Genomic DNA, 57,671 nt, shown 5'->3' on the forward strand with positions numbered 1-57,671 from the left:
TTGCAACTGCTCGGCAGCCAAGCGGAACAACTGTTTTTTGCGTTCGGTCACAAAGGTTTCAGGATAACCGAAGTGGTTGGACGAGCGAGCTTTCACCTCGATCAGCACGAGCAAGTGTGGCCCCCACCGTGCCACCAAGTCGACCTCGGCCCGGCCGTGGCGGTAGCCACGATACAGTATCTCGTAGCCCAACGCGGCAAGAAAAGAGGCAGCTGCTTGTTCACCGTCTTGTCCTAGTTGGTGCGCTTGATTGGCCATCTACGAGATAATAGTAGAGAAAACGCCGAAAAGGCAAGGTCGTGTTAGTGCCTGTCTGATATGGGTTGGGTTTGGCGCTTAATCTAGTAACTTTGCGCATTTTCCGCTTAGGTCCAAGGGAATAAGGTGGGGGTGGCACCAACGCAATTATCTAGCTGTTGCGCATAGTGCTGTCGGACGGTTACAAGTTTTTTGCCATGCATACGTATAGTCATTGCGCAGAATCGGCGCCTGTTGCTGCCTCCCCGGATGCTACGTCCGCGGCCACTGCTGGCCAGAACCGTCACATTAGAGTGGAGCGGCTTGGCTTGATGCCGTATGCTGATGCGTGGGCGTACCAAGAACAGTTGCTAAGCGATACGCTGGCTCACAAAACCCGTAACCGACAGGCCCTCGAATCGGGTGGGACACCAACTGACACGCCTAATTATTTGCTGCTGGTGGAACACCCGCACGTATATACACTAGGTAAGAGCGGCAAACCAGAACACCTGCTGCTAAGTGAAGAGCAGCTGAATGCGCACGGTGCCACTTTTCATCATATCAACCGTGGCGGCGATATCACTTACCACGGCCCAGGCCAACTGGTAGGATATCCGATTTTCGACCTCGACAATTTCTTCACCGACATTCACCGCTACTTGCGCCTCTTGGAGGAAGCCGTTATTCTGACTCTAGCGGAATATGGCCTGCGGGCCGGTCGTATTGCCGGGCTGACTGGAGTCTGGCTCGGCTTCGAGGAAGGAGACCTGAATCCGCGCAAAATATGTGCATTAGGCGTGAAATGCAGCCGATGGGTGACCATGCATGGCTTCGCGCTCAACGTAAATACCGACCTCACATACTTCGGCCACATTGTACCTTGCGGCATCACCGACAAAGCAGTCACCTCCCTTCAGCAGGAACTAGGTGAAGCAGTGCCATTGGTTGATGTGCAGAACCGTTTAGTGCTCCAGTTGGGGCGCCTGTTTAAAGCAGAGCTTACAGAGTAAGCGCTACACTGGCCATCAACCAGGCAGCGTGTACACTTCGGAATCAATACCAGTAGCAGTTAGGATTTCATGAAAGAACATATCAATTTTCAACCAGTAGAAGGAGTTTCTGTGGCTGTAGTTCCCGATGAGGCCGCCGCTACAGAAGAGGGCAAGGAAGGGTGGCAGGTGTATCTACTCAACGATAATGGCTTTCCTATCCGCAACGTTATCGTTAACTCCAACGGCTACGGCACGCGCCCTGATGGGGAGGCGGTGCGTACCTCCACCCTGCGGCATGTTTTCACCGAAGTAGAACCTCATACTGCTGTGCCCATTGAGCCCATCGACCCCGACCTTTTTCACCTCAACAACCAGTATTGGGTGAGCTACTACCGCGACACGCAGGTTTTCGACAAGAAATTTATTTTCGTGCCTGATTCTATCGTACCTGCCAATCTTACTTCTATCCCCTTGCTCGGCCGCGAAGGCGTGTTGCACGGCTAGTATTTCCCGCAGTAGTGGTGCAGCCTTCCGTTGCGCAACTAGTGCTTTATTTTAAGTCGTTGCGTGATGAATCCTCTCGGAATACAGTTGAGCTTATCGTTTCTGTGGGCTTTTTTAGTGGCCCTGTTCGCGGTGCCTTCTATTATCTACATTGCTCACCTGAAAAATATGCTCGACACGCCCAATGTGCGTACCGTGCATGAATCCTTGACGCCCCGTTTGGGCGGTGTGGCCATATTCGCAGGGTTTATGTCGGCCCTCACTATTTTCGCCGACCTCGGCAACGGCATTCAGCAACTATTGGCCGGGTGTATTGTGCTCTTCTTCGTAGGGTTGAAAGACGATTTGGTCACGATATCCGTGACCAAGAAGTTTGTTGGGCAACTGCTGGCCACGGGTATAGTCATGATTATGGCCGATGTCCGCCTTACCAGCTTTCAGGGTATTCTGGGCGTGCATGAGTTGCCAGTTGGCATTAGCTACGCTTTCACTTTCGTCGTCATTGTAGGCATCACGAATGCTATCAACCTCATTGATGGACTTGATGGGCTAGCTGGCAGCATCGTCATTATCATCGTTAGCACGTTTGGATATTATTTCATGCGCTACGGCGGGCCTGGCTACAGCAATTACGTGTTCGTGTCAGTTTGCTTGATTGGTGGGATTATCGGTTTCCTGCGCTACAACTTTCATAGAGCCAGCATTTTCATGGGTGATACTGGCTCATTGGTCTGTGGCTTTATTGTCTCGGTGCTTACCATTCAGTTTGTTGAGATGGGCCTCAAGGTGGGGCAGCCTTTCGCTTCTTCAGCGCCATCGGTGGCCGCTGGCATTTTGTTCGTTCCTCTGTTCGACACGCTACGCGTATTTATTTTGCGCATGATGGCGGGCCGTTCGCCATTCTCTCCCGACAAAAACCATTTCCATCACCGTATTCTAGCCATGGGCTTTCAGCAAATTGGTACGGTGCTCTTGTTGGGGTCGCTCAACCTGGTGGTCATTTTGTTTGTTATCAACTTTCATACGCTCGGCAACACCTTGCTTATTGCTGCTCTTGTCGCCTTCTCGTTGCTGTTGAGCATATTTCTGGGGGTGTACCGTAGTCGTGCCGCTGAAAAGCAGCGGGTGGCTTCCTAGCACCTGAACGCTTGAACTACAGATGAGTCAGAAACACCACAGCCGCACAGTTCTTCGGCCGTATTTGCTGGTGCTGCTCTTTGGTGTGTGGCCGTTGCTTTCCGCATGGGGGGCCGAGTATCGGCAGCTTCCTCCGGCGCCCCGTAGCGGCCTCTCATCCGACTGGCTTATCTACGACGCGCCGCGTAATCGTTTGGTTCTGTACCTGCCCGATTACCATGCGCCTTCGCGGGCTTATTATCAGTGGCTGACACTACGTCCCAACCAGCCACTGCTCATTAGCTTCACTGCCCGCGCCGGCCAAAGCCTGTTTCTCGACAACCGACTCGTTTTTACGGCGCCTACCACTGCGTCTTACAGTGAAGACTTATCTAAGTTGCTTCCAGCAGGCAGCGTGCCAGGACCTCATCTTTTATGCGTGTGGCACCCTCAAGTAGCACCTAATTTAAGCTCTTTCTCCAACGTTCAGTTCACAGCCTTAACCACCACGAACCCCACCAAGCCAACCACGCAAACCCTAGCCCAGCCGTTGGTCCGTAGCCATCCGGGCGAGAATGTGTTCCTGTGTTTTCTTTTACTGATTGGGCTATTGTATGGAAGTATTCGGGCAGCTTATCAGCCTGGCTTCGCTCGTATCTACCAGTTCGAAGGGCTGTGGAGCCGTTCCACAGCCGAGCAAGACTTTTTGATCAAACCCACCGTTACGTGGTTGAATATTCTGCTGGTTCTAGTCTTTTCATTGTCTTTTGCGCTTCTGCTGGTGGCCATTCATACGAATGTGCAGAACATCATCATACTACGTCGCTTGTTCGACGTGCCCGAATCTGCATTAGTAGTTAGAGTGCTGCTCTATACTGTTCTTATTGCAGGGTTTGTATTGGGTAAGTATCTATTCTTGGAATTGATGGGCTACATCTTCGATGTTGGAGAAGTAGTGCTTGTACAGTACCGAGAATTTATCCGCACCATCCTCTTCTTGGGCCTGTTTCTACCCTTGGTTATGCTTCTCTACTTAGGGCTCAACCAAACGCTCCCTTCTACGGTGCTTTGGGTGTCCAACGGGGTGGTTTCCTTGTTGTTGGTAGGAACAGTTATACGGGTAGCACGGACCCTGCACCGTAAGACTTCCCTCTTGAATCTGCATTTGTTTTCTTACCTTTGCGCCACTGAAGTAATTCCATTAGTCATTCTGCTTAAACTAATCGTTTTCACGTACTGACCTTCCGTATTTCACTTGTACGGAACAGACTGACGCCGACACTTTCCTATTGCATTAGACCTACCCTTTCTTTTACCCTATGGCCGAGAGCAAAGACAAACCGGGGACGGGCCGTCATGCCAAGCGAATCTCCAGCATCCTTGTCACCCAGCCTAAGCCGACCACCGATGTCTCCCCCTATTTTGCCATTGCTGAGAAATATGGCATCAAAGTAGATTTTCGTGAGTTTATCGAGGTACAGCCAGTCTCTTACAAGGATTTCCGCAAAGAAAAGGTCAATATCCTTGAGCATACGGCAGTCATTTTCACTAGCCGCAATGCAGTAGACCATTTTTTCCGGATTTGCCAAGAGGCGAAGCAGGAGATGCCAGCTGAGATGAAGTACTTCTGTATTTCAGAGCAGACCGCTAACTATCTGCAGAAATACATTGTGTTGCGTAAGCGCAAACTCTTCGTAGGCCAGCGTACGGCAGCCGATTTGTTTGATGTTATCAAGAAGCACAAAAGCGAGAAGTTTCTTTATCCGTGCTCTGATATTCGGAAGGATGACATTCCCGAGTTCATGAGAGCCAACAACTTCAAGTTCACAGAAGCTGTCATCTACAGAACTGTCGCCAGCGACTTGTCAGACCTTACGGACGTTAAGTACGACTGTATTGCTTTCTTTAGTCCTTCAGGTATCAGCTCTCTGTTTGTCAATTTTCCAGACTTCGAGCAAAATGGTACTCGCATAGCAGCCTTTGGTCCCACAACAGCCAAGGCAGTGCTAGATGCCGGTTTAGAGCTAGATATTGAGGCGCCCCAACCCAATGCGCCTTCCATGACTGGCGCAATCGAGGCCTATATTCGCGACCATCACGGACCCGATATAGGGAAGGAGAAAAACAAGAACGGCAAACAAAACGTTTGAGTACGATAGACGGGGAAGCAGTGCATCTGCTTCCCCGTTTGATTTATACTTAGGATTTGTTGCACAGGGTTTTTTACGATACATTTGAAAACCCCTCCCTCCCAACAATCCTACTTGTAATGCACCTTAAATCAGATGTTTGTATGAAAGTAACTATACTTTCTGCGTTCCTGTTAACAGCAGTTACGGGTACTGCGTTAGCGCAACAGCAGCCACAGTTCACACACTATGGCTTCAATGGAATGTATCTGAACCCAGCATATGCTGGGATTAAGGGACAGGGTGAAATAACCGCAATCGGCCGTTACCAATATTTCAACTACAACGCTTCCTTTGACGAAGGGGGAGAGCCCAAAACATACATGATAACCGGTTCATTGCCGGTGCCCGTATTAGGTGGTGGTATAGGCTTTCATGTGTACCGGGACGAGGTTGCGCAGTTCAAAATGACAAATGCGCAGCTTTCTTACTCCAAACACATTCAGGTAGGTGAAGGCAAACTGGGCATTGGGGTACAAGGAGCATACACGAATTTGTCGAAAGGGGTATACCGTTTCATTGACGAAAACGACCCTAGTGTTCCGCGTGATGGATCAGACAACAAGTTCGATGTGGGAGCGGGGGTGTGGTACGAGTCTCCAACACTGTACGCCGGCTTAAGTGTAAACAACCTGTTGCGTGCTGAGTACAAATTCCAAAGTGCTCTAACCGATGCAAGTGGTAATGTCAGCTATCAAAGCACAGCTAGATATATTGGTGAAAATCATTCGTATTTCACGGCCGGTTACAATATCGAAGCGTCTCCTTCCGTTGTAGTTACTCCTTCAGTACTAGTGAAGATGGTACTGCCTGGGAAGTTTGGTGATGATGGAAAATTCACGTTCAAGAATAACTCGTACGAAGCAAACGTTCGAGCCACGTTTAATGATAAGTTTTGGGGTGGGCTAGGATACCGTTACGACGAGTCGTTTACGGGTATGGCAGGGCTGGCGATTGCGAAAGACAATGCGCTACGGATAGGGTATGCTTTCGATTTTATTGCATTCAACCAAGATGCGCGTGCGCTCGGCTCGCACGAGATAATGCTCTCTTATCGTCTGCCCAAACCCAACATGGCTACTCGCCCCGCAATTCGCACTCCACGTTACAGTTTCTAAACTTCTTTGTTGCAGCGGTTCATTCCGATGCCTTGATTACGTGAGGGAAGGATTTCTAGGAACTAGGCACTAACTCCTTGTGTTTCGTCGTTTAGCTAGCGTCCTCGTTAGTTCGCAGACAAATGCAAGGCATTGACCGTTTGGTTTGCGCACGAACGTAAGTTTCGTTAGATTTGCCAACTCGAAAAATTGTAATCTTCTGGTATCGCCGCCTCAACAGTCATTTTACTTCCTCACATGAATAAGTTTTTCGGATTGCCTCTCGTTGCCTTGTCGGCACTGATTCTGGGGGGCTGTGGTTTTAGTAAAGGACCACAAGGCGACCTGGTTGGGGCAGAGGACCGGCCTGAATTTAACCCCCAAGAAGTTCCTTTTGGGATGGTACCCTGCCCAGGTGGTACGTTTCATATGGGCCAAACAGACCAAGATATTTCGGCCTCCATGGTTAACATGAACAAGCAGGTAACTATTGCCGGCTTCTACATGGATGAAACCGAAATCACCAATAACGAATACCGTCAATTCATGAATGCCATTCGGCAGGATTCGATTGATGTACTTGGCGAGGAGTACGTGATGACGGAGTTGTATCCCGATACAACGGTGTGGGTTCGTGACTTCACTTACCACATGGGTGACCCCCTGATGGAATACTATTACACGCACCCCGCGTTTGACGACTATCCGGTTGTTGGTGTGGACTGGTTTGCTGCCAAGTATTTCTGCAACTGGCGCACCAAGAACAAGAACGTAGCGAATGAAGAAGCTGGCATTGCAGCTACACCTAACTTCCGCCTACCGTCAGAAGCAGAGTGGGAGTACGCCGCTCGCGGTGGTCGCGACCTAGCTACCTACCCATGGGGCGGTCCTTACTTGCGCAACTCTAAAGGGTGTATGCTGGCTAACTTCAAGCCCGGTCGCGGCGACTATGCTTCGGACGGTTACGCGTACACTTCCCCTGTTGGTGCGTTCTTCCCGAATGACTTCGGTCTCTACGATATGTCAGGTAACGTAGCGGAGTGGTGCGATGATGCATATATGGAAGCCTCCGTACCAGTGGTATGGGACATGAACCCAACTAACCCTGATGACAACGAGCCTCGCAAAGTAGTGCGCGGTGGTTCTTGGAAGGATATCGCCTACTTCTTGGAGACAGGTACTCGCAACTTTGAATACCAGGACTCTTCCCGTTCGTTCATCGGCTTCCGCACAGCCATGATCCAAATTGGTATGGGTACCAACAGCAGCTTGAACTAATCAGGCATCCGCTCATTACCGATTTTCTATTCTGTTTTCGCGTTTTACTCAATCACCAACCTCTCTTTCCAACAATCAATTCACATGGCAGCTAAAGGCGGTAGTTTTCTCTATGATGTGCTGATGCCCAAAATTTATGGCATCGGGGCCGCAGTCGTAATCATTGGAGCTTTGTTTAAAATCCAGCACTGGAAGGGTGCTGACATTATGCTAATCGTTGGTCTGGGAACGGAGGCCGTTATCTTCTTCTTAAGCGCATTCCAACCAGCCGAAAAGGCTCCAGACTGGTCTTTGGTATATCCAGAACTATCTGAGGGTTATGATCCTTCAACCAACAGCAACAAGTTCGTTGAAGAAAAGAGCAACAGCAAAGGCTTAACTCGCAAGCTGGATGATATGCTGAAAGATGCCAACGTAACACCAGAGGCTATTTCGTCTTTGGGCCAGGGGCTGAACCGCCTGAGCACTACCACCCAGCAGCTTTCCACTCTTGGCGAAGCCACTAACGCTACAGACGAGTATACTGCTAAAGTACGCTCTGCTGCTACCTCGCTTGAGCGCATCAATGAAGCATACGCCAACACTGCACAAGCAATGAGTGCTATGTCGGATGCTACAAAAGATGCTAAAGAGTACCATGTACAGGTGCAAACAGTGACCAAAAATCTGGGCGCCCTGAACGCAGTGTACGAGATGGAACTGCAGGATGCCAACACGCACCTCAAGTCCATGAACCAATTCTATGGAACGCTCAGCCAGGCCATGCAGAACATGACCGAAGCTGGCAAAGACACCGAGAAATTCAAAGATGAGGTATCTGCTTTGACTGGCAATCTTCACTCTTTGAACCGTGTGTACGGCAATATGCTAAATGCTATGCGCGCTACCAGCTAATTAGGTAGTAGCGAAGAAAATTTCGGGCCCACTATATAACTAGGCAGACGCAATGGCGGGAGGAAAAGAAACTCCACGGCAGAAGATGATAGGCATGATGTACCTAGTACTGACTGCACTTCTGGCCCTACAGGTAAACTCAGCAATATTGCTGAAATTCAAATTCCTTGACGATAGCCTCTTCGGAATTAACGAGAAGGTATCGAAGGACCACGATGGAACAGTGAAGGGCATTGCTGCCCAGGTTGAAAAGAACCGGAATACCCCTAAGGATGTCGCTATCCTAAAGCAAAGCGAACAAGTACGTGAGCGTACCAAGCAGATGATCGACTATCTGCGCGGTGTTCGTGACAAGCTCGTTGCTGCCACTGAGAACGTGAAAGGCAAGAACGAGTACAAGAACATGAGTGCGGAAGACAAGGTGGCCATTACCATGCTGGGTGGCAAGCGCGACGGGGCTGCTTATGAGATGAAGAGCAAGCTGAACGAGTACTCTGATTATATCAAGAAGATTATTCCGAATGCTACTCCATTAGCACTTGACGCTAAGGAAGACCCAATGGTTACGGATCCAGAGCAGCGTAGCAAAAACTTTGCTGAGCTGAACTTTGAAAACACCCCATTGGTAGCAGCTTTGGCTACTCTTTCGCAGAAAGAAACTGAAGTGTTGAAGTATGAGTCTGACGCATTGTCGAAACTGTCACAAGAGATAGGTGGTAGCATCATCGTGTTCGATAAAGTAGGAGCTTTCGCTAGCGCTGAGTCAAACACGGTGGCAGCAGGTACGAAGTATAAAGCAGACCTTTTCTTAACTGCTTCCGCTACAGGCTTGCGCCCAACCATGACGTTGAACGGTTCACCGTTGAGCGTTGACGCTTCCACTGGTAAAGGCAAGGTAGAATTTACAGCTCGCCCCGGTGCTTTTGATGCAGCAGGTAATGCCAAGGCACAGTGGACTGGAACCATCCGCTTCAAGCAGAATGGTCGTGATACCACTTTCAAAGTAACTGTTCCCTACACTGTGACTAAGCCAGTAATGCAGGTGCAGTCGGCTTCGGTACAAGCTCTTTACTTCAAGTGTGGTAACAAGCTTAGCGTACAGGTACCTGCATTGGGTGCTCAGTATGATCCTAGCTTCTCGGCTTCCGGTGCTTCTACCATCAAAGGCGCTTCGAAAGGTGAGGTTACCCTGATACCAAACTCCCGTGAGGTAACATTAAGCGTAAGCAGTGGTGGTAACCCTATCGGCTCGCAGACCTTCCAGGTACGTCCTATCCCAAAGCCTGAAATTCAGTGCGTAGTAGGTGGTCGTCCTGCAAACGAGAAACAAGGTACGCCTATCACTGCTGTACGTAACATGCAGCTGCGCGCAGTGCCAGATGCAGGTTTCGCTACGTTCTTGCCAGAAGATGCTCGCTATCGTGTATCCAGCTATGAAGTAACGCTGGTTCGTGGTAAGCGTCCAGCCATGCCAGCTCGCACTATCAATGGCCCAACTGCTGACCTAAGCGACATCGTTAACTCGGCTCGTGAAGGTGACCGTCTCTTCATCGAGGTGAAGCAGGTGCAGCGTATGAACTTCCAGGATCAAACCGAGCAAGTAAACGTAACAAAGCAGTTCAATATTCCGCTGCTGTAAACGTTACTCTTCTGAACTAACTGTAGCTCTTTTTTGATTACTTCGGTATGAACAAATTCCTTTCTTTAGCCGCTCTGACGGCCGGTCTGACGCTGTCGGTGGCAGCTTCAGCTCAGGAACAAGCCACCACAGCGAGCAGCAACGGCTCGTACCGCCCGATCCCAAACTCGGATATCATGTTCCGCAAAACTATCACGCGGGCTATTGACCTACGTGAGAAGCAGAACAAGCCGATGTTCTCGGAGGGTAAGGAAATCAGCCGGATCATTACTGATGCGGTGAAGCGTGGCGAATTGCAGGCTTACCGGAATGATTCCTTGACATCAACCTTCACTCCTGCTGAAGTATCAGCCAACATGTCGTATGCTGAGGCTAGCGCAGGTTTGAGTGACGAGGAAAAAGCAGCTGGTTTTTCAGAAGAAGCCGTAGACGATTGGGGTGCTCCAGTATCCAAGAAAAAAGGTGGTAAAGCAGTTGCTAAAGCTCCAGCGGCTCCACCTAGTTACGAGTACCGTCCGAAGGACTTGTATCAGATGGAATTGAAAGAAGATATGATCTTCGACAAGAAACGGTCGCGGATGTATCATGATATCAAAACTATCAAGCTGCTAGTACCATCTACTCTGAGTTCCAATACATCAGGAATTGAGAAAGAGATAGCCACTTTCAAGTACAGCGACTTGGTGAAGGTGTTCCGCAATAATCCAGATAAGGCTATCTGGTTTAACTCGCAGAACGACGCGCAACACAAGAACCTAGCTGATGCTTTCGAACTATGGTTATTCAACTCCTACATCGTGAAGGTGTCCAACCCGAATGATGCCCGTCTGGATGAGATTTATGGCGGTCAGCAGCAAGGCATTCTGGCTTCGCAGCAAGCTGCTTCCGATCTGATTGAGTACGAGTATAACCTCTGGAGCTTCTAGATCGATAAATTCTTCTTTACTGAAAAGTCCCACTCGAATATTTGAGTGGGACTTTTTTTGGCTATAGCAGCCGTAGGTTGGTTAGCACCTAATCGACAGTTTCTCCTTGCTCCTGCTGAGAAAAGTAGTTGATAAGCACCTTGGCTTTGGCTTTTCCTACTTCGGCTATCAGGTCACTTTCACTCAACTCCCGTATTTTCTTCACGGACTTGAACTTGCTCAATAACTTATCAGCAGTAATAGGGCCTAGCCCTTTTACGTCTGTTAGCTCCGTTTTGAGCGTCGCGGCGTCGCGGCGGCTGCGGTGGAAAGTAATGCCGAAGCGGTGTACTTCGTCGCGCATACGCTGGAATAGACGTAGAGATTCACTTTTCTTGTCGATGTACAGTGGCAGTGGGTCGTTGGGAACATAGATTTCCTCGAGTCGTTTGGCAATGCCAATCACTGCTATTTTCCCCCAGAGGTCCAAGTCTCTCAAAGCCTTGACTGCCATGCTCAATTGGCCTTTACCTCCGTCTACTATGACAAGTTGAGGCAACGATGCGCCTTCGTCCAGCAGGCGACGATAGCGGCGCGAAACAACTTCGTACATCGAGTCGAAGTCGTTGGGCCCAACTACTGTCTTGATATGATAGTGGCGGTAGTCTTTCTTGCTGGCCTTGGCATTGCGAAAACACACCATAGCCGCAACCGGATTATCACCTTGAAAGTTGGAGTTGTCGAAGCATTCAATGTGCTTGGGCAATTCCGTAAGGCGCAAGTCCTTTTTGATGGTTTCCATGATGCGCACCTCGTTCAGGTCCTTGCTGCGCTCGTTCATGCTTTCCTTTTCCTTGCGTAGATAAAGCACGTTTTTGATGCTTAGCTCTAGCAATTTGCGTTTGTCCCCAATTTGTGGCTGCGTGATGACGACACCTAAGAGGGGCAAAGTGGGTAGGGGCACGTTTGTCAGAATTTCCTTGGATTGACTCCCGAACTCCTCCCGCATCTGCATCAGCATAGAAGCTAGAATTTCTTCATCGGGCTCGTCTAGCTTCTTATGAACTTCAATGGACTGCGTCAGAATAATCGATCCATTCATCACCTTCAGGTAGTTGATGAACGCCAGCTTTTCATTGGAAGCAATACTGAACACGTCGATGTTGGAAAGCGAGGGATTGACGATAGTGCTCTTGGCCTGAAAGGCGTCTAGACGATCTAGTTTCTGCTTGAATTGATGCGCTAGCTCGTATTGCAACTCTTGAGCTGCCTGCGTCATTTTCTCGCGGAAGTATTGCTTAGGAATGGTCAGGTTGCCGTTCAGAATCTGACGGATCTGCTGGATGTACTGATTATTATAGGTTTCCTCGTCTTGCAATCCTTCACAAGGTCCTTTGCAATTACCAAGATGGTATTCCAGACACACTTTGAACTTACCGGCGGCAATGTTCTGGGGCGACAGGTTGTATGTGCAGGTCCGTAGGGGATATAGCGCCCGAATAAGCTCCAGCACGACGTTGAGAGAAGAGCCGTTGGCATACGGGCCAAAATAATGCCCGTCACCAGGCACCTTGTTGCGCGTGGGAATGAGACGCGGATAACGCTCGTCGGTAAGCAGCAAGTAAGGATAAGTCTTGCCGTCCTTTAGCAGGATATTGTATTTGGGCTGGTGCTGCTTGATCAGGTTGTTCTCCAGCAGAAACGCATCCGACTCGCTGTCCACAATCGTGAATTCGATTCGTTTGATATTCTTTACTAGCTGCTGCGTTTTCTTATTGTGATCCTGCTTGGTGAAATAGCTGCTCACTCGTTTACGCAGGTCAATAGCTTTGCCTACGTAGATGATACCTTCATCATCAAAGTACTTGTACACACCCGGACGATGTGGAAGTTGACGGATCTGGTCTTGCAGATGGGCATGGGCGGCCATAAATCGCAGGGTAATACAGATTGAAGAGGCACTAATTCGTTGGCTTCCTTTAGCAAGGCAAGGCAAAGGTGCTACAAGCAGTACGACGCAACAAAGCTTGGAGGTTCGATGGCAGAGGTACAAGCACTTTTCAGACAACAAAAAACGTGGCAGGTAAGTCCCCGCCACGTTCCCTATTTCCCAACGAAGCTTTAGCTATGCGTAAGCTATATCTCTTCGTCGTTCAAATCGTCTAGGCTAGTTTGATTCAACTTCTGGTCGTAGGGTATTGTGTCGCGCGCGGCGCCATTATAGTAGCGCGAGCAGTCGATTTCCACGCTTAGTGGCTTTTCGGGTTTAGGAAAAGCTCCTTTATCGATGTCGAGGCTCTTGTCGGCATACACTTTCTTCATGAAAATGCCGTAAAGTGGTAGGGCTAGGCGTGAACCTTGCCCGTATGCTCCGGTACGAAAGTGGATGCTTCGGTCTTCGCCACCAACCCACATACCGCACACTAGGTTGGGTGTGAGACCCATAAACCAGCCATCGGAATAGTTGGATGTAGTGCCGGTTTTGGCGCCCATTTCATAAGGAAACTTGAAGCCACCTTTCAAGATGATGCTAGTACCACCTTGCTCTTCCGTAGCGCCACGGAGCATGTGTGTCATTAGATAAGCCGTTTCCTCACTTAACGCTTCCTTGGTTTGCGGCACAAATTCGCGAAGAACGTTGCCGTTTTTATCGTCGATGCGCGTGACCATGATAGGGGAGGTCCAGACGCCTTTGTTGACGAAGGTGCTGTAGGCCCCAGTTAGCTCGTAGATGCTCACGTCGGAAGAGCCAAAGCCAATGGCTGGCACGGCATCAATCGGCGACGTGATACCCAAGTTCTTCGCGTAATTGGCCACAACGTCAGGACCCATTTTCTGCACCAACCAGGCAGTGATGGAGTTCATGGAGCGAGCCAATGCCTGCCGGAGCGTGAAGGTGCGGCCAGAATAGGAGCCCTCGAAGTTGCGGGGGGTGTAAGCTGGCCGGCCTCTTTCTGCTGGGAAGGTAGTGGCTACGTCGGGCCGCTGATAGCAGGGAGAGTAGCCCTGGTCGATAGCTGCCACGTAAACAAAGGGCTTGAACGTGGAGCCAGGCTGCCGCTTGCCTTGCTTTACGTGGTCGTATTTGATGTACTTGTAGTTGATGCCACCCACCCACGCCTTTATTTGGCCATTTAGGGGGTTCATGGCCATAAATCCGGAGTGAAGTAGGCGCTTGTAATACGCAAGCGAATCCATAGGCGACATATTCACCTCTTTCTCGCCACCATTCCAGGTAAACACCTTCATCTTGTACTTCTTGTTCAGATGGTATTTAATGGAATCTGGGTTGCCGTTGTAGCGGGCGCTAAGGGAGCGGTAGCGCTCAGTCCGCTTGATGGAAGTGCTGAGGAAATTAGGAATGAGACGGCCATTCTCATCTCGCCAAGGTTGCTGCCCCTTCCAGTGCTGATCAAACCATTTCTGCTGGAGCTTCATGTGCTCCGCTACCGCAGCCTCGGCATATTTCTGCATGCGGGAGTCGATGGTCGTGTAGATCTTAAGACCATCGGAATAAAGGTCGTGCTCGGTCTCTTTTGCCCACTCACGCAAGGCTTTGCTTAGCTCGGTGCGGAAGTAAGGCGCAATGCCTTCGTTTTGGTTCTCGACCTTATAGTCTAGCTTGATAGGCTTGGCCACGGTAGCAGCATACACAGGTTCAGTGATGTAGCCGTACTTCTGCATTTGGCCCAACACCCAGTCGCGGCGGCGCTTGGAGCGCTCTGGGTTGCGTACTGGGTTGAACCACGACGGGCCGTTCACGAGTCCTACCAGCAGCGCTGATTGCTCTAAGGTCAGGTCACGGGGGTGCTTGTTGAAGAAAGTTTTAGCTGCTACGTTGATGCCGAATGCATTAGAGCCAAACTCCGCGGTGTTGAGGTACATGCGCAGGATTTCGCGCTTGGTGTAGTTCCGCTCCAGCCGCACTGCCAAAATCCATTCCTTGGTTTTAGTGATAAGCATGCGCAAACCCGGTACGTCGTTCAGCCGACCGTCGTTGAGGTCTTCACGAGTCCGGAACAGCATTTTGGCTAACTGCTGGCTAAGGGTAGACCCGCCGCCGCTTTTGCCACCACTCACCAAGCCCGTTGCCACGCGGGCCATGGCCTTGGGGTCAATACCGGAATGGCTTTCAAACCGGGCATCTTCCGTGGCAATCAGCGCATCTATAGTGGTCTGCGGAATGTCCTTGTAACTGACTGGCGTACGGTTTTCTCGGAAATATTTGCCCATCAGCACCCCGTCGGCAGAATATACTTCTGAGGCCAACTCACTGCGTGGGCTCTCCAAGGACTTCAGGTTGGGCATCTGCCCGAACAGGTTGAGGAAATTGACACTGACGGCCAGCACGTACAGCAGGAAAGCCACAAAGCCACCCCCGAACAACACCCACAGAGTACGGGTGAGGGCCGAGAAGCGACCGGGCCGCTGCGGTTTGCGTGTAACAGGTCTGGTTTTAGAAGCGGGCATTCTTTTCAAGTAATGATGTAAAGCACAGATTGTAAATAGGGCTTATACCCCATGCCAATCTATCTGTTGGGTGCATGGCCAAAGCAACCAGTCACAAGTACAGCCAAGAACAAACTGCCTAGACAGTAGGGGCTTACTGAAGCAGTTACCGGTAAGTCTGTTGATAGAACCGTTGATATTCCTCCACGTCGCGGCGCTGAAGCAGCAAGGGTAGGTTATCAATACCTATAACCAGGGTTTGGTAACCCACGCCGCGCAAGCGGTTTAGTGGGGACTGGGGTCCGCGCAGCTTTAGTGCATATGCCTGAGCAATTTTCACGCCGCTTAGCCCTTGCACTACCACCATTTCCAGGGAGTCTCCGAGAGGCTGTTGCTGTACCTGTAGGTTGCTGGCTTTGAAGTAGCGGCTGTTGTATGTCCCGAGCTGGGTTGGTAAGGTTTGTAATGGGACGGCTGCTTTCGGAAAGACAAGCACCACCGCATGAACCCCTGCTGGATTGGCGGGATTAACAGCGTAAGGTGACGCAATAGCCACGGATGCAGCGGGTGCTGCATTGGTTGTGGTGGGCGTGCCCGCTGCTGGTGAAGTAGAGGGGGTGGGTGTTGTAGCAGGTGGGGGCGTGGAGGCAGGAACGGAGGTAGCCGCAACCACAGGAACTGTGGCGGGCGCTGGGGCTTTCTTTGCCGGCTTTTTGCCCCTGGCTCTGTCTTGGGCTGCTGCCATCCGGGCCGCTTTCACTGGGTCGATAGGTGGAGCAGCTGGTGAGGTGGCTGCCGGAGTGGTGGAAGTAGCTGAGGAATCGGTGGGAGATGCTGGCGGGGGCTGGCTGGTGGCCGGTAGTTTAGGCTGCTCGGAAGTAGGCGCTGGAGTGGTAGGGACCGGGGCCGGTGCGGTGGCAGCTGGCGTTACTAGAGGAGTAGCTTTAACGGGTGGCGTATCCGGGTTATAGAGGATACGAACCCGGTTGTTTATTTCCCCTGGCCGAAACATGGAGATGGTTGGCTTCTGCGTGGAAGCTAGAGCGCCTGGGATACCACCAGTGTCGTATTTCTTGTAAGACTCCAGCAAGGTGCGCGCATCATTGCTAAGTGGCGACTCCTGATAAGCCTTTACAAACTTCTCTAAAGAATTCTTAGCTGTCAACGGCGGCTGCGTGCGAATATCAATCAGCGTATTCAAGTAGGCTATCCGGTCGTTCAAATCGGTTTCCGGAAATTTCTTGGACGTCTGGGCCAGCAAAGCAGCCGCCTTCTTGAAATCCTGCCGCTTGTACATCGCGAAAGCCGTATCCACCTGCACCGCTACTTCTTTGTTTACAAGGGATGCCCGCCGCAGATACTCAGGGTCGGCGGCCAACCGGGCGTAAGCGGAATTAGGAAATTCTTGCCGCAAGCGTTGGGCGTAGACTTCTGCCTTGGCCAGTTCGTTTTGCTCCTTATAGATCAGGTAGAGGCTGTAGTAGGTTTCAGGAGAATGAGTGGTCTTGGGAAAGCGGGTAAGCAGCTTCTCATAAGTCTGGGCGGCTGGCGTAAGCTCGCGCAGTTGCTGGTTGTAGATGGTGCCAAGCGAATACAAAGCTTCTTCCACCTGCTTCTCAGAAGCCACCATCAACTCAGGCGTGAGAGGTAGTGTCTGACGGTACTGGGCTACCAATGCTTTGCGCTGAACAGCAGGGTCAGCAGTAGCCGCTGCCTCCCCCAAGCCAGTAGTAGCACCTGCAGTTACTTTGGTTTGGTTGGTACCGGCAATACTAACGGGCACGTTGCCACCGCCTGGCGCCACAGGCGAAGCGCTGGCTACCGTTACCGTCCGCCAGTTGTCCTGCAGTGGCCGGTCGCCCCACCTCCGAATAAAGTCGGCGCGGGCTGTGCTCATAGCGGTAGGGTTATCGAAATACCACTTCGCCCCCGTACTCCCATTAATAAAGTCCTCGGGATTGATATCGGTTTGCAAGTCACGGGACGTGCTGATACCTGCTGCAAGTGCCTGGCGGCTGCTTTCGCGTTCTTGCTTGGCCGCTAAGACCTCGGCTGCTTTACGCTTGGTTTCCAGTTCAGCATCGGCGTAGGCTGTGAGGCGCGTACGGAGTGCCGTAGTATCCAAGCGCGCCAGCGCCTGCAGGCTGTCTTGCGTTTCTATGATGCTGTATTGTTGAGCGAAATCCTTGAGAATGCCTGCCCGCTCGGAAATGGCAACAAAATTAGGAGCGTCCTTCGAGAGGTTCTGAACGGTGCTGTCGTAGTAAGCGGCTGCCAACCGGTATTTCTGCAAGTTCTCGTAATAAATGCGGCCTGCTAGTAAATAGGTGTAGGACTTCTGCGCGCGGTTAGCGCTACCAGCCCGCGCCGACTGTTGCAATAGTTTCAGCGCGTCGTCGTACCGTTGCTGCCGGTAGTCAAGCCGCGCCATTTCATAATAGATTTTGTCGCGGTACTCCTTGTTCTTAGTATCCTTCAGCAGCTTCGCAAAGTACTTATCGAGGCGTGCTTTGTCGTTGTTATTCAAGTCCGACACTTGTCCTAGCATCAGCTTCGAGAAGAAATCCAGCTCGTAGGGTGGGTTTTTCTTTAAGATCTTGTTAAGCTCAGCATACGCCTTCTTGTCTTCGCCCTGGTTCTGATACAGCTGAGCTAAAATGTAGCGAGTGCGCGACTGTTCGTTCTTTGGCTCTACCAACGGAATGGCACGCTCTAGGTTCTCAATGGCCTTCAGGGGCTCATCGGTCTTCAAGTAATAGTCGGCCCGGGTTAGAAACAACGCCCGCGCATTCACTTCGCGGCCTTCTTCTTTGTCTAACAAATCGGATACAGCTTTAGCATTTTCCAGCTCCTTGCTAGCTAAAAATGTACGCATCAGCCAAATAAGGGCCTCATGCTTGGCATTAGGGTCTTTGCTGGTGCTGTTGACGTATTTAAACGTCTTGGCCGCGTCCTCGAACTCCATCTTATAGTACCTACTCTTCCCGATAAGAATGTAGGCATCGTCCGTCCAATCAGATGCCGCCCGGTATTGAATGGGCAAAGAAGCTTTCTTCACTACGTCTTCCAAGTCCGTAGCTACTGTGCCTACAGAGGCCTGATCCAGAGTCGGGAAGAGCGTGAGTACTTGGTTGTAATCGTTCTGACGAGCTTGGTAGAGCTTAGCCTCCACGCCACGTAGCTTCTCACGAGCCAAAAAGTAACCATTGTCGCGCGCTACCACGTTGTCGTAGGCGTGGCCCACCACTCCGCGGCGCTCAGAAGCGCAACCGCCTAAACCAGCAACAAGCACCAGGGTAGCCACCGGAGCAGCAAGCAGACGAAGAATAGAGTATCGTGTCAAAACAGAAGGCAGATCGGAAACAGAGATTACCAGTACGACAACGCACGAAACTGACTGCTTTGTTCAGCTTCTGTACTCGCGTAGGAGGCATAACGTCACTCAGTCAGTAAAATTACGCTTTTTCCTAGCCTCCGTAGGACCTTTACATATTAGGTGGTGCCAACCTAGTTGGCGCTGCCACTGTAAAACTACTTCTATCGTCCTTAATCCATCCCACCATGTCCTCTTCGCCCACTCCCAAACCTGATTCTACGCCTCCGCGTGGTGGCAATTTTGCCAAGTATTCTGGGCTTGGTATTCAGATGCTCGCCATCATTGGGCTAGGTACGTGGCTGGGCGTTTGGCTTGATGGCCGCTTCGGCACTGGACCCTGGGGAACTGTTGTACTGATGCTTTTATCGGTATTTATTGCCATGTACCAAGTCATTCGCTCTGTGTCGAGCGAGTGAAGACATGAGGAGCAGACAATTAAAAAATTAGTGTGACATTAAAACAAAGGATACTTCTATTCTTTGAGTGGTATCTTTGTCGCCCTCTTTAAGTATTGTTGGTCCACTATACTGTTCTGATTTGGTTCGTTTCTTCCGCAACCTGCTCTTGCTTACAGTGCTGCTCTATGGCATTCTGTACTTGTTGCATGCCCGCTTCGGAACAATGGTCGTGCACCCACTCGCAGCCTATACATTAGGCTACTTTGCGTTGCTTACAGCTATTATATACTGGGTAACGGCCCGGTTGGTGCGTGCCAACCCCGACAACTTCATGGGCGCTTACTTCGGCTCTATGGTGGTACGCTTACTCTTGTCCGTGGGGCTGGTGCTGCTGTACTTATATAGGGGAGGAGCGCACGAAGGTAATGGGCGGTGGGCCTTCTTGGGAGTGTTCTTTCTCCTGTACTTTATTTACACTGGGTTTGAAATATGGGCTATCCTGAGTAACTTGCGCCCGTTTTCAAAACCGAGTGTAATCACAGAATGAAGATTCTGTGAATTTTTATCTAATCCCCTCTGAATGAAGCGTTTACTGATAGCTCTCTTCTGCATCCTTTCGCTTCCTGTTTTCGCGCAAGAACCCACGCCCACCATCGAGGAAGCTACCGACAGCGAAGCTTTCAGTCCTGGTGAGATGATTCTGCACCACATCGGCGATGCACACGAGTGGCACTTCGCTACCATCGGTGATGAAGCCGAACACGGTACCCACATTACCATTCCGTTGCCCATCATTGCGTATCAAGCTGGCAAAGGACTGAGCGTATTTTCTTCTTCTCGTTTGGCAGAAGGTAAGGAGTATAACGGTCTTAAGCTGGAGCACGAGCACTTGGAAGCGGAAGATGGTAGCAAGGTATACGATTTTTCGATTACCAAAAACGTTGCCTCCCTGCTGTTGAGTGCCGTCCTACTACTAGGCGTGTTCTTTACAGTAGCTAATGGCTACAAGAAAAACCATGGCGGTGCCCCACGAGGAGTACAGTCCTTCTTCGAGCCTATCATTATGTTCATTCGTGATGAAGTAGGTAAGAAAGCTATCGGCCCCAAGTATGAGCGTTACATGCCGTATTTGCTCACCGTGTTCTTCTTTATCTGGTTCAACAACCTGCTAGGTCTGATGCCAGGTGCTGCCAACTTAACTGGCAACATTGCCGTGACGATGACCTTGGCCATCATGACCTTGCTCATCACGCTGTTTAGCTCCAACAAGAATTACTGGGCGCACATTTTCGCAACGCCTGGTGTGCCGAAGGCACTGCTCCCTATCATGATTCCAGTGGAATTGATTGGTGTAGTGGTAAAGCCTTTCTCCCTGATGGTTCGTTTGTTCGCCAACATCACGGCCGGCCACATTGTAATACTGAGCTTTATCAGCTTGATCTTTATTTTTCAGAGCGTCTGGATCAGCCCAGTTTCTTTGGCCTTCGGCTTGTTTATCAACGTATTGGAATTGCTGGTAGCCATTCTGCAGGCGTACATCTTCACGCTCCTCACGGCCATGTATATCGGTGGTGCTGTAGAAGACCACCACGATGCTGACCTGCAAATGGGCGGCGGCCACGAAGCTGATCAGGCTCACGCCCACGGGCACTAGTTTTTACAACTCCCTTTTTTCGTTTTTCACTTCCCCAAATTTCTGTTTTTATGCTTCTTTCTCTGTTGTTGCAGGTTGCCAATTCGGTTGGCTTGGCCGTAATGGGTGCTGGTATTGGTGCTGGTCTGGTTGCTCTTGGTGTAGGCTTGGGCATCGGCCGTATCGGTGGTAGCGCTATGGAGGCCATTGGTCGTCAGCCCGAAGCTTCCGGCAAAATCCAAACTGCTATGCTGATCGTAGCGGCTCTGATCGAAGGTCTGGGTCTGTTCGCAGTCGTAGTCTGCCTGCTGATTTCCTTCAATCTCTAAGAGATAGAAGCAACGTCCTGACAGCCCGCTGCGCGTCGCTTCGGCGCACGACGCGGCGGGCTGGCTTGGCTTAATTAGGAACGAGTAGTGAGTACCAAGTAGTGAGACCGAACAGTCTAGTACTTCTTGGCTCATCGATTGACCTACTCCATACCAAGTACTTCCTACTACTTATTCTCCCATGCCTCCATTAGTAACCCCCGAATTAGGCCTGATCTTCTGGCAGCTGGTGATTTTCCTCATCGTGCTGTTCCTGCTGGGTAAGTTTGCCTGGAAGCCGATTCTCATGTCTCTGAAGCAGCGCGAAGACTCCATCGAAGGAGCTCTCCGCATGGCCGACCAGGCCAAGCTGGAAATGCAAGAGCTGAAAGCTGGCAACGAAAAGCTGCTGGCTGAAGCCCGTTTGGAGCGCGACCGAATCATGAAGGAAGCTTCTGCCATGGCTAATCAGCTCATTGAGCAAGCCAAAAACAAGGCAAATGAAGAAGGTGGCCGCATGATTGTGCAGGCTCGCGAAGCTATTCAGAACGAGAAAAACGCAGCCTTAGCGGAGGTGAAAAACACCGCTGCTCAGTTGTCTATCGATATTGCCGAGCGTATTCTGCGCCGCGAGCTGACCGATACCAACTCGCAAAAAGAGCTTGTGAACTCGTATCTGAAGGAAGTAAAGCTAAACTAAGGAGTCAGGAACCGGAAGCTAAAAGATACGGGCCCATGTGGGGTTCTCCTTCTAGCTCCTATCTCCTAGCTTCTAATTCCTACTAGAATGTCTGAAATACGAGTTGCTTCCCGATATGCCAAGTCCTTGCTTGATCTGGCTGAGGAGCGGGGTACGTTAGAGCAGGTGAAAGCCGATATGGACTTGTTCAGCAACACACTGAATGAGAACCGTGAGCTACGCTTGTTGCTGCGCAATCCTATCGTCAAGCACGACAAGAAACTGGCTATTTTGCGCGCCATATTTGGTGGTAAGGTATCAGAGCTTACTGAAAAGTTCTTTACCATTATCACTGAGAAGAACCGCGAAAGTGCGCTAGAATTTATTGGCTCCGAATTTCTGATTCAGTACAACGCATTACGCGGCGTACAGGTGGCTGAAGTAACAACGGCAACCCCGCTTAGCGAATACCTGCGTGCTGAAGTAAAGCAAATGGTGCGCCAGCAAACTGGCCTCCAGCAAGTTACTCTCACCGAGAAAATTGATGAGTCGCTCATCGGCGGCTTCGTGCTGCGTGTTGGCGACCGTCTGATAGATGACTCCGTGAGTTTCCGGTTGCGTAAGCTGCGCAACGAATTCTCGAAGAACCCCTACCAACCTTTAGTATAAGATCATGGCAGAAGTACGTCCGGATGAAGTATCCGCCATTCTGCGGGAGCAGTTGTCCAACTTCAAAACCGAAGCCGAACTCGAAGAGGTTGGTACGGTATTGCAGGTTGGCGACGGCGTAGCCCGCATCTACGGCCTGGGCAAAGCTCAGTCGGGGGAATTGCTCGAATTTGAAAATGGCCTCCAAGCCTTGGTTCTGAACCTGGAAGAAGACAACGTCGGTGCTGTAATGCTCGGCGACTACTCTGACATCCGGGAAGGAGCCACGGTACGCCGTACCAATAAAATTGCTTCCATTAAAGTAGGCGAAGGCATCGTGGGCCGCGTGGTAAACACGCTGGGTCAACCCATTGATGGGCGCGGTCCTATTCAGGGTGAGACGTATGATATGCCATTAGAGCGCAAGGCTCCCGGTGTTATCTACCGTCAGCCCGTAACGGAGCCCATGCAGACGGGTATCAAGGCTATCGACGCCATGATTCCAATCGGGCGTGGCCAGCGGGAATTGATCATCGGTGACCGTCAGACGGGTAAGTCGGCGGTGGCTATTGACACCATCCTCAACCAGCGTGAGTTCTACGACCGGGGCGAGCCAGTTTTCTGCATCTACGTAGCCGTAGGTCAGAAAGCTTCTACGGTAGCTCAGGTAGTGAACTCGCTGCAGCGTGGTGGCGCTATGGACTACACGGTGGTGGTTTCGGCTTCGGCTGCTGACCCAGCTCCGATGCAGTTCTTTGCCCCCTTCACTGGCGCTGCTATCGGCGAGTTTTTCCGTGATACGGGTCGTCCTGCCCTCGTTGTGTATGATGACTTGTCGAAGCAGGCCGTAGCATACCGTGAAGTGTCGCTGTTGTTGCGTCGTCCTCCCGGACGTGAGGCATATCCTGGTGACGTGTTCTACCTGCACAGCCGCCTGTTGGAGCGCGCCGCGAAGATCAACTCTTCCGACGTTATTGCGCGCGACATGAACGACTTGCCCGACAGCATCAAGCACTTGGTGAAAGGTGGTGGCTCGTTGACGGCTCTGCCGCTGATTGAGACGCAGGCAGGTGACGTATCGGCGTACATCCCAACCAACGTAATTTCGATTACCGACGGTCAGATCTTCCTCGAGACCAACTTGTTCAACTCCGGTATCCGTCCCGCTATCAACGTAGGTATCTCGGTGTCTCGGGTGGGTGGTAACGCCCAGATCAAGTCGATGAAGAAAGTGGCTGGTACGCTGAAGCTCGATCAGGCGCAGTTCCGTGAGTTGGAGGCTTTCGCCAAGTTCGGTTCCGACCTGGATGCCTCGACTAAACTCACCATTGAGCGTGGCCGTCGTAACCTGGAGATTCTGAAGCAGCCACAGTTCTCGCCTCAGAAAGTAGAAGATCAGGTAGCAGTTATCTATGCTGCTACCAACGGTCTGCTCGACCAGGTGCCGGTAAACCGGGTGCGTGAGTTCGAAAAGGAATTCACCCAGACCATGCAGACCCGTCACCCCGACGCTCTGAAGAGCCTGAAAGCTGGTAAGTTGGATGACTCTATCACCACTGCCATCCGCCAGGTTGCCAAAGACCTATCGGCCCAGTACGCTACTAAGTAATAGTTGATTGTTGGTTGTTGCTTGTTGGATGTTCAGCTACTGTCGTCCAGCAAGCAACAATCAGCAACTAACAATCAACACTCGATAAATGGCTAGCTTAAAAGAAGTCCGTAACCGCATTGTATCCGTGCAAAGCACGCAGCAAATCACCAAAGCCATGAAAATGGTGGCGGCGGCTAAGTTGCGTCGGGCGCAGGACAATATTCTGCGGATGCGCCCCTACGCGCAACGGCTCAACAGCATTCTGACCAACCTGACAGGCCAAGCCGACGGTGAGGTAATAAGCGAGTATGCGGTGCAGCGCGAAGCACGCCGGATTCTGATTATTGCCGTTACATCGGACCGTGGACTAGCAGGAGCCTTCAACAGCAACATCTTTAAAGGGGTGAATGCGTTGGTGCGGGAGCGGTATGCTGCCCAGGCTGCGGCCGGCAACGTGACCATGATGGCCATTGGTAAGAAAGCCCACGACTACTTCCAGCGGCGCGGACCATTGCTTGGCAACTACACGCATGTGTTTGCAAAGCTTTCGTTTGATACGGTGCGCGAAGCGGCGGAAGAAGCTATGCTCGGTTTCCGGGAAGGCCGTTTCGATCAGGTGGTTGTGGTATACAACGAGTTCAAGAACGTCGCGACCCAAATCGTGCGGACCGAGCAGTTGTTGCCGCTAGTACCTGCCGAGCCCACTGCCGCTACTGCCCAGGCTTCGAACGTGGACTACATCTTCGAGCCGTCGAAAGAGGAAATCGTACAGACACTTATTCCACAGTCGTTGAAGGTGCAGCTGTATAAAGCGGTGCTGGAAAGCAACGCCTCGGAGCACGGTGCCCGTATGACTGCCATGGATAAAGCCACGGAAAACGCTGGTGAGTTGCTGAAATCACTGAAATTGACGTACAACCGTACGCGTCAGGCTGCTATTACCACCGAGATTCTCGAAATCGTGGGTGGTGCAGAAGCGCTGGCTGCCAGTCGGTAAGAGGTGTCAAACCTATAAGTTGAAAGGCCCACTTCCATTGGAGGTGGGCCTTTCGTTTATGATAGTCCTTCGTGCATAATAACTTGGCGGAGTCAGCTTTAGGCAATGCACTGCGCAGAACTAGCCTTACGCCTGCATATACTGCCGGTTGGCCATCTGCTTGCTCGGCTTGGGTACGTTGGGGTGTTGTTCTAGTAGCTCCACTACTTTCTTAGGCGTGAAGTCAGTGAAATCCTTGATAACCGTTAGGGGCGCTTGAAACTTGTCGGGCTTGACGGAAGTGCTGAGGGCTATGCAGCGCATACCCGCCTTGTAGGCAGCCTGCTCGCCCACAAGGGCATCTTCGAAGACCACGCACCGCTCGGGTGGCACACCCAATTCGCGGGCAGTCAGCACGTAGGTGTCGGCGTGAGGCTTGCCTTTGTCCACGTCGTCTTTGGTGATGACCACGTCGAAATATTGGCGTATATCCAAGTGGTCGATGATGTAGCCGATGGTATCCAGGCCAGAGCCGGTACCGAGGCCTATCTTGAACCCAGCAGCGCGGGAAGCTTTCAAGAACTCAGTGAGCCCGGCTACTTCCTTGCGCTTATCCCAATAGATGGTGCGGTAGAGGAACTCCCGCTGGTCGGCGTAGGTGGTGAGCTTCTTTTTGGGAACGTCGCTGGCGAAAACTGTTTCCAGAATCTTGGTGGCAGGCATGCCGTTCTGGCGTTCTAGCAGGCGTCGGGCGTTGGTGGTTAAGCCTAAGTCACGGAAAAGCAGTTGGAAAGCCCGCGCTTGGTAGGCTGTGTTATCGATAAGTACGCCATCCATGTCAAAGATGAGGGCGTAGGGGGCTTGGTTGGGCATAAGTAGGAAGTAATGCGAAACATGAACCTCGCATGCTTCCTGTACGCGTAGACCTTGGATTTTGCTGCTGTGGAGCTGAATCCTAATGCGGCAACCTATCTTTGCGGCTGCTAATGCGGGTTCTTACTTCGTTGACTGTTTCAACTGCTTTTGATTTTGAAAAAGAGCCTGTGTTTCCTGCTAGCCACCGTGTTAACGGGGCATGCCTTCGCGCAAAAAAAAGACAGAGGTCTGGCGCGTCCCAAACTAGTAGTTGGTATTGTAGTGGATCAAATGCGCTACGACTACCTCTACCGCTATTGGAGCAAGTACGGTAACGGCGGTTTCCGGCGGTTGTTGGAGGAGGGATTCAGCTATGAAAACACGCATTACAACTACGTGCCGACCTACACGGGGCCAGGGCACGCCAGCATCTACACGGGTACCACGCCTTCTATGCATGGTATTGTGGGCAACAACTGGTTTGTGCGCGAAACAGCTAAAGGCACCTATGTAACGGAAGACAACACGGTGCAAGCAGTAGGAGGCACTGCCGCCGCCGGCCAACAGTCGCCGCGCCACATGCTGACGAGCACCATCACTGACGAGCTGCGGTTGGCAACCAATTTCCAGAGTAAGGTAATTGGCGTTTGCATCAAAGACCGAGGTTCCATTCTGCCGGCTGGCCATGCGGCCAATGCGGCGTACTGGTATGATGGTACCAACGGCGCTTTCATCAGCAGTACATTCTACCAGAACACGCTGCCCGAGTGGGTGACCAAATTCAACAGTGAAAACCGGGCCGAGCAATACCTAAGCAAGCCGTGGGAAACCCTGTTGCCTATTGCCCAATACACGGAAAGCACCGCCGATGATGTCGTGTGGGAGGGGACTTTCAAAGGTGAAACGAAGCCGGTTTTTCCTCACGATTTGCCCACGTTGAGTGCCGCTCCTAGCAAGGCAGTAACTGCGAGCCAGCCTACTGGCGCAGAAAAATTGCCTGCCTCCACCCGCAACCTCGACCTGATCAGGTCCACGCCATTTGGCAATTCCCTCACGGCCGATTTTGCCTTGGAAACTATTCGGGCCGAGCAACTAGGCCAGCGGGGGCAAACCGACTTTCTGGCGCTCAGCTTCAGCAGCACCGACTATGTGGGGCACCAGTTTGGCGTGAATGCCATTGAAACGGAAGATACCTACCTGCGCCTCGACCGGGATATTGCGCGGGTGCTCGACTACCTTGACAAGACAGTGGGGAAGGGGCAAGCTTTGGTGTTCCTAAGCTCCGACCACGGCGCGGCCCACAATCCTGATTTTCTGCGCAGCCAGCGCATTCCGGCGGGCTCGGTGGGCCCACGCGTGATGCGTGACTCGTTGCAGAAGGCATTGGTGAAGCGGCACGGCGCGGGCCAGTGGGTGCTTAGCTACGAAAACCAGCAGGTATACCTCAACCGTCCGCTTATTGCGCAGAAAAACCTCAACCTCCGCACCTTCCAAGACGAAGTAGCGGACATCATGATTGGCTTTTCGGGAGTTACGCGCGCCATTACGGCCGACGACTTGCAGAAGTCGCACTGGGAAAGCGGGATGCTTATGTACCTGGAAAACGGCTACTTCCCCAAGCGCAGCGGCGATGTACTGGTGGTGCTGGAGCCAGGCTGGCTGGAATCCTATCAGTACCCGGTGAACAAGGGCACCACCCACGGCTCTGCCGGTAACTACGACACCCACATACCGTTGGTATTTTGGGGCTGGCACGTGAAGCGCGGCAGTTCGGTAGTTTCGGCGCGCATTATCGATATTGCACCCACACTGGCGCAATGGCTGCATATTCAGGAGCCCGACGGCTGCACCGGCACCCCACTGCCGGAAGTATTAGGGAAATAACTTCCGCTAGCGGGTTCTGATGTGCTGATTGGAGTTCTGCCAACAAAGTTGGTGAGCCATCAGAAATCTTAAACGTTGCAACGCCGTATGTTAGCCCACTCCGTCGTCCAGTACCACACCACAACAAATCAGTAACTAGTAACTAGAAACCAATCCAATGGCTCATTTTAACCCCTGGCACGATGTAGAGCGTGGTGACAATTCACCACAAGTCGTGAACGGCATCATCGAAATCCCAAAAGGCTCGAAAGGCAAGTATGAACTGGATAAGGTTAGCGGCTTGCTGAAGCTGGACCGTGTGCTTTTCTCGGCCGTGCATTACCCTGCTGCGTACGGGTTCATCCCGAAAACATACTGCGACGATAACGACCCCCTCGATATCCTGGTGCTGTGCTCGGTTGACATCGTGCCCATGTGCCTCGTGGAAGCCAAGGTGATTGGCGTAATGCAGATGATTGACGGTGACGAGGAAGACGACAAGATTATTGCCGTGGCTGCCCATGACATTTCGGTGAATCACTTCAACGACATTGCCGACCTGCCGCCGCATACGCTGAATGAAATGCAGCGCTTCTTCGAAGACTACAAAGCCTTGGAGCACAAACACGTTACCGTGGAACGCTTCATGGGCCGTGAAGATGCCTACCGCATCATCGACGACAGCATCAAGCTCTATAACGAAACGTTTCCGAACGGATCCGATTCAGAGTCGGTGACGAAGTCCACGGGCGTCGAGCTGTAATCCAGCAAAGAGTAGTTGGAAGCCCTCCTCAACATCGGTTTGAGGAGGGCTTTTGCTTGGATAAGCAACCCCTACGGACGCACGCGGAAGGGCCACTTTTTACCTCACCTACACGTATGGGCTATATGCTTAACCAGCCTTCTTCCCCTGTTTTGCGCTTTCTATACGAGAACAGTTTGTTGTTGGCCGGCACGGCGCTAGTCTTGTTCTCGCTGGTGGGCCAGGCCCTTACGGGGTGGTACGACTACAACGGCGAGCTAGAGCAACTGCACCTGCTGCCTCTTACATTGCGGCAGTACCTTGGCTCGGGGCATTTTCTGGAAGCAACCTTCGAGAATTGGGAAAGTGAGTTTTTGCAGATGGGCTTGTTTGTGCTGCTGACCATTTGGCTGCGGCAGAAAGGCTCTTCGGAATCCAAGAAGCTCTATGAAACCGAAGACGTTGATGAAGACCCCGACCCCAACAAACCCGGCGCGCCTGGTCCGGTGAAGCGGGGCGGTTGGCAACTAGCACTCTACCAAAATTCCCTGACGCTTGCGTTCTTCCTGCTGTTCTTTGTTTCCGTCTGGCTGCACGCGGTGGGTGGGGCCGAAGTGTACAGCATCGAGCAACAGCAGCAAGGCAAACCAGCCGTGAAGGCCCTGGAGTACATGGGCACGTCACGGTTCTGGTTTGAGTCGTTTCAGAATTGGCAGAGTGAGTTCCTGAGCATCGTTTCCATTGTGGGGTTGTCTATTTACTTGCGTCAGAAAGGCTCGCCTCAGTCTAAGCCCGTGGATGCCAGCAACAGTGAAACCGGCAAATGAACGATGTCCGCTGACCAGCCATTTGCAACAGAAGTAGCGTATGCACCTACAGCAGCCAACGAGCCCCGCACCTCTATGTACTACAGCCCCGTACGGCGTTCTTGCGTTTCTTCCTGAAGTCTATACTCATGCCTTTGTCCTCTCCTAAAACACCGTCGGGGCCGCCTACTGCTTCCGCTATGGTGGGAGGCACCTGGTTGGCCGTATTACGGCGTTGGACGGATGCAGTGCTGTACAGCAGCATGTGGCTGGCACTAGCCGCGTTGGCGCTCACCTGGGCCACCTTTCTGTTTTGGCGGGTAGACATTCCGGTCCGATTGGCCCTCATGATTTTCACAGCCACCCTTTTTCTCTACAACATCGACAGCGTGTTGCCCTACAAGCATCGGCAGCCGGTGGTGCTTTCGGGGCGTAAGCGCTGGATGTTGGAACACCGGCGCGAACTGTTGGCGCTGGCGCTGGCTTCGCTGGCCGTAGCGGGGCTGTTGTTTTTCTTGGACGGCTGGCAGCACTTAACGCTCTTTCTAGGGCATTTGGCGGCTATTTCTTTGCTGTATTCGATGCCCGTAGTAAAGGTGCGAGGCCACTGGCGGGCCCTGCGCGACTTGCCGTTGCTGAAGGTGTTTTTGATTGGCTATGTGTGGGCTGCTATTACCGTTTGGGTGCCGGCTCTGTATTTAGACAAACCTCTTCTGGGGCCGGTGGTATTTCTGCTGTTTGCCCGGCGCTTTTTCTTTATTCTGGCCCTAGCCTTCGTCTTTGATATCCGGGACTACACTAAGGACCAGCTCACGGGCACGCGCACGTTTCCAGGCTTGTTCGGGGTTCGTGCCACCAAGTACATAGCTCTCGCCTCACTGGCGGCCGGAAGCGTGCTATTCCCAGCCGGTATAGGGTACGCACACATGCTGATTCTCGCGGTGCCCATCATCGTAGCAGCCCTTACCATTTGGTACGCCGAAGAATCACGCCCCGATTACTACTTTGCCTTGCTTACCGATGGTGTCATGATTCTGCAGTTCGTGGCAGTATATGTAGTAAGGTGGTGACGCCAATACGCTAGCGGCAGCACAGACAAAGACCCGAACACCAACCGTACTAGCGTTCTAAACCAGCCAAAGCCGGCCCGATGAAGCGCACGATGTCACTGGCAATAAGCCCGGCTTCGCCAGTTTGCTGCGCGGCAAGGTCGCCGGCGTGCCCATGGGCGAAGATACCGAGCAGGGCTGCATCGAGTGGGGAAAGACGTTGGTCGGCGCGCAAGGCTAGCAGCAGGCCCGTCAGAACGTCGCCACTGCCACCAGTGCCCATACCAGGGTTGCCGGTACTGTTGAAATAAAGCAAGCCCTCCGGAGTGCCCAATGCCGTGTAAGCGCCTTTCAACACGCAATAGCAAGTGTGGCGGCGGCAAAAGGCCCGGAGCAGTTCCAAGCGGTGATAGTCGTTGTGAGCCCGCTCGGTGAGGCGCTCAAACTCTTTTGGATGCGGAGTGAGCAGCGTGTTGGGCGGTAGCTGATCGAGCAGCTCGCGGTGGGTGCCCAGCAGGTTCAGCGCATCCGCATCAAGTATGAGTGGCAACGACGCCTCATGAGCTTGCTGTAGCAGTTGGCGCAGCACTTCCACAGTGGCAGGGTCCTGTCCCAAGCCCGGGCCAATGCCAACCGCCGCGTACGATTTCAAGTCGGGCAGCTCGGTTATAAAGTCAGAGGCTGGATCAGTCAGGGCCATGGCCTCTGGTACGGCAGTTTGCAGAATGATATACCCAACCGCGGGAGTACGCACGGTGAGCAGCCCTACGCCCCCGTGCAGACAAGCGCGTGCGGCCAACACGGCGGCTCCTATTTTGCCGAAACTACCTGCCAGTAGCAGTGCATGCCCAAAAGTGCCTTTGTGCGCAAATTTAGGCCGCTTGGGTAGGCGCCCGACCAAGAAATTAGTATCCACGAAATAGTTTTCCACAGGAGCGTTGTGGATAAACTCTTTATTGAGCCCGATAGGCAGCACCTCCCAAGTGCCTACTAATTGAGCGTTTTGAGGGAGCAGGTACGCTAGCTTGGGTAGCTCAAAACCCACTGTGTGCTGCGCCCGCACCACGGGGCTATCAGGAGGTTGTGGGGCGTCGGCAAATAAGCCAGAAGGCAAATCAATAGCGAAGACGGCGGTTTCGGACGAATTGAGGTGCTGCACCACCTCCGCTGCCAAGCCTTCCAGCGGCCGGCTCAAACCCGTACCAAACAAAGCATCCACTATAATACTTCTGGGAGCAAGCGTTGGGAATTTCTTGGAAACCAGTTCCACACAAGGCACGGCAGTAGGTAGCCGCTGGCGGTTGATGATGAAGTCAGGGGAGTGGGTAGCAGCCGGGAGCAGCCACACATGCACTGCGTAGCCGGAGAGGTGCAGCTGCCGAGCCACCGCTAGGCCGTCGCCGCCGTTGTTGCCGGGGCCGCAAAACAGGTGCACTTCACTGGCTGCGTTTTGGCTTAGGTGGTTGATCAGCCACTCACTGAAAGCCGTGGCAGCGCGCTCCATTAACTGGTCTGAGCGGATATTGGCTGCTTGAATAGTGGCTTGGTCGGCGGCACGGGTTTGTTCGGCGGAGAGGATCTTCATGATTTTTATTTACGAGCCCAACCAAGTAGTACGTAGAATACGAGTAATTATAGAAGCTGTACAGCAGTCTTCTAGCAACCCCAACAGGGCAGATATAAACTTCCGTGTTGAGGTTTGCGTTTTGCTGATAACACTTGTAGCATCAACCCGCCAAAACCAACCTTATATGCAAACCTGGAAAGACGTTATCCACTTGGCTAGCCATCCGGCTCCTGCACCACGCCGCGTAGAGAAAACGGATGCCGAGTGGAAAGCCCAACTCACCTCCGAGCAATACCACGTAACTCGCCAGCACGGCACCGAGCGCGCTTTCACCGGCGAGTACTGCGAAGCTCACGAAGCCGGCCTCTACGCCTGCATCTGCTGTGGCACTCCACTCTACGATTCGCGCACCAAGTTCGAGTCTGGTACCGGCTGGCCCAGCTTCACGCAGCCCGTCGACGAAAGCGCAATCCGGTATAAGAAGGATACCAGCTACGGCATGACCCGCGTAGAAGTGCTTTGCAACATCTGCGACGCTCACCAAGGCCACGTCTTCCCCGACGGTCCGGCCCCGAGTGGCTTGCGCTTGTGCATCAATTCGGCCAGCATCAAACTGGTGAGTGAGACCAAAGAAGCTGCCGCTACGAAGTAAGAGCAGCGCGTATTACGCGCCGTAGTTTTTTAGAGGCCGAGCAAGTTGTCGAGTAAGACACTAGCCGGCCTCTATTTCTTTGGCGCTTGATCGTATGTTGGAGTCTTGTACCCATCGGAACGACTGAGCTTACCAACGACAATGGATCGTACAGAGAACAGCTAAAAAAGTACAGTTGCTATGAGAGAACTGCATTGTTGCTGCTACACAGGAATATGACTGATTGAATAGTAGAGCGAAGCCGATAACAAACGCAGTTCTATTTGAAGTGTAACCAACCGCAGCCGAGTTTTGCGTAGGTTCAGGTGAAACAAGCCGGCAGATGCACTTTGCTGCCGCGTTGCTTGTTTCCTTGCAGCACCCCGTCTTCTCTGAAATTTCCCACGTTCTATCTTCCCCATCATGTCTTTGCTCTTCACTGATTTTGCTTCCTGGCGGGCGCACTGCGCCGCTACCGGCGAGCCGCTTTACCAGCCCGTGCTGACCTATGAAATCGAGCAAAAAGGCCGGTCGGAAGAAGAAATATGGGTGGGCTTGCAGCGTGCCTATGACGTGATGCGCGATGCCGTGCAGACCGGCCTCACCCAGGACATGACCTCCCGCTCGGGTATGATCAACAACGGCGCGAAAAAGATTGCGGCTTCTCCAGTCACTGTGTTGTCGCCGGAGTTCAAGAACCTTATCATGCGCGCTTTTGGGGCTAAAGAAGTGAATTCATGCATGGGCCGCGTGGTGGCTGCGCCTACTGCTGGCGCTTCGGGCATCTTGCCAGGTGTGCTCGTCACGCTTCAGGAGCTACACCACCTATCCGATAGAACCATTCTAGAAGGACTATTAGTAGCAGCCGGTATTGCGCTCATCATCGAGCAAAACGCCTCGTTGGCGGGAGCCGTGGGGGGATGTCAGGCGGAAACCGGCTCGGCGGCAGCCATGGGCAGTGGGGCTATTGTCTATTGCCTAGGCGGCTCCGTTGACCAGGCGTTTGCGGCCGTAGCCGTTACCATCCAGTGCATGCTCGGGTTGGTGTGCGACCCGGTGGCGGGTTTGGTGGAAGTTCCCTGCGTGGTGCGCAACGCCTCGGCGGCGGCTATTGCCTTCTCCTCGGCTCAAATTGCCATTGCCAACATCGACCCCGTTATTCCCGTCGACCAGTGTGTGGCGGCGCTTGGCGAGGTAGGCCAGAGCATGGAAACCCGCTACAAGGAAACGGCCCTGGGTGGGTTGGCTAACACCACGCGCGGCCGCGAAATTGAGAAGATGGTGCTGGTGCAGGACGTGCAGATTCTGCCCGACGAGGACCAGTAAGCAACTGTTTGCCAGCGGGCTACACAGACTTCACTTCCGGTGCCATGGTCAGCTTGCCCAAAAACTCCAACGCCGTAGCATAACGGCCCCGAAACTCACGGTAGTGCTTCCAAGCCTCGTCACGAGCGGGGCGCATAGGCAGTCCTGCTTCCTGCAAATCCTGGTAAGTCCTTTCAAAGTCGGCGCGGGCGGGGTCTTCTACGGGGTCATTATCGGGGATAATGGTGGAAGGGGTAGCGTCTAATCCTTCATCGAAAAAGCGGTACACCCGGTTGACGGCCAAGCAGCCGGCCTTGAAAGTTACCTCGATCTGGGGGTCGCGCTTGTCGTCAACGGCACTGAACATCAAGGAGGCCGTGTCCAGGATCAGGGCCGCTGCCGTTACCCAGGAGCGGCCTGGCTGCGGCGAACGGAAAAACGATAGGATGGGAAGCGAAGTGTGGCTTTCCTCGATTTCCACAAACCATTCTTCCCATTGCTCCCACTGGCTGGCATCATCATGCAGAGAACCACTGCGATTGAGCCACTGCAACAACGCGCACGCTGAAGGAGGAGTGCCGGACCGTAGCTCCAAGCGCGACACCACAATTTCGCGCCGCGAGAAGGCCTGATAGATGGTGGGCAGATACGAGATGAGCAGCGTCATCAGCAGCAGGCCCATGGTCGCTTCGGCAAAGGTGAAGCCCGTGATAATGGGCCCCCGCGTTTTGTGTGTGCCAAGAGTGAGCAGCGAACTACCGCTGAGCTGATAGCATTCCAGCCAGGAGCCTTCGTACAACCCCCAATAAATCATTGTGTAGCCCGCCGCAATTACAGCTAGCCACACGATGGGCAGCGCCACCAAGGCGATAGGGGCGTAATGGGCCTGCACTTGGTCGCGTAGGCCGAATGTGGAACGGGTGGAGGCGGCCCAGTTGAAAATGAAGCGCAGGCCTTGGAATACGTAACCGTTTAGCCGCACCACCTCATTGCGGGGTAATACAAACGAGCGAATCGCGGCAGACAGGGTAATAAGAATCAGGATGATGCCAGCAGCAAAAGCCAGTATACGCGGCACAAGTTCTAGCATAGACAAACAAAAAAGGCAGCTAATTGAAGCTGCCTTTCTACTCTGATTCAAGCTAATAAGTTGGGGAGTCCACTTGCGCAAGCTAATTCCGCGCCTTCCAGAGCTGTTTGAACGATTTCGGTGCCACTTCCAGCGCGTCGCGGCGTTTGCTCCAGCCTACTTGGCTGAGTAGGCGCAGCAGCACCCAGTTTTTGGCGCGGGCAGGCAGCAAGTCCAGTAAGCGGCGGTTTTTCATGGCCACCAGCCAGAGCCGGATAGCCGTGCGCTCCTCTTTGTCGGTGTGGCCTTCGCGCACCACCTGCTGGCGGTTTTGAAGCAACAGATTGTGAATCGGAATCTTCACGGGGCACACCGAAGTGCACGCGCCGCACAACGACGAAGCGTAGCTGAGGTGCTTGTTTTCGGCGAGGCCGCTCAAATGAGGCGAGATAACCGAACCAATGGGCCCCGAATAGGTGGTTTCATAGGCGTGGCCGCCAATGTTTTTATACACGGGGCAGATGTTGAGGCAGGCGCCGCACCGGATGCAGTTCAACGATTCGCGCTGGGCTGGCTGTGCCAGCAGATTGGTTCGGCCGTTATCGAGCAGCACCACAATCATTTCGTCGGGGCCGTCTTTCTCTAGTGGCTGGCGCGGACCGGTGTAGATGGTGTTGTACACCGTCACTTGCTGGCCGGTGCCGCTGGTGCTCAGCAGGGGCCAGAACAAGGCCAGGTCATCCAGCTTCGGAATCACCTTCTCGATGCCCACAATGGCGATGTGGGTGCGTGGGAAAGTGGCCGATAACCGGGCATTGCCCTCATTTTCGGTCACGGCCACGGCGCCAGTGTCGGCAATCAGGAAGTTGCCGCCCGTGATGCCCACCTCGGCGGTGGTGTACTTGCTGCGCAACAAGTGCCGCGCTGTGAGTACTAGTTTCTGGGCATCGTCGGTGTACTCTATGCCTAGGTGCTTAACGAAGATGTCGGCAATATCCAGCTTGCTTAGGTGCATGGCCGGCGTCACGATGTGATACGGCCGCTCACCGTTCAGCTGCACAATGAACTCGCCCAAATCGGTTTCCACCGACTCGATGCCGTTCTTTTCCAGGAACTTATTGAGGTGGATTTCCTCGGTGGTCATGCTTTTGGCTTTCACCACGGTGCGGGCCTTGCGCCGGGCCATGATCTTGCCAATCTCACGCAGCGCTTCATCGGCATCCTGCGCCCAAATTACTTTGCCGCCGCGCGCCGTAAAGTTGCGCTCGAATTCCAGCAGGTATTCGTGCAGGTTGTTGATAACCGTGGACTTCAAATAAGAAGCCCGTTCCCGCGCCAGTTCATGGTCTTGGTAGAAGGCGAGGCCCGTACTAACAGCCGCATTATACTTCCCGATATTGAAGCGAATTTTGCGGCGGTGCTCTAAGTCAAAAGCCTTTTTTTCGCTGTCGAGCTGAAACTGGCTGGATTTCGTGGCTATCATGGCAATGCACTTATTTACTATTGCAATGTACTTAATCTGGAGCCCAACATGGCCTATACTCGCATTCCGATACCACTCCCGCCCGAAGGCTTTCCTGTTCCGGTAGATGCAATTACGAGTTCATTTCGGCTGTTTGGACTGTTGCCGGGCTACTCCAAAAACGACCTTGGTAGTTGTCTGGTGCTTTTCCCGGCTCAATGGACTATAAAGATACTGACCACGCAGCACTATGCCTATTCCGACATCTTGCAAGTCGATTTCAAACCGGAAAGTTTCTGGCGCCGCGAGCAAGTGATGCTGAAGGTGGCAGAGGAAAGTACGTGCTATTACATAAAACCCTCGTCCGCGGCTATCACCCGAGACTTTCTTGGGTTCTGCCACAAACGAGGGTTAACGTTGACGCCCGCAGCCCAGCAGGTGGCGTCTGTGAGCTAAGGCGCTATTTCTTGTTGGAGTCCACCACGATACGGGAGTCGCGGTTGGCTACTTCCCAAGCCGAGTGAAACACCAGGCGGGCGCGCTTTTCCATCTGCGGAAACTCGATTTTCTCTACTTCGTCGCCGGCACCATGGTAGTCGTCGTGCACGCCATTGAAGAAGAAGGCCACCGGGATTTTGTGCTTGGCGAAATTATAGTGGTCGGAGCGGTAGTAGAACCGGTTCGGATCTTCGGGATCGTTGAAGCGGAAGTCCAAGTCAATCTTTGTGTACTGCGCGTTGGCATTGAGCACAATTTCGTGCAGCTCCGTGGAGAGCTTGTCGGAGCCAATAACGTACACGTATTCGCTTTTGCCTTCGTGGTCTTTGTCGGTGCGGCCAATCATGTCGGTGTTCAGGTCCGCTACAGTGGCGGTCAGCGGGAAGATGGGGTGGTCGGTGTAATACTCCGAGCCCAGCAAGCCTTTTTCTTCGCCCGTTACGGCCAAGAACAGCAAGCTACGGCGTGGACCATGGCCTTCTGCCTTGGCTTTCAGAAAGCCTTGCGCCATTTCCAACAGCGTTACCGTGCCTGAGCCGTCGTCGTCGGCACCGTTGTGCACCTCGCCGCCTATCACCCCAATATGGTCGTAGTGCGCAGACAGCACCACTACTTCGTCCTTTTTGTCGGTGCCTTCCAGGTACCCCATAACGTTTTCAGTGGTGAAGTCTTCCACTTTCTTGGGGGCTTTCACTGAAAATTTTGCGGGCTTGAAAGGGCTAGCCACGGGCTTGCCCGCCTGACCCACGCTGGCTATGTACTTGGTTACGGCTGCCTCATTGGTGCCTAGCAGCTTGTAGCCCACCGCCGGCGACACAAAGAACGAGGAACGGCGCGTACCTGGCTTGGCATCCTTAAACGAAATGCTGGGGCGGCTCACGTACTGCGACACCCGGCCTAATGATTTGCTGAAGTTGCTGTTCGGGTTGAAGTCCACGAAAAACACCGAGCGGGCGCCTTTCTCGGCAGCCAGCGCGGCCTTGGCCCGGTAGTCGTTGCCCCACTTGCTGTTCGCGCCGTCTTTGCCAAGCAGCGGCTTGCCGTCCGCCGACTTCGGCTCGTCGAGCAGAATGACAAGGTCTTTGCCTTGCACGTCTTTGCCCGCATAGTCGGAGTAGCCGTCTTGCTCGATGCCGTAGCCCACGAAAACGGGCTGCACGGTGGTTTCCTGCTGGAAAGGCGTAACGCCTAGCCCGTAGAAATCAACCAGCCAGTTAAAGGTCTGGCCACCTACTTTCATCGTGCCACCTTCGGCCCAAGTGCTGCGCTCCATCGTGAAGTGCTGCAGATAGGGGTTGTCGGAACCTTGCACGGGGCCAGTTAGGCCAAGATCTTTGAACTGCTTGCTTAAGTAGTCGGCAGCCATTTTCTGGCCTTTCTCACCAGTTTCGCGGCCTTCGTAGGCATCCGAAGCTAGGATGGTGAGGTGCTTGCGCAAGTCTTCCTGCGTGATGGTTTGGCCGTATTGGCCGGCCAGATCTATCTGGGCGGCGGGCTGTGTAGCGGGAGTGGATTCGGTGGTCGGGGCGGGGGTGGCCGCCGCCTCGGTCTTGTCTTTCTTGCGCTTGCTCTTGATTTTAACTTTCTCAGGTGCCTGCTGAGCCACGGCCGAAACCGAAAGCCCCGCCACTAGCAGCCAGGTCAGAAGAGGTGATTTGTGCATGAACTAGGATGTAAGATGGGGGTGATGGGTGGAGTGAGTGACAACCGAATAGTGCGTGGCCGCGCCGAAAAACAGGTAATACGGCACGTCTGCACTACGTCACTCAATCACAAAATCACCGCTAAGGTTGCATGATGAGAACAGAAGCGTAGGCGGCCACGCCTTCGCGGCGGCCAACAAAACCCAGTTTTTCGGTGGTGGTGGCTTTGATGCTAATATCGTTTTGCTCGATCTGCATCACGTCGGCCAGCACCCGCTGCATTTCCGGAATGTGCGGGTTCACCTTCGGCGCTTCCAGACAGATGGTGGAATCGATATTGGAGATGGTATAGCCCCGCTCGTGGAGCAGGCGGACCACTTCGGTCAGCAGCCGCTTGCTGTCGATGCCCTTGTACTGCGGATCGGTGTCGGGAAAGTGGAACCCGATGTCGCGCAGGTTGGCCGCACCGAGTAGCGCGTCGCAGATAACGTGGATAAGCACATCAGCGTCGGAGTGGCCAAGGGCGCCGTGGGTATGCGGAACCTGAATACCGCCCAGCCAGAAGGGGAGGCCTTCTTGGAGCTGGTGAACGTCGTAGCCGAAGCCGGTACGGATTTTCATGGGAACGAGAGTAGCAAGTGAAGCTACGAAGGTACGCACGGTCCTCTGAAGCACCGTCTGCTTGCTTCTTCAAGGCAATTCCGCCTCTCCATTCGAACTATAAGCAGCATGGACGCATCCCCGTAACGCAGCGGACGTGGGCTTTTCGCTACCCAATTCGGTATTGCAAAACGGCATGCAACTGGGCGCTACAGTCTGCTGTCGCGGCCGAGCTTGAAAAAAATATGTGTGCCGCAATAAAGTAAAACCACAATCCAAACGTCAGTGGCAGAGCATGGAACTATCTGACTCCAAGAATTGATAGTAAAAAAGTAATGGAAACTTAGGAAACATCGAAAGTTTCCTGCGTACCTTTGGAGCCAGAAGCAACTATGGAGATTAAAGACCGCATCTTATTGGCAGCGCGTGAACTCTTCACCCTCCGGGGTATCAAGAGTGTATCGATGGACGACATTGCTACGCATCTGAGCATGTCGAAAAAAACACTCTACAAATGGTTCGAAAACAAAGACCAGATAGTGGAAGGCGTGATGCGCCATCACCTAGGCCAGACCCAGAGCGAATGTCAAACCATACTCTGTGGGGCTGAATCAGCTATTGCTGAGCTATTTGGGATGATGGATTGGATGAAAAGTCAGTTCACTGATATGCATCCCAGCATTTTCCATGATTTGCAGAAATATTATCCGGCGTCTTATAAGCTCTGGCTTGAACATAAAAACGACTACATCCTAGAACAGATAACCGACAACCTGCGCCGGGGCGTGCAAGAAGGCCTCTACCGCGCCGACCTTGATATCGATGTACTGGCTCGCCTACGCCTAGGGCAAATCGAAATGGCCTTTAACCCAGTGGTTTTCCCGCCCCGCATCTTCGACCTGCAGCGGGTCTCGCTCATTACGCTAGAGCACTTTATGCTGGGCGTTGCCACCCTCAAGGGGCACAAGCTAATCAACCAATACCGTCACGTGACGGAAGAAGAATAATGCCGCGTACCTCCCCTTCCACTATGCATTCCATGAGAACACGCTTCCGCATTCTGCTCGTAGCAGCAGGGGCAGGCTTGCTAAGTCTGCAGCCAGCGCTAGCCCAAACGCCTGCTACCGGTCAACCGGTGGCCAGCAGCGCGCCCATGTCCCTGACGCTGCAGCAGGCTATCGACTATGCGTTGCAAAACAAATCGACGCTGCAAAGCCAGCGCATCAACGAGCAGGTAGCCAGAGCCCGCATAGGCGAAATTAAAGCTACCGGCTTGCCCCAGATCAACGCCAACGCCGCCCTTACCGACAACTTCAAACTGCAACGGTCGCTCGTCGACTTTGGGGCGTTTGCGGGCGGTCCGGGTACTTTGGACGGTGCTCGGCTCACGCCGCAGCAACTCGCTTCTGTGAATGCTGGCCAGGAAGTGGTGCTGGCGCCTGCTTACACGCCCGTGGAATCTGCTGGTCCACAGCCACTTGCATTTGGCTTACGGTTTGCCGGCAACACTTCGGCTTCGGCTTCGCAGCAACTCTTCAACGGCTCCTACCTATTGGGGCTGAAAGCCGCTAAAGTGTACGAGCAGCTTTCCGTGAAGCAAACCGTACAGACCGAGATTGAGGTGGTGGAGCAGGTATCGAAAGCCTACTACAGCACCCTGGTAGCGCGCGAGCGGCTGACGCTGCTGAACCGTAACGTACAGCGCCTCGATACGCTGCTGTTCCAGACGCAACAGACCTTCAAGCAAGGTTTCGTTGAAAAGCTAGATGTGGACCGGCTGCAGGTGCAGGTAAACAACCTGAAAATCGAAGCCCAGAACGCTCAACGTTTGATTGACTTGAGCTTGGCGCTGCTTAAGTTCCAGATGGGCCTCGACCAGCGGCAGGGCGTAGAACTTACGGGCGCCCTCGATGCAGCCGTTTTGGATGCCGAGCGCGACAAGCTGAAAAGTGCTGGCAGCGAGTTCGACTACAACAACCGCATCGAGTACTCGGTGCTCGAAACCCAGCGCGACCTAGCTGTGCTCGACATCCGCAACCGCCGGGCTGGCTACCTGCCAACCCTGAACCTGACGGCTGCCTACGGTTTCTTGGGCTCTGCGCCCAAGCTGGGCGAACTGCTTGAATTCCGTGGACCGAACTCCACCTACCTGTCGCCTAGCGGCCGCCCTATCCTCAACCAGAACTGGTTTGGTTTCGGCAATGTGGGCTTGGCGCTGAACATTCCCATCTTCGATGGCTTCCGTAAGAGATACTCTATTCAGCAAGGACGGCTGGCGCTGGAGCAAGTCAACAAAGGCTTCACTACCCTGCAGCAAAGCATCGACCTGGAGCGTCGGCAAGGCGAAACCACCTTGCAGAACAGCCTCGACGTGCTAGCCAACCAAAAGGCCAACCTCGATTTGGCGACTGATGTGGCCCGCGTAGCCAAAATCAAGTTTCAGGAGGGCGTAGGCTCCAACCTGGAAGTAATTACGGCCGAAACCGACCTGCGCCAGGCACAAACCAACTACTACTCGTCGTTGTACGATGCCCTGGTGGCTAAGGTGGACTTCGACAAAGCGGCTGGTACGCTGTATCAGAAAAAATAAGCAGCTGGAAGCTGGCAGGCGGCGCAGGCAACAACACCTGCTTGGCTGCTTTCCAGCGTCTAGCTCCAAGCTCCAAACACTCTAGCATCTAGTTACTTCCATGAAATATCTCTCTTCTTCTGCTGTTCTTGCGTTGGCTCTGCTAGCCGCTTGCGGCCAACAAAAAGATCCATCGGCTGAACTCGCCGAACTGAAAAAGGAACAGGCTGCCACGCAGGCCAAAATTGCCGAGCTGGAATCGAAAGGTGGTGCCAAAGCCGGTGCTGAAGGTGGCGAAGCTGCTGCCGGCAACGCGAATGCAGTGCCGGTGTCCATCCTGAAAGTTGCGCCTGAAAGCTTCAAGAGCTACCTGGAAGTGCAGGGCCGGGCCGACTTCGACCAGAATGCTACCGTAGCAGCCCGTTCGGCTGGTACGCTCACCAGCGTGCGTGTGCGGCGCGGCGACCGGGTGAGCAAGGGCAAAGTACTGGCTTCCATTGATGCTTCGGTATTAGAAGCCAGCATTGCGGAGCTGCGCACCCGCATGGACTTGGCCCGCGTGATTTACGAAAAGCAGGACCGCCTCTGGAAACAACAGATCGGTACGGAAATTCAGTATCTGCAAGCCAAAAACAACTACGAGGCCTTGCAGCGCAACCTAACGACCCTCAATCGCCAGCGCGAACTGTACAGCGTGGTAGCGCCCTTCAGCGGTACCGTTGACGATGTATTGCCTAAGCTCGGCGAAACAGTGGCAGCGGGTACGCCCGTGGTACGCCTCGTAAGCGGCCAGGGCGCCAAAATCGTAGCCGACGTGTCGGAGGCGTACGCTTCCCGCATCAAGGCCGGCGACAAGGCGCTGGTAACCATTCCGGATCTGGGCAGCGAAGAACTACCCGCTACCGTACGGGTGGTGAGCCAGACCATCAACCCTACCAGCCGCACCTTCACCGTGGAGCTGCGCCTGACTGGTAACGGAGCCGCCCGCCTGAGCCCGAACATGGTGGCTACCGTGCGTGTTCAGAATTATGACCGTCCGAATGCCACCGTGTTGCCCGTTGATTTGGTGCAGCGCGATGAGCAGAACAGCTACGTGCTGGTAGTGCAGGAAAAGAACGGAAAGAAGGTGGCTGCCAAGCGCGTGATTCAGGTTGGCAACACCTACAACGGCAAGGTGGAAGTTACCAGCGGTCTGCAAACTAATGATCAAGTTATTTCGGCAGGCTATCAAAATCTCAATGAAGGTCAGGCCGTTAGCATCTAACAACTGGCAGCTTTCAGCTACAAGCTTTGCCTTGCCGTCTGTTGCTCGTGACTTCGTGACTTATAGCCCTAAACCAGAAAGCCATTCGTCCATTCAAGCCGGAAGCGTAGCGCTTACCGCTTGTAGCTAAATTAAATATGCAAGACGTAGAAAAAGAATTTGGCCCTACCAGTTGGTCTATTGATAACAAGACCAGCATCTACATTATCACGCTCATCTTATGCGTAGCGGGCATTTTTGCCTACATCAAGCTGGGCAAAGAGAACTTCCCCGACATCGTAATTCCGCGTATCATCGTGGCCACGGTGTATCCAGGTACTTCGCCGGCCGACATCGAGAACTTGGTGACGCGCCAGTTGGAGAAGGAAATCAAGTCGGTGAACGGGGTGAAGAAAATCAACTCCACCTCCAACCAGGACTATTGCATCGTTGACATCGAGTTCAACTCCAACGTGGACGTGCAGTACGCCAAGCAGCTCATCAAAGACGCCGTCGATAAAGCCGCCGATGAGTTGCCCAACGACTTGCCTTCGCCGCCTACTGTGAACGAAGTGAACTTGTCGGAGCTGCCGATTATGCAGATCAACTTGGCCGGCAACTTGCCGAGCAGCCAGTTGAAAAAGTATGCCGACGACTTCCAGGATAAAATTGAAGCCCTGCCCGAAATCACCCGTGTAGATATCGTGGGTGCCCTCGACCAGCAGGTGAACGTGGACGTGGACCTCTACAAGCTCCAGGCTTCGCGCCTGAGCTTCGGCGACATCGAGCGGGCCATTGCCAGCGAGAACATCACCATTTCGGGTGGTTCTATTGACGTAGGCGACCAAACGCGGGCCGTGCGGGTAGCCGGCCAATACGCTCGGGCTGCCGACATTGCCAACATTCAAGTGAAAAACCTGAATGGCTCGTCGGTGCGGCTCGGTGATATTGCCACGGTGGAAGATGCGTTCAAAGACCGCGAAAGCTACGCTCGCCTCGACGGCAAAACGTCGATCAGCCTGAACGTAGTGAAGCGCCAGGGCGAAAACCTGATTGAGGCTTCCGACAAGATCAAGGAGATTATCAAAGACTCCAAGTCTTCGCTGCCTACCGAACTGGACATCACCATCACCGGTGACACCTCCAACGACACCCGCGTAACCCTCAACGACCTGATCAACACCATTATCATCGGTTTCATCCTCGTGACCGTGATTCTGATGTTCTTCATGGGTACCACCAACGCCTTGTTCGTAGGCTTGTCGGTGCCGATTTCCATGTTCCTGGCTTTCCTGATGCTGCCCGTCATGGACTTCTCGCTGAACATGATTGTGCTGTTCGCCTTCTTGCTAGCCCTCGGTATTGTGGTGGACGACGCTATTGTGGTAATCGAAAACACGCACCGTTTGCTCCATGAGCACCCCAACCTAACCACCGCCCAGGCCGCTAAATTTGCGGCGGGTGAGGTGTTCATACCCGTATTAGCAGGTACGCTAACCACCGTAGCGCCCTTCGTGCCGCTGATGTTCTGGCCGGGTATCGTGGGTAGCTTCATGTTCTACCTGCCCGTTACGCTGATTATCACGCTCATGTCGTCGCTGATTGTGGCCTTCATCATGAACCCGGTATTTGCCGTGAGCTTCATGCAGCGCGAAGACCACGCTGGCGAACATAAGGTGGAAGGCAAGCCAAGATTGTCCCGCGGCTTCCTCATCGCCTTGGGCGTACTGGCTCTGATTGCGCTTATCGGTTATGTGAGCGGCTCGACCTTCCTGGGCAACTTGTTCGTCACCATCCTGGTGCTGTGCTTGCTCAACGAGTTCGTATTTGTGCACATGATTGCCGGGTTCCAAACCAGAGTGCTGCCCCGCATGCAGCACGGGTATGGCCGCTTGGTGAACTGGGCCATCAACTGGCCGAAGCTCATCATGACAAGCATGGTGGTCCTGTTTGTTTTGTCGGTAATGGCAGTAGGAGCCCGCAAGCCTAAGGTGGACTTCTTCCCCAAAGGCGACCCCAAGTTCATCTACTCCTACCTAAAGATGCCAGTTGGTACGCGGGTAGAAGTAACGGACTCGGTGGCGCGGGAACTGGAGAAGCGTATCTACGGTGTAATCGGCCGCAACAACCACGACGTGGAATCGGTGATTACCAACGTCGCCATTGGTGCCGGCGACCCAGGCGAAGCGACGGCTACGGGTGTGTCGCAATCCAACCTGGCCAAAGTAGCAGTGGCTTTCAAGGAAACCAGTGAGCGTACCGGCGTTCCTACCAGCACCTACATGAACAAGATTCGGGAGGTGGTGAAAGGTATTCCCGGCGCCGAAGTTTCGGTTGACCAAGAGTCTAGCGGTCCGCCGACCGGTAAGGAAATTGCCATTGAAGTAGCCGGCGACGATTATCAGCAGCTGGCGGCTCTCTCGAAGAAGGTGGAGCGCTATGTTGATTCGCTGAACATTGGCGGCATCGAGGATCTGCGCTCCAACCTGGAAGACCGCAACCCTGAAATTGCGGTTAACATCAACCGGGTGCGGGCCAACCGCGAAGGTATCAGCACAGCTCAGATTGGTTCGGAAGTCCGCACGGCCATCTATGGTTTCGAAGCCAGCAAATTCAAGACTTCCGACGACGATTACCCCATTCAGGTGCGCTACGCCCAGCCTTACCGCGACGACGTGGATGCCATCCTGAATGCGCCCCTCTCGTTCCGTGATGCTACCGGCCAGATCCGTCAGGTACCGATTTCGGCCGTGGCCGACGTGGACTACAGCACCACCTATGGTGGCATCAAGCGCAAAGACGTGAAGCGCGTTATCACTATCTCGTCGAACGTGCTTAACGGATTTACGGGCCCCGATGTGGTAGCGCAGATTGACCGCGCCTTGCAATCTTACCCAACGCCGCCCGGCTATACTATCAAAATGGGTGGTGCGCAGGAAGACCAGCAGGAAACCAGCGACTTCTTGGGCGTAGCCGCCATCGGCGCCATCGGCCTGATCTTCTTGGTGTTGGTGATGCAGTTCAACTCGATTAGCAAGCCGCTCATCATCCTAACCGAAATTATCTTCTCGGTGATTGGGGTAATGCTCGGGCTGGCCATTACGGGCATGAACATCAGTATCGTAATGACCGGGGTAGGTATTATTGCCTTGGCAGGTATTGTGGTGAAGAACGGTATTCTGCTCGTTGAATTCACGGACATGCTCCGCTCACAGGGCATGCCACTCCGGGAGGCCATTGTGCTGGCCGGACGTACGCGCCTGAACCCCGTGATTCTGACGGCCACAGCCGCTACCCTCGGCTTGATTCCGTTGGCTATCGGCCTCAATATCGACTTCTACGAGCTGTTCAACAGCGGCCACCCGAACTTCTTCATCGGGGGTGAGTCGGTGGTTTTCTGGGGGCCCTTGGCTTGGACCATCATTTTTGGTCTGGTGTTTGCGACCGGTATTACGCTGCTAGTAGTACCCGTGATGTACCTGATTACGGAGCGCATCAAAGAGAAGGTGGGCCGTCATCCGGCTGGCCATCCTCCGGTGTCACCCGACGGTACTGAAAAAGTACGGCCAGCTGCCTCGCCAGCTATGGCCGAAGTTTAGATTCACTGTTTTTGGAGTAGGGTGCAACCCTTTTCATAGTTGGTGCCCTCTTTCGTCTGACCAGATGGGAGGGGCACTAATTAGGCTGCTAGCCCCTCCTTTTATTTAAGATACTCTTGTTCTTTGTCGTTTCCCTCTCATGATTTCTTCAACGACTCCCGCCTCAAAAACCATTCAGCAGCAAGTGCTGCGTATCATCAGCAAGCGCAAGTCCATTAAGCCGCAGCGCCTGCGTATCGGTAGCAACCTCAGCCGCGAGCTGGGTTTCGACACGGTTGATGTTGTAGACATTATCATTGAGTTGGAGCGCAGCTTCCACATCACCATCCCCGACGAAGTTCCCCTGGCTACCGTCGGCGACTTGGTGAGCTACGTAGTCTCGCACGCGCGCGCCGCCTAGATTTGTTTTCCTTGCTGGTTGCTGTTGAATGGCAGCTGACATCAAAAAAGGCCTGTATCATATGATACAGGCCTTTTTCGTATTCGGTGAGTTTGTGCTACCGGCTGGCGGTGTGGTTAGCGGTTGTTTCCGCCTGGGTCGCCACCGGTGAAACCAGTATCGCTGCCGTAGCGGCTGCTGTCGGTGGTGTTGGCTGGAATGTCGGCGTGCGGCTTGGCCTCGGTGGCAGGGCCCGTACTGATGGGTTCACTGGATGCGGGGCGGCTGCTTTCCGGCGAACCAAGACCTGAGTCCGTGTTGGAAGTGCGGGGCGCGCTAGCGGAAGTCACGTCGGTAGCGGCAGTGTAGTTGTCTGAAGAAGAGGTGCTGTTTGAAATCTCTACCACGGAAGGACGCGTGGCTTCCCAAGCGGTGAACTTGTCCATCTCTTCCTTGATGGTGGTGCTAAACCACGCAACCAGCGCCATGTCATCGAGCAAGCCTAGTACCGGAATAAAGTCCGGAATCAGGTCGATAGGGCTCAAGAAGTAAAGCGTAACGGCTATGGCGGCTACCACGGTGGTTGTGGGCAAACCCTGATACTCGCCCGATACGGAGGCGCGGATCAGGCGGAAGAGCGTTTGGATGGTTTCCCACGCTTCGTGCGCAATAGAACCAATATCGTTCTTCTCGCTCGCTTTTTTGTACGCGTCATTCAACAGCTGCTTCACGCGGGTGGGCCGCTTCAGATACTCTTCTGCCGTACCCAAAAACTTTTTGAAGAGTGGCGACGAGGCTATCTGGTCGCCCTGAGGATTTTGCTTAGCCATATGCGGAAAAACTTAGGAGTGGAAGGTGTGGCCGTAAAAGTAGCCCCAACTAGTGTTGCCTGCCTATACTGTTTCAGCGCAAAATAGTTATCTGGGGCGCTCCGGGTACCCCAAACAAAAAGCCCTGTTCGCGCACGACCAGGGCTTGTATAGAAAAGGAACGTTCGGTGGCCGTTTAGTTGGTTTCAACGCGGCCCGCAGCGTAGAAGTTGCGGTGGTAGTATTGCTGCTGCAAGGAACTCACCATAACGCCGCCGTTGCAGGCTGAATGAGCAAACTTGCCGTCTTTCAGGTAGATACCCACGTGGTAGATGGGCTGGCCCGGACCCCGGCGGAAAAACACCAAGTCTCCGGTTTCCATGTTGTCTTTCTCTACGCGCTTCACGCTGTTGAACATGGAGTGGGAGCTGCGTTCCAGCGTGATGCCGTACACTTCTTTGTAAACGCGGGTCACGAAGCCGGAGCAGTCGGTGCCTTTCTTGGAGTTGCTGCCGTAGCGGTAGGGAGTCCCAATCCAGTCGAGGACGGTACGCAGCAGGTCTTTGTTTTCGGTGCGTGCTAAGTGAACACCTAAAGCCTGGTCGTAGTAATCGTACGCAGCGGAGTCGCTGGTAAGGGTGCTTGATTTTTTGTCTTCCTCGTCGTCCGTGAAGGAGAAGAGGGAGGCTTCGGCAGTGATGAGGGCCGAAGAGGAACTGGTGGAGCGAGCAGGTGTGTGTTCGAAGAAGAAGGAGAGGGCCATGGAGGCCGCGGCGAGGCAATACAGGGGAATGTGCTTCATTGTCCGTCGTGGGGTGGCAAAATAGGTTTTCGGGGTATGCCGAAGGAACCGGAAGTACTTCTTAATTCGATAGAAGCAGGTTGAAAAGAGAGGCAAATAAGACTTGTAAACAACCGGAAAAGCAACGGGATATTGCTTTGGGTATAGGCTAAAGCTAAACCCAAAATGCGCCACTATCCAAGTTTGAAGCTGGAAATGGCATAATATTCTTGTTAAAAGCTAACTTATTGTTGAAAACAGCGTGCAACTTTGCGTAACCAAGTTGCTGGTTTACAACGTATAACCGCCCCTCTCACCCTCGCCCCATGAACTCGCCCATTATCGTTGAAAATTCTTTTCTGGCCCGGCTTGCACGTCTCAAACTTGGAACGTATAGTGTGGCCATGGTGCTCGGCAACAAAATCCACCTGAGCGGAGCCACGCGGGAGGAGTTCTTGAACGACCCGTATTGGGTGGCCCATGAGATGGAGCACATCCGGCAATTTCAGGAGCATGGCAAGCTTGGTTTCCTACGCCGTTACCTGCTCGATTGGATGCGCCACGGCTATTACAACATCCCCTTTGAAGTAGCCGCGCGCGAAGCTGCCCGCCTTAATGCTTCCCTCTACACCCAAGGCCGCCCCTTGCCTGACCCTGCTCAAATGCATCAGGGGGCACGATGAAGCAGTGAGGCAGCAATTCAGTGCGTGAACTGTTACAACTGCGCCAACTGAACATTGAACCCACTAAACCACGGAGTCACTGCTTACAGCGAGGCTAGTCGGCCGCCATCCACGACCAGCGTGGTGCCATTAACGAAGCTGGCTTCAGGTGAGGCAATAAAGCAAATGGCGGCGGCCAGCTCGTTGGGAGTGCCCACTTGCCCGGTTATTTTCTCTTTACCGCTTTTCACGTTGGGGTTGCTCCACAGCATGGGCGTATCAACGGCGCCTGGTGCCACGGCATTAATCCGGGCATGGGTGTGCGGTATTTCCAAGCTCAGGCCGCGCACAAAGGCTTCAATAGCACCCTTGCTGGCGGCGTAGGGAATTACGTTGGGGGTGGTTTGATGTGCGTGTACCGAACTAACCGCCACAATTGCGCCGCGCTTCATGTGCGGCAAACAGAGTTGCGTGAGACGAAACAGCCCCCGTAGGTTCACGTTCATCACCTGGTCCCATTCTTTGGGGTCTAGCTTGAGCAGCGGCTTAAAGGTCATGAGGGCCGCGTTGCTGACCAGCACATCAATGCGGCCCCAGGTATCGAGCACTTTGCGCACGGCAGTTTGGAGGGCGGCATCCCGGCCGATGTCGGCGAGTATAAAGATGGCCTCGCTGCCGGCGGCTTTAATCTCACGGACAACCTCTCGGCCATCGGCAGCATCACGTCCTAACACCGCAATACAACCTCCTTCCCGGCCCATTTGCAAGGCCACTGCCCGCCCGATGCCTGATGTAGCTCCCGTAATGAGGCATACTTTACTTTTAAAACGCTGCATGGTGAGGGGAGCTGAAAGTGGGAGATAGAGGCAGGCTATAGAAAGCAGGAAGTTGAGTTGCCTTGCCTTGCCCTGTAGTACCGCTACTTCCCTGAAAATAAAATTGCCGTTTCTCCGCGGCCAACGGAAAAACGGCAACCTCGACTATAAGTTTAAATTCTTACTTGGATGGCTCCTCAAATACCTTGCGCATACCTGCTGCTACCAGCCCATCGGGCGTGATGTTGGTGAGCATTGCTTGGATTTTGTTGGTGATACCCGAAATGACCCGGGCTTCGCCTTTCATCAAGGCCTCATAGCCGTCTTTGGCTACATCTTTAGGGTCGGCGAGGCCCATAATGCCGTGGGCAGCGCGGGTGTCTTCTGCGCCAGCCCGCTCGAAAAAGTCGGTGTCGGTGGCGCCGGGGCACAGGGCCGTCATGGTTACGCCCGTGTCTTTGAGCTCATTCGACAAGGCTTCCGAGAAGCTGAGTACAAACGATTTGGTGGCCGAATACACTGCCATATTCGGTGATGGGGTGTAGGCGGCCGTGGAAGCTAGCTGCAGGATGCGGCCTTTGCCACGGCTTACCATGTCGCGCCCAAACAGGTACGTTAGCTCTGCTAGCGCTACAATATTGGTGTGAATTACGGCGCGGTTGCGTGCCACGTCCGATTCCAGGTAAGGACCATACTCGCCGAAGCCGGCGTCGTTCACCAGAATATCCACTGCTATACCCTGGGCTTTCACTTGGTCGTAAACGCGCTGGGCGGCGCCGTCGTGGCTGAGGTCTTCGGTGACAAGCGTAGCCTCTAGCTGGTGAACGGTGCGCAGATGCTCGGCAAACTTGTTCAACCCCGCCGTGTCCTTATCAACCAGCACCAGCTGGTATTTGTCTTTGGCGAAAAGGTGGGCAAGTTCTTGGCCGATGCCATTGGCAGCGCCGGTAATAAGAGCGACAGAAAGATTAGGGTCGTGCGACATAGTAGGGGAGGGGATTGATGGATGTGGTTCTGTTGGGCTTACTGCCTCAACCGTAGCAGGGTTATGTTGAGCTTCACTGCTGAAAATCATATCACCTAAATCGTAACCCGAACGGCACTTCCAACGAATAATCACGCACGAAAGCCGCTGACTAGCCGGACTTTCCCTTCGTTTTACTCTTTTCCCCCCGAATCATGGCTAAGCAACATCACGCAAATCAAGGCAACCTGAGTGCTACTTCTTTGTCGGCCAACGATAGCCTCACCGATACAGCCGCAGCCCTAGGCACCGCCAGCGACGATTCTTTCGAGACGACCACCAGCCAACCATCTGCATCGGCTTCCACTGCTGAGAGCAGCCAGCCACAAAACACCCAGCGCAAGTCGTGGCTGAACCAAGAAGAGCTGATGAAGAACGTGAATCAGCTTCCTCAGTCGTTGAAAGATTTCGGTAGCAAAGCCGCCGCCCAAGTAAACAGCCTGTCCACTACGCAAAAAGTGGTAGGTGGTGCCCTATTAGTAAGCGGCTTAAGCTGGCTGGCCCTGCGCAGCAAGAAGTCGAAGTCTTCTTCCGACATCTACGCGCCTTATAATCCTAAGAGCAAGCCCAACCAGTCGAAGTGGAATTCCAGCAACGAGTCGGTGTACCGTGGCGCCCTATCGGGCCTGCACGAAGGCGACGCTGGCACCAGCTATACCTATGGCACTGAGAACGGCTTCTAAGCCTTTACCGCTTCTGTAACTCCTAGAAAGCAGAAGCTACTACCTCAACAAAACCCCGTTGCTCTCAGAGTAGCGGGGTTTTTTGTTGGTGCACGAGCCAAGAAAAGCAAGTGAGAATATCAGGGGAAAGCTATTACATATTTTGTTGTACTAATTTATTTAGTTGATAATATGCCAACATAATTAGTAAAACTTCGTTATTTGTAGCCATCAATTTCAGTTTTATGTGCATCGTTGACATTCTTGATATTGCCCGTCATCCGGTCTGGCTCATTGAGTGCGAAACGCCCGTGCCCGCCGGTTTTCCTAGCCCCGCCGACAACAGCCGAACCGGTGAGCGGATCGACCTGAACACCATTCTGCTGCCTCATCCTGATTGCACCTATCTGGCGCGAGTGAAGGGCCACAGCATGGACGGCCCACCCTCCCACATTCCGGATGGCGCCCTGATGGCCGTGGACTGTGCTTTGAAGCCGCAGCCAGGCAACGTGGTAGTGGCGGCCGTAGAAGGCGAGTTCACCGTGAAGCGCTTAGAGAAGCGCGGGCAGTTCTACTGGCTCGTGCCCGACAACCCGCACTACGACCCGCTCCAAATCACAGCGCCGGATCAGGCCCAAATCTGGGGCGTTGTCACGCATGTCATCACCGAGCTTATCAACGGCAAGCTGCAAGACCATGTTCGCTCTCGTCGACTGTAATAATTTTTACGTGAGCTGCGAGCGGGCTTTTCAGCCCCGGTTGGTGGGGTTGCCGGTGGTAGTGCTCAGCAACAACGACGGCTGTATCGTTTCGCGCTCCGCGGAGGCCAAGGCCCTGGGCTTGAAGATGGGGGCTCCCTTTTTTCAGGCACGGCCACTTATCGAGGAACACCAAGTGCAGGTATTCTCCTCAAACTACGCGCTGTACGGCGACATGAGCTACCGGGTAATGAGCTACCTGGCGTCCGTTGCGCCCGAAGTGGAAATTTATTCGATTGACGAAGCCTTTTTGGGGCTGCACGGCATGGAAGCCGGCTACGAGGGCCAACCCAAGCTGCTGGAGTTTGCGCAGGAAATCCGCAAGCAGGTCAAGCAGCGCACCCATATTCCTACGTGCATCGGCATTGCCCCCACCAAAACGCTGGCTAAGCTGGCTAACCACATAGCTAAGAAGCACCCAGCGCTCAACGGGGTAGCAATGCTTGCGTCGGGGGAGCAGCAGTGGTGGGCCCTCAATCAGGTGGCCGTGGAAGACGTGTGGGGCGTTGGCCGCCAATACGGCCAGAAACTACGCGACTTGGGCCTTGTCACGGCCGCCGACTTGGCGCGTTGCTCGGAAGCCTGGGCCCGCAAACACATGGGAGGCGTGGTAGGCGCCCGGCTGGTGCGAGAACTTCAGGGGCAGCCGTGCCACCAGCTGCACCCAAGTGAAGATGGTACGCTGGCACGCAAGAGCATTGCCTGTACCCGTAGCTTCGGCCGGCCCCTGTCGCACTTCGACGATTTGCTGGGCGCCGTGGCGAGCTTCACTTCCCGTGCGGCGAGCAAGTTGCGCGCGCAAGGCTCAAAGACCTATATCCTGACGGTTTTTATCAGTCAAAACCGTTTCGGGCCGACGCCACCGCCTTACACCTATTCCACCCAGCTCACGCTCCCAACTCCCACCAACGACACCACCGAACTGGTGCGAGCAGCGCGTATGCTGTTAGGCAAGCTCTGGCGGCCGGGCTTGGTATACAAGAAAGCGGGTGTTATTCTGGATGGCTTAGAAGACCAAGGGCAGACGCAACTCAGCTTATTCGAGCAATTGCCCGAAACCACGCGTCCGCAATCGGCTGCGCTTATGCGCAAGCTCGATCAGCTCAACGGGCGCTTCGGCCAAAACTGCGTACAGGTAGCCACTGCTGTGCCGCCAAAAGGCAAGCCAGCGCCTTGGCTGGGGCAGAAAAACCTCTGTAGCCTTGCCCGCACCACTTCCTGGAACGAGCTGTGGGAAATAGGGTAGGCTGTGGCCACTCGTTGCTTTGGCAAACTCTCTTATTTGATTTCTCGGCAGGGTAGATTTACCTTTGTCCCATCAATTCTTTACCCCAAAGGATTGTTTTTATACAGAGGCGTGGAGAGACAGGCTCGACGAAGCGCCGGCAACCATCGGATGATCCGAAACGGTGCCAAGTCCTGACCATATAAAAACAAGTTGCCGTGAAACGCTTCATCAACACCGTTGCCTCTTTCGCTACCGTCTTTGCTGTACAGCATGGGTGTTGTGGCTGCTGTTGTTGAGCAGGTGTAGGCAGCAAGTAGCAAGCGTTTTTGCTGGTACCATTTCCTCGCGTTACCCGTCGTGTGTTGGGGCATGCCTGGCCAGTACACTTGGCCTCGTGGCGCGGCAAGTGCTTTAAGCACCTCTAGCTGGTAAATGTGCGGCGTAAGCTACTGCCTGCCGTTCCTTTCTGCATTCCGCCTTTGTCTGTTACGGTTGGTTCTGCCTTGCTAGTAGCTTGGTAATTACTGCGTAGTGCAACCCTCCCTTAAGTAGTTCTGTTGTTTGCGCAGCTATAAGGCTGCGCTGTTTTCCTGATTCTTTGTTCTCTCAACCCTCTCTTCTCCATGTCTGTCTCCTCCAAGCCAATTGGCATCTATTACGAACATCCTGAGTGGTTCAAGCCGCTATTTGCGGAGCTAGACCGCCGGGGGCTCCCCTACGAAAAGATTGACGCTGCTCACCACCTGTTCGACCCCTCGGAAACCGAGAGCCGCTACGCGCTGGTAGTGAACCGGATGAGTTCTTCGGCTTATCTGCGCGGCCACGGCCAGGGTATTTTTCATACGGCGGGCTTTGCCACGCATCTGGAGCGCTTGGGCGTCCGCATCATCAACGGTACGGTAGCTACCAGCATCGAAACCAACAAAGCCCGTCAACTCTCGTTGTTTGCCTCGCTGGGGTTGAAGTACCCGAAGTCGTTTGTCGTGAACCACGCCTCGCGCATTGCGGATGCCGCTCAACAACTGCAGTTCCCCATTGTGGTGAAGGTGAACATTGGTGGTAGCGGTGCTGGCATTATCCGCTTCGATACGCTGGAAGGCGTGCAAGCTGCCGTTGAAGCCAACCAAATCGACCTAGGCATCGACCAAACTGCCTTGGTGCAGGAGTACGTGACGCCCCGCGGCGGCAATATTCACCGCGTCGAGACGCTGAACGGCAAGTTTTTGTACGCTATGAAGGTGTATACCACCGGCGAAAGCTTCAACCTGTGCCCCGCTGAAATTTGCCAGATTCCGGAAGAGCAGTCAGCAGAGTTCTGCCTGACGGAAGCGCCCAAGAAAGGCATTCAAGTGGAAGCATTTACGCCCCCAGCCGAAGTAATTGAGGCCGTGGAGCGCATCGTGGCCACCGCCAAAATCGATGTGGGGGGTATCGAGTACCTGATTGATGACCGCACCGGCGACGTGCTCTTCTACGACATCAACGCCTTATCCAACTTCGTGGCTGATGCCGTGAACGTAGTGGGCTTCGACCCCTACGCCCGCTTCGTAGATTATCTGGAAACGCAATTGCCTGCTGGTTCTGTTGCTGAGCTTGTTTCCTCGGATCCTCATCACCTCGTTGCGTAGCCATGAGATACGGATATTGGATGCCCGTTTTTGGCGGGTGGCTGCGCAATGTAGAAGACGAAAACATGCGCGCCGACTGGGACTACGTGAAAACGCTGGCCCAGCGTAGCGAAGACCTGGGCTACGACCTGTCTCTGATTGCCGAGCTAAACCTCAACGACATCAAAGGCGAGGAAGCACCTTCGCTGGATGCGTGGAGCACTGCCGCCGCCTTGGCCGCCGTTACCAAGAAAATAGAGCTGATGGTGGCTGTGCGGCCTACGTTCCACTCGCCGGCGTTGCTGGCCAAGCAAGCCGCCAACATCGACCACATCAGTGGTGGCCGGCTGTCGTTGAATGTGGTATCGTCGTGGTGGCAGGATGAGGCCAAGAAGTACGGCGTGCATTTCGAGCAGCACGACGACCGGTACGCCCGCACGGCTGAGTGGCTGCACGTAGTAGACAACCTCTGGAAGCAAGACCACTTCACCTTCGAAGGCAAGTTCTACAAAGTGACGGACTCTATTTTGCAGCCCAAGCCAGTGTCACGCCCGCGGCCATTCCTGTACGCGGGCGGCGAATCGGAAGCCGCCAAAAACCTGATTGCCACTCAGTGCGACGGCTACGTTATGCACGGCGACGACCCGGCAGCCATCGGCCGCCGCATTCAGGACTTGAGCGAGCGACGCGAAAAGCTGGGGTTGCCGCGCATGAAGTTTGGCGTGGCCGCCTACTCCATTGTGCGCAACACCGAGCAAGAAGTGAAAAAGGAACTGGAGCGCATCACCAACGTGCAAGGCTCGGCTGCGGGCTACAAAAACTACCAGCAGTGGCTGGCGGGTACGCAACTAGAAAACCAAGTTTCGTTGCAAGACTACTCAGTATCGAACCGGGGCCTGCGTTCCGGCCTCACCGGCACCCCCGACCAAGTAGCCGAGCGCATTGCCGCCTTTGAGGCCGTAGGGGTAGACTTGTTTTTGCTGCAGTGCAGCCCGCAACTCGAGGAAATGGAGCGTTTTTCGGAAGCCGTTATCCAGGTGTTGGCTTAAGCGGCCTGCCAAGAAACGGAGCGTTACTTCTCGTAGCGCGTCTTTCTGCTAGTGTTTCCTAACGCAAACCGCCGGAGCGCCTTCGCATAAGTTGCGGGTGCTCCGGCGGTTTGTGTGTGAAGGCTCCGCACTGCCTGCTAGGCGGGCAATGCAGGTATCTCAATAGTGAACGTGGTGCCCTGGTTTTCAGCGCTTACAAACCGGATAGAGCCCTCATGCAACTCGACCAAGGTTTGTATGACAGACATACCCAAGCCAGTTGTTTTTTCGCCGCGTAAGCCGGGCCGGCGGGCCTTGGTGAACTTGTCGAAGAGCACGGGGTGTAGGTGCTCGGGTATGCCTATGCCCGAGTCCGCCACCGTAACCACGGCCCACCCATTGCGGCGCGATACTTCCACCGCAATGGTGCCCCCATCCGGAGTGAACTTGATGGCGTTGGAAATCAGGTTGTTAATCACCTGCTCGAATTTGTTGACGTCCAGACTTACGTAAATAGTCTGCGCTAGCGCCCGAAATTCAAACCGCAGATCTGTGCGCCGCGCCGAGCGTTGATATTCTTCCAGTATGGTGCCTATCCAGTCCACCAGATTGGTCCGCTCCCGCTTGAGCTGTATGCTGGCGGATTCCAGAAACTCCTGGTCCACAAACTCCCGAATCAACGTTAAGCCGTCCGAGCAAGTGCGCTCCATCAGCCCTATCAAGTGCAGGTTCGTTTCGTCGGTAGCCACAAACTGCGACTTCAAGTGCTGCGTTAGTTGCTGCAGCAGCACAAAAGGAGTGGCCAAGTCGTGCGAGAGGATTTCCAGCGTGGCGTTCTTCTTGGCGTTGAATTTCTGTGCGTTCAGGCTGTCTGCTTTTGCCCGGCTGATATCCTCGATAGTCCCGGTCAGATAGAGCGTGCCGTCGGGAAGCTGCTCCTTGCAGGCAGAAAGCTCCAGCCACTGGGTTTCTTCCTCGGAATGCAGAACGCGCACTTCTACATTTTGCACCAGGTCATTACCCAAAACCAGCTCTAGTTGCTGGTTTAGAAGCTGGCGGTCGTCGGGATGAATCTGGGCTAGCCAAGTGGGAAGGTCCTCGTTCACGTCTGCCGCCGTGCCCCCAATTACCTGCTCGTAGGCTGGGCTCACGTACGCGACCCGGCGTTCGGCTACATCGTAGGCGAAATACACCGTACTGCTACGGTCTAGCCAAGTGCGAAACAAGAGCGGATAGTCGGGCATGCGGCAATATTAAGTATCCAAAAGTACACTTGCATAACACTTTCGTGTTGCACAGATAAGAAGCCACCCGCTGAGACGGTAATTGGCTTGTATAAGCCAACCCGTACTGAAATTTTATGGGTGGTTGGTTGCCTGCTGGCAGGAACAACGGAGTATAGGTAACCGGGTGTGGTGCTGGCACCCTAGCTTGGCGAGGTCTTCTTGGTTGAAGCTGCTATATATAGAAAAGTAAAAGCCCGAAAAGTTGCTTGTCTTGGAAGC

Annotated in this window: 50 protein-coding genes, 1 pseudogene and 1 riboswitch (1 of these 52 cut by a window edge); of the genes and pseudogenes, 36 read left to right on the forward strand and 15 right to left on the reverse strand. The window is 53.7% G+C overall.

Annotation, left to right across the window (positions count from 1 at the left end; genetic code table 11):
• A protein-coding gene (locus MTX78_RS01895; protein ID WP_243799406.1) for a YraN family protein crosses the window boundary here: on the reverse strand, positions 1-258 show its 5' portion. Its footprint begins 102 nt before the window's first position; 258 of the gene's 360 nt are visible here — the first part of the coding sequence; it begins with the start codon at positions 256-258; its stop codon lies off the left edge, out of view.
• A 311-nt stretch (positions 259-569) separates the two neighbouring features.
• On the opposite strand from MTX78_RS01895, the gene lipB reads away from it, so the two are divergent.
• The 10 genes from lipB to porN all read left to right on the forward strand — a co-directional run bounded on the left by lipB (position 570) and on the right by porN (position 10,875).
• Positions 570-1,250 carry a lipoyl(octanoyl) transferase LipB gene (lipB, locus tag MTX78_RS01900; RefSeq protein WP_243802791.1) on the forward strand — a complete coding sequence of 227 codons (681 nt, stop codon included), beginning with the start codon at positions 570-572 and terminating at the stop codon, positions 1,248-1,250.
• Between the two features lie 69 nt (positions 1,251-1,319).
• Positions 1,320-1,736, forward strand: coding sequence for a hypothetical protein (locus tag MTX78_RS01905; protein ID WP_243799408.1), 417 nt, complete (start codon positions 1,320-1,322; stop codon positions 1,734-1,736).
• Between the two features lie 66 nt (positions 1,737-1,802).
• Positions 1,803-2,873 carry an MraY family glycosyltransferase gene (locus tag MTX78_RS01910; protein ID WP_243799410.1) on the forward strand — a complete coding sequence of 357 codons (1,071 nt, stop codon included), beginning with the start codon at positions 1,803-1,805 and terminating at the stop codon, positions 2,871-2,873.
• Between the two features lie 22 nt (positions 2,874-2,895).
• Positions 2,896-4,092 (forward strand): DUF4271 domain-containing protein, encoded by a 1,197-nt coding sequence (locus MTX78_RS01915; protein ID WP_243799412.1) that lies wholly within the window; start codon positions 2,896-2,898, stop codon positions 4,090-4,092.
• Between the two features lie 79 nt (positions 4,093-4,171).
• Positions 4,172-5,002, forward strand: coding sequence for a uroporphyrinogen-III synthase (locus MTX78_RS01920; RefSeq protein ID WP_243799413.1), 831 nt, complete (start codon positions 4,172-4,174; stop codon positions 5,000-5,002).
• 143 nt (positions 5,003-5,145) lie between these two features.
• Entirely contained in the window at positions 5,146-6,159 is a 1,014-nt protein-coding gene (locus MTX78_RS01925; RefSeq protein WP_243799415.1) for a PorP/SprF family type IX secretion system membrane protein, read from the forward strand.
• Positions 6,160-6,396: 237 nt separating this feature from the next.
• Positions 6,397-7,416: a T9SS ring complex lipoprotein PorK/GldK gene (gene porK, locus MTX78_RS01930; RefSeq protein WP_243799417.1), complete on the forward strand. Its 1,020-nt coding sequence runs from the start codon at positions 6,397-6,399 to the stop codon at positions 7,414-7,416.
• A gap of 84 nt (positions 7,417-7,500) precedes the next feature.
• Positions 7,501-8,310 carry a type IX secretion system motor protein PorL/GldL gene (porL, locus tag MTX78_RS01935; protein ID WP_243799419.1) on the forward strand — a complete coding sequence of 270 codons (810 nt, stop codon included), beginning with the start codon at positions 7,501-7,503 and terminating at the stop codon, positions 8,308-8,310.
• 97 nt (positions 8,311-8,407) lie between these two features.
• Complete coding sequence (porM, locus tag MTX78_RS01940) at positions 8,408-9,949, forward strand: type IX secretion system motor protein PorM/GldM (RefSeq protein ID WP_243802792.1); 1,542 nt, start codon at positions 8,408-8,410, stop codon at positions 9,947-9,949.
• A 47-nt stretch (positions 9,950-9,996) separates the two neighbouring features.
• Positions 9,997-10,875 carry a type IX secretion system ring subunit PorN/GldN gene (gene porN, locus MTX78_RS01945; protein ID WP_243799421.1) on the forward strand — a complete coding sequence of 293 codons (879 nt, stop codon included), beginning with the start codon at positions 9,997-9,999 and terminating at the stop codon, positions 10,873-10,875.
• An 88-nt stretch (positions 10,876-10,963) separates the two neighbouring features.
• Here porN and uvrC read toward each other — a convergent pair whose 3' ends face one another.
• The 3 genes from uvrC to porW form a co-directional block, all read right to left on the reverse strand.
• The gene (gene uvrC, locus MTX78_RS01950; protein WP_243799422.1) at positions 10,964-12,784 is read right to left on the reverse strand and encodes an excinuclease ABC subunit UvrC; all 1,821 of its coding nucleotides are present in this window, start codon (positions 12,782-12,784) and stop codon (positions 10,964-10,966) included.
• A gap of 206 nt (positions 12,785-12,990) precedes the next feature.
• Entirely contained in the window at positions 12,991-15,324 is a 2,334-nt protein-coding gene (locus tag MTX78_RS01955) for a penicillin-binding protein 1A (RefSeq protein ID WP_243799424.1), read from the reverse strand.
• A 145-nt stretch (positions 15,325-15,469) separates the two neighbouring features.
• Positions 15,470-18,646 carry a type IX secretion system periplasmic lipoprotein PorW/SprE gene (porW, locus tag MTX78_RS01960; protein WP_243799426.1) on the reverse strand — a complete coding sequence of 1,059 codons (3,177 nt, stop codon included), beginning with the start codon at positions 18,644-18,646 and terminating at the stop codon, positions 15,470-15,472.
• 218 nt (positions 18,647-18,864) lie between these two features.
• Between porW and MTX78_RS01965 the strand changes: the two genes are divergently transcribed.
• From MTX78_RS01965 to atpG, 8 genes are all read left to right on the forward strand, one after another.
• On the forward strand, positions 18,865-19,095 hold the full coding sequence (locus MTX78_RS01965; protein WP_243799428.1) for an AtpZ/AtpI family protein: 231 nt from the start codon (positions 18,865-18,867) through the stop codon (positions 19,093-19,095).
• Between the two features lie 121 nt (positions 19,096-19,216).
• Positions 19,217-19,624, forward strand: coding sequence for a hypothetical protein (locus MTX78_RS01970; RefSeq protein ID WP_243799429.1), 408 nt, complete (start codon positions 19,217-19,219; stop codon positions 19,622-19,624).
• Between the two features lie 33 nt (positions 19,625-19,657).
• Complete coding sequence (atpB, locus tag MTX78_RS01975; RefSeq protein ID WP_243799431.1) at positions 19,658-20,731, forward strand: F0F1 ATP synthase subunit A; 1,074 nt, start codon at positions 19,658-19,660, stop codon at positions 20,729-20,731.
• Between the two features lie 50 nt (positions 20,732-20,781).
• Positions 20,782-21,039, forward strand: a complete 258-nt coding sequence (gene atpE, locus MTX78_RS01980; protein ID WP_100338570.1) for an ATP synthase F0 subunit C — start codon at positions 20,782-20,784, stop codon at positions 21,037-21,039.
• Between the two features lie 181 nt (positions 21,040-21,220).
• On the forward strand, positions 21,221-21,718 hold the full coding sequence (locus MTX78_RS01985; protein WP_243799433.1) for a F0F1 ATP synthase subunit B: 498 nt from the start codon (positions 21,221-21,223) through the stop codon (positions 21,716-21,718).
• An 87-nt stretch (positions 21,719-21,805) separates the two neighbouring features.
• On the forward strand, positions 21,806-22,366 hold the full coding sequence (gene atpH, locus MTX78_RS01990) for an ATP synthase F1 subunit delta (protein WP_243799435.1): 561 nt from the start codon (positions 21,806-21,808) through the stop codon (positions 22,364-22,366).
• Positions 22,367-22,370: 4 nt separating this feature from the next.
• On the forward strand, positions 22,371-23,954 hold the full coding sequence (atpA, locus tag MTX78_RS01995; protein ID WP_243799437.1) for a F0F1 ATP synthase subunit alpha: 1,584 nt from the start codon (positions 22,371-22,373) through the stop codon (positions 23,952-23,954).
• 88 nt (positions 23,955-24,042) lie between these two features.
• Entirely contained in the window at positions 24,043-24,933 is an 891-nt protein-coding gene (gene atpG, locus MTX78_RS02000) for an ATP synthase F1 subunit gamma (protein WP_243799439.1), read from the forward strand.
• Positions 24,934-25,059: 126 nt separating this feature from the next.
• Here atpG and MTX78_RS02005 read toward each other — a convergent pair whose 3' ends face one another.
• Positions 25,060-25,785, reverse strand: coding sequence for an HAD family hydrolase (locus MTX78_RS02005; protein WP_243799441.1), 726 nt, complete (start codon positions 25,783-25,785; stop codon positions 25,060-25,062).
• 156 nt (positions 25,786-25,941) lie between these two features.
• On the opposite strand from MTX78_RS02005, the gene pafA reads away from it, so the two are divergent.
• The 4 genes from pafA (at position 25,942) to MTX78_RS02025 (ending at position 30,248) form a co-directional block, all read left to right on the forward strand.
• Positions 25,942-27,651 carry an alkaline phosphatase PafA gene (gene pafA, locus MTX78_RS02010; protein WP_243799443.1) on the forward strand — a complete coding sequence of 570 codons (1,710 nt, stop codon included), beginning with the start codon at positions 25,942-25,944 and terminating at the stop codon, positions 27,649-27,651.
• A 157-nt stretch (positions 27,652-27,808) separates the two neighbouring features.
• On the forward strand, positions 27,809-28,393 hold the full coding sequence (locus MTX78_RS02015) for an inorganic diphosphatase (RefSeq protein WP_243799445.1): 585 nt from the start codon (positions 27,809-27,811) through the stop codon (positions 28,391-28,393).
• A 125-nt stretch (positions 28,394-28,518) separates the two neighbouring features.
• Entirely contained in the window at positions 28,519-29,199 is a 681-nt protein-coding gene (locus MTX78_RS02020) for a DUF6766 family protein (protein ID WP_243799447.1), read from the forward strand.
• Between the two features lie 128 nt (positions 29,200-29,327).
• On the forward strand, positions 29,328-30,248 hold the full coding sequence (locus tag MTX78_RS02025; protein ID WP_243799448.1) for a UbiA family prenyltransferase: 921 nt from the start codon (positions 29,328-29,330) through the stop codon (positions 30,246-30,248).
• 49 nt (positions 30,249-30,297) lie between these two features.
• On the opposite strand, the gene MTX78_RS02030 is transcribed toward MTX78_RS02025, so the two are convergent.
• Entirely contained in the window at positions 30,298-31,812 is a 1,515-nt protein-coding gene (locus MTX78_RS02030) for an NAD(P)H-hydrate dehydratase (RefSeq protein WP_243799450.1), read from the reverse strand.
• A gap of 166 nt (positions 31,813-31,978) precedes the next feature.
• Here MTX78_RS02030 and msrB point away from each other — a divergent pair, with 166 nt between their 5' ends.
• Positions 31,979-32,446 (forward strand): peptide-methionine (R)-S-oxide reductase MsrB, encoded by a 468-nt coding sequence (gene msrB / locus MTX78_RS02035; protein WP_243799452.1) that lies wholly within the window; start codon positions 31,979-31,981, stop codon positions 32,444-32,446.
• A gap of 402 nt (positions 32,447-32,848) precedes the next feature.
• Positions 32,849-33,751, forward strand: a complete 903-nt coding sequence (gene sdaAA, locus MTX78_RS02040) for an L-serine ammonia-lyase, iron-sulfur-dependent, subunit alpha (RefSeq protein WP_243799454.1) — start codon at positions 32,849-32,851, stop codon at positions 33,749-33,751.
• Between the two features lie 19 nt (positions 33,752-33,770).
• Here the strand turns inward: sdaAA and MTX78_RS02045 are convergent, their stop codons facing one another.
• Together MTX78_RS02045 and MTX78_RS02050 are read right to left on the reverse strand one after the other, a co-directional pair.
• Complete coding sequence (locus tag MTX78_RS02045) at positions 33,771-34,820, reverse strand: hypothetical protein (protein WP_243799456.1); 1,050 nt, start codon at positions 34,818-34,820, stop codon at positions 33,771-33,773.
• Positions 34,821-34,902: 82 nt separating this feature from the next.
• Entirely contained in the window at positions 34,903-36,282 is a 1,380-nt protein-coding gene (locus tag MTX78_RS02050) for a LutB/LldF family L-lactate oxidation iron-sulfur protein (RefSeq protein ID WP_243799457.1), read from the reverse strand.
• Between the two features lie 48 nt (positions 36,283-36,330).
• Here MTX78_RS02050 and MTX78_RS02055 point away from each other — a divergent pair, with 48 nt between their 5' ends.
• Entirely contained in the window at positions 36,331-36,717 is a 387-nt protein-coding gene (locus MTX78_RS02055; RefSeq protein ID WP_243799472.1) for a hypothetical protein, read from the forward strand.
• A gap of 4 nt (positions 36,718-36,721) precedes the next feature.
• Here the strand turns inward: MTX78_RS02055 and MTX78_RS02060 are convergent, their stop codons facing one another.
• The gene (locus MTX78_RS02060) at positions 36,722-38,422 is read right to left on the reverse strand and encodes a M28 family peptidase (protein ID WP_243799473.1); all 1,701 of its coding nucleotides are present in this window, start codon (positions 38,420-38,422) and stop codon (positions 36,722-36,724) included.
• Between the two features lie 121 nt (positions 38,423-38,543).
• Positions 38,544-39,023, reverse strand: coding sequence for a 2-C-methyl-D-erythritol 2,4-cyclodiphosphate synthase (gene ispF / locus MTX78_RS02065; protein WP_243799475.1), 480 nt, complete (start codon positions 39,021-39,023; stop codon positions 38,544-38,546).
• A gap of 371 nt (positions 39,024-39,394) precedes the next feature.
• Between ispF and MTX78_RS02070 the strand changes: the two genes are divergently transcribed.
• The 5 genes from MTX78_RS02070 to MTX78_RS02090 all read left to right on the forward strand — a co-directional run bounded on the left by MTX78_RS02070 (position 39,395) and on the right by MTX78_RS02090 (position 46,813).
• Positions 39,395-40,009: a TetR/AcrR family transcriptional regulator gene (locus tag MTX78_RS02070; RefSeq protein WP_243799477.1), complete on the forward strand. Its 615-nt coding sequence runs from the start codon at positions 39,395-39,397 to the stop codon at positions 40,007-40,009.
• Positions 40,010-40,041: 32 nt separating this feature from the next.
• A complete protein-coding gene (locus tag MTX78_RS02075) occupies positions 40,042-41,592 on the forward strand; it encodes a TolC family protein (RefSeq protein ID WP_243799479.1) in 1,551 nt (516 codons plus the stop codon).
• A 100-nt stretch (positions 41,593-41,692) separates the two neighbouring features.
• Entirely contained in the window at positions 41,693-42,835 is a 1,143-nt protein-coding gene (locus MTX78_RS02080) for an efflux RND transporter periplasmic adaptor subunit (RefSeq protein ID WP_243799480.1), read from the forward strand.
• Between the two features lie 137 nt (positions 42,836-42,972).
• A complete protein-coding gene (locus MTX78_RS02085) occupies positions 42,973-46,413 on the forward strand; it encodes an efflux RND transporter permease subunit (protein ID WP_243799482.1) in 3,441 nt (1,146 codons plus the stop codon).
• 139 nt (positions 46,414-46,552) lie between these two features.
• Positions 46,553-46,813, forward strand: coding sequence for an acyl carrier protein (locus MTX78_RS02090; RefSeq protein ID WP_243799483.1), 261 nt, complete (start codon positions 46,553-46,555; stop codon positions 46,811-46,813).
• Between the two features lie 455 nt (positions 46,814-47,268).
• On the opposite strand, the pseudogene MTX78_RS02095 reads toward MTX78_RS02090, so the two are convergent.
• Both MTX78_RS02095 and MTX78_RS02100 read right to left on the reverse strand, forming a co-directional pair.
• Positions 47,269-47,346 (reverse strand): annotated as a pseudogene (locus MTX78_RS02095) (DUF1232 domain-containing protein); the annotation flags it as partial.
• 451 nt (positions 47,347-47,797) lie between these two features.
• Entirely contained in the window at positions 47,798-48,403 is a 606-nt protein-coding gene (locus MTX78_RS02100; RefSeq protein WP_243799485.1) for a C40 family peptidase, read from the reverse strand.
• A gap of 305 nt (positions 48,404-48,708) precedes the next feature.
• Here MTX78_RS02100 and MTX78_RS02105 point away from each other — a divergent pair, with 305 nt between their 5' ends.
• Entirely contained in the window at positions 48,709-49,065 is a 357-nt protein-coding gene (locus MTX78_RS02105) for a hypothetical protein (protein WP_243799487.1), read from the forward strand.
• Between the two features lie 83 nt (positions 49,066-49,148).
• Here MTX78_RS02105 and MTX78_RS02110 read toward each other — a convergent pair whose 3' ends face one another.
• Complete coding sequence (locus tag MTX78_RS02110) at positions 49,149-49,880, reverse strand: SDR family NAD(P)-dependent oxidoreductase (protein WP_243799489.1); 732 nt, start codon at positions 49,878-49,880, stop codon at positions 49,149-49,151.
• 160 nt (positions 49,881-50,040) lie between these two features.
• The gene (locus MTX78_RS02115) at positions 50,041-50,844 is read right to left on the reverse strand and encodes an SDR family NAD(P)-dependent oxidoreductase (protein ID WP_243799491.1); all 804 of its coding nucleotides are present in this window, start codon (positions 50,842-50,844) and stop codon (positions 50,041-50,043) included.
• Between the two features lie 194 nt (positions 50,845-51,038).
• On the opposite strand from MTX78_RS02115, the gene MTX78_RS02120 reads away from it, so the two are divergent.
• From MTX78_RS02120 to MTX78_RS02140, 5 genes are all read left to right on the forward strand, one after another.
• Positions 51,039-51,566 carry a hypothetical protein gene (locus MTX78_RS02120; protein ID WP_243799492.1) on the forward strand — a complete coding sequence of 176 codons (528 nt, stop codon included), beginning with the start codon at positions 51,039-51,041 and terminating at the stop codon, positions 51,564-51,566.
• A gap of 224 nt (positions 51,567-51,790) precedes the next feature.
• Entirely contained in the window at positions 51,791-52,264 is a 474-nt protein-coding gene (locus MTX78_RS02125; protein WP_243799494.1) for a LexA family protein, read from the forward strand.
• A complete protein-coding gene (locus MTX78_RS02130) occupies positions 52,242-53,549 on the forward strand; it encodes a Y-family DNA polymerase (RefSeq protein ID WP_243799496.1) in 1,308 nt (435 codons plus the stop codon). The genes MTX78_RS02125 and MTX78_RS02130 overlap by 23 nt, the downstream gene beginning before the upstream one ends.
• 96 nt (positions 53,550-53,645) lie before the next feature.
• A riboswitch (SAM riboswitch) is annotated at positions 53,646-53,737 on the forward strand.
• A gap of 417 nt (positions 53,738-54,154) precedes the next feature.
• Positions 54,155-55,159 carry an ATP-grasp domain-containing protein gene (locus MTX78_RS02135; RefSeq protein ID WP_243799498.1) on the forward strand — a complete coding sequence of 335 codons (1,005 nt, stop codon included), beginning with the start codon at positions 54,155-54,157 and terminating at the stop codon, positions 55,157-55,159.
• A 2-nt stretch (positions 55,160-55,161) separates the two neighbouring features.
• Positions 55,162-56,187: an LLM class flavin-dependent oxidoreductase gene (locus MTX78_RS02140; RefSeq protein ID WP_243799500.1), complete on the forward strand. Its 1,026-nt coding sequence runs from the start codon at positions 55,162-55,164 to the stop codon at positions 56,185-56,187.
• A gap of 137 nt (positions 56,188-56,324) precedes the next feature.
• On the opposite strand, the gene MTX78_RS02145 is transcribed toward MTX78_RS02140, so the two are convergent.
• Positions 56,325-57,410, reverse strand: coding sequence for a PAS domain-containing sensor histidine kinase (locus tag MTX78_RS02145; protein ID WP_243799502.1), 1,086 nt, complete (start codon positions 57,408-57,410; stop codon positions 56,325-56,327).
• Positions 57,411-57,671: the final 261 nt, after the last annotated feature.

This window comes from Hymenobacter tibetensis (genome assembly GCF_022827545.1).
GTDB lineage: Bacteria > Bacteroidota > Bacteroidia > Cytophagales > Hymenobacteraceae > Hymenobacter > Hymenobacter tibetensis.

Bases quoted from the DNA above. Each gene is read 5' to 3' on its own strand.
- lipB (WP_243802791.1), top strand. From the start codon at position 570: ATGCCGTATGCTGATGCGTGGGCGTACCAAGAACAGTTGCTAAGCGAT.
- MTX78_RS01905 (WP_243799408.1), top strand. From the start codon at position 1,320: ATGAAAGAACATATCAATTTTCAACCAGTAGAAGGAGTTTCTGTGGCT.
- MTX78_RS01910 (WP_243799410.1), top strand. From the start codon at position 1,803: ATGAATCCTCTCGGAATACAGTTGAGCTTATCGTTTCTGTGGGCTTTT.
- MTX78_RS01915 (WP_243799412.1), top strand. From the start codon at position 2,896: ATGAGTCAGAAACACCACAGCCGCACAGTTCTTCGGCCGTATTTGCTG.
- MTX78_RS01920 (WP_243799413.1), top strand. From the start codon at position 4,172: ATGGCCGAGAGCAAAGACAAACCGGGGACGGGCCGTCATGCCAAGCGA.
- MTX78_RS01925 (WP_243799415.1), top strand. From the start codon at position 5,146: ATGAAAGTAACTATACTTTCTGCGTTCCTGTTAACAGCAGTTACGGGT.
- porK (WP_243799417.1), top strand. From the start codon at position 6,397: ATGAATAAGTTTTTCGGATTGCCTCTCGTTGCCTTGTCGGCACTGATT.
- porL (WP_243799419.1), top strand. From the start codon at position 7,501: ATGGCAGCTAAAGGCGGTAGTTTTCTCTATGATGTGCTGATGCCCAAA.
- porM (WP_243802792.1), top strand. From the start codon at position 8,408: ATGTACCTAGTACTGACTGCACTTCTGGCCCTACAGGTAAACTCAGCA.
- porN (WP_243799421.1), top strand. From the start codon at position 9,997: ATGAACAAATTCCTTTCTTTAGCCGCTCTGACGGCCGGTCTGACGCTG.
- uvrC (WP_243799422.1), bottom strand. From the start codon at position 12,784: ATGGCCGCCCATGCCCATCTGCAAGACCAGATCCGTCAACTTCCACAT.
- MTX78_RS01955 (WP_243799424.1), bottom strand. From the start codon at position 15,324: ATGCCCGCTTCTAAAACCAGACCTGTTACACGCAAACCGCAGCGGCCC.
- MTX78_RS01965 (WP_243799428.1), top strand. From the start codon at position 18,865: ATGTCCTCTTCGCCCACTCCCAAACCTGATTCTACGCCTCCGCGTGGT.
- atpB (WP_243799431.1), top strand. From the start codon at position 19,658: ATGAAGCGTTTACTGATAGCTCTCTTCTGCATCCTTTCGCTTCCTGTT.
- atpE (WP_100338570.1), top strand. From the start codon at position 20,782: ATGCTTCTTTCTCTGTTGTTGCAGGTTGCCAATTCGGTTGGCTTGGCC.
- MTX78_RS01985 (WP_243799433.1), top strand. From the start codon at position 21,221: ATGCCTCCATTAGTAACCCCCGAATTAGGCCTGATCTTCTGGCAGCTG.
- atpH (WP_243799435.1), top strand. From the start codon at position 21,806: ATGTCTGAAATACGAGTTGCTTCCCGATATGCCAAGTCCTTGCTTGAT.
- atpA (WP_243799437.1), top strand. From the start codon at position 22,371: ATGGCAGAAGTACGTCCGGATGAAGTATCCGCCATTCTGCGGGAGCAG.
- atpG (WP_243799439.1), top strand. From the start codon at position 24,043: ATGGCTAGCTTAAAAGAAGTCCGTAACCGCATTGTATCCGTGCAAAGC.
- MTX78_RS02005 (WP_243799441.1), bottom strand. From the start codon at position 25,785: ATGCCCAACCAAGCCCCCTACGCCCTCATCTTTGACATGGATGGCGTA.
- MTX78_RS02015 (WP_243799445.1), top strand. From the start codon at position 27,809: ATGGCTCATTTTAACCCCTGGCACGATGTAGAGCGTGGTGACAATTCA.
- MTX78_RS02020 (WP_243799447.1), top strand. From the start codon at position 28,519: ATGCTTAACCAGCCTTCTTCCCCTGTTTTGCGCTTTCTATACGAGAAC.
- MTX78_RS02025 (WP_243799448.1), top strand. From the start codon at position 29,328: ATGCCTTTGTCCTCTCCTAAAACACCGTCGGGGCCGCCTACTGCTTCC.
- MTX78_RS02030 (WP_243799450.1), bottom strand. From the start codon at position 31,812: ATGAAGATCCTCTCCGCCGAACAAACCCGTGCCGCCGACCAAGCCACT.
- msrB (WP_243799452.1), top strand. From the start codon at position 31,979: ATGCAAACCTGGAAAGACGTTATCCACTTGGCTAGCCATCCGGCTCCT.
- sdaAA (WP_243799454.1), top strand. From the start codon at position 32,849: ATGTCTTTGCTCTTCACTGATTTTGCTTCCTGGCGGGCGCACTGCGCC.
- MTX78_RS02045 (WP_243799456.1), bottom strand. From the start codon at position 34,820: ATGCTAGAACTTGTGCCGCGTATACTGGCTTTTGCTGCTGGCATCATC.
- MTX78_RS02050 (WP_243799457.1), bottom strand. From the start codon at position 36,282: ATGATAGCCACGAAATCCAGCCAGTTTCAGCTCGACAGCGAAAAAAAG.
- MTX78_RS02055 (WP_243799472.1), top strand. From the start codon at position 36,331: ATGGCCTATACTCGCATTCCGATACCACTCCCGCCCGAAGGCTTTCCT.
- MTX78_RS02060 (WP_243799473.1), bottom strand. From the start codon at position 38,422: ATGCACAAATCACCTCTTCTGACCTGGCTGCTAGTGGCGGGGCTTTCG.
- ispF (WP_243799475.1), bottom strand. From the start codon at position 39,023: ATGAAAATCCGTACCGGCTTCGGCTACGACGTTCACCAGCTCCAAGAA.
- MTX78_RS02070 (WP_243799477.1), top strand. From the start codon at position 39,395: ATGGAGATTAAAGACCGCATCTTATTGGCAGCGCGTGAACTCTTCACC.
- MTX78_RS02075 (WP_243799479.1), top strand. From the start codon at position 40,042: ATGAGAACACGCTTCCGCATTCTGCTCGTAGCAGCAGGGGCAGGCTTG.
- MTX78_RS02080 (WP_243799480.1), top strand. From the start codon at position 41,693: ATGAAATATCTCTCTTCTTCTGCTGTTCTTGCGTTGGCTCTGCTAGCC.
- MTX78_RS02085 (WP_243799482.1), top strand. From the start codon at position 42,973: ATGCAAGACGTAGAAAAAGAATTTGGCCCTACCAGTTGGTCTATTGAT.
- MTX78_RS02090 (WP_243799483.1), top strand. From the start codon at position 46,553: ATGATTTCTTCAACGACTCCCGCCTCAAAAACCATTCAGCAGCAAGTG.
- MTX78_RS02100 (WP_243799485.1), bottom strand. From the start codon at position 48,403: ATGAAGCACATTCCCCTGTATTGCCTCGCCGCGGCCTCCATGGCCCTC.
- MTX78_RS02105 (WP_243799487.1), top strand. From the start codon at position 48,709: ATGAACTCGCCCATTATCGTTGAAAATTCTTTTCTGGCCCGGCTTGCA.
- MTX78_RS02110 (WP_243799489.1), bottom strand. From the start codon at position 49,880: ATGCAGCGTTTTAAAAGTAAAGTATGCCTCATTACGGGAGCTACATCA.
- MTX78_RS02115 (WP_243799491.1), bottom strand. From the start codon at position 50,844: ATGTCGCACGACCCTAATCTTTCTGTCGCTCTTATTACCGGCGCTGCC.
- MTX78_RS02120 (WP_243799492.1), top strand. From the start codon at position 51,039: ATGGCTAAGCAACATCACGCAAATCAAGGCAACCTGAGTGCTACTTCT.
- MTX78_RS02125 (WP_243799494.1), top strand. From the start codon at position 51,791: ATGTGCATCGTTGACATTCTTGATATTGCCCGTCATCCGGTCTGGCTC.
- MTX78_RS02130 (WP_243799496.1), top strand. From the start codon at position 52,242: ATGTTCGCTCTCGTCGACTGTAATAATTTTTACGTGAGCTGCGAGCGG.
- MTX78_RS02135 (WP_243799498.1), top strand. From the start codon at position 54,155: ATGTCTGTCTCCTCCAAGCCAATTGGCATCTATTACGAACATCCTGAG.
- MTX78_RS02140 (WP_243799500.1), top strand. From the start codon at position 55,162: ATGAGATACGGATATTGGATGCCCGTTTTTGGCGGGTGGCTGCGCAAT.
- MTX78_RS02145 (WP_243799502.1), bottom strand. From the start codon at position 57,410: ATGCCCGACTATCCGCTCTTGTTTCGCACTTGGCTAGACCGTAGCAGT.